55 protein-coding genes and 1 riboswitch (1 of these 56 cut by a window edge) are annotated in these 55,963 nt (G+C 67.3%); of the genes, 32 read left to right on the forward strand and 23 right to left on the reverse strand.

The features are described from left to right. The first annotated feature begins 91 nt into the window (after positions 1–91). The gene (aceE, locus tag ABD024_RS02565; RefSeq protein WP_343849298.1) at positions 92–2,785 is read left to right on the forward strand and encodes a pyruvate dehydrogenase (acetyl-transferring), homodimeric type; all 2,694 of its coding nucleotides are present in this window, start codon (positions 92–94) and stop codon (positions 2,783–2,785) included. Positions 2,786–2,818: 33 nt separating this feature from the next. Here aceE and ABD024_RS02570 read toward each other — a convergent pair whose 3' ends face one another. The 4 genes from ABD024_RS02570 to ABD024_RS02585 all read right to left on the reverse strand — a co-directional run bounded on the left by ABD024_RS02570 (position 2,819) and on the right by ABD024_RS02585 (position 4,882). Next, positions 2,819–3,079, reverse strand: coding sequence for a hypothetical protein (locus ABD024_RS02570; protein WP_343849300.1), 261 nt, complete (start codon positions 3,077–3,079; stop codon positions 2,819–2,821). A 58-nt stretch (positions 3,080–3,137) separates the two neighbouring features. Continuing rightward, positions 3,138–3,467, reverse strand: a complete 330-nt coding sequence (locus ABD024_RS02575) for a hypothetical protein (protein WP_343849302.1) — start codon at positions 3,465–3,467, stop codon at positions 3,138–3,140. 87 nt (positions 3,468–3,554) lie between these two features. Beyond that, positions 3,555–3,812 (reverse strand): glutathione S-transferase C-terminal domain-containing protein, encoded by a 258-nt coding sequence (locus ABD024_RS02580; RefSeq protein ID WP_425543114.1) that lies wholly within the window; start codon positions 3,810–3,812, stop codon positions 3,555–3,557. Between the two features lie 152 nt (positions 3,813–3,964). After that, positions 3,965–4,882, reverse strand: coding sequence for an arginine deiminase-related protein (locus ABD024_RS02585; RefSeq protein WP_343849304.1), 918 nt, complete (start codon positions 4,880–4,882; stop codon positions 3,965–3,967). Positions 4,883–5,084: 202 nt separating this feature from the next. Between ABD024_RS02585 and ABD024_RS02590 the strand changes: the two genes are divergently transcribed. From ABD024_RS02590 to ABD024_RS02605, 4 genes are all read left to right on the forward strand, one after another. Then, complete coding sequence (locus ABD024_RS02590) at positions 5,085–5,387, forward strand: DUF3247 family protein (protein ID WP_343849306.1); 303 nt, start codon at positions 5,085–5,087, stop codon at positions 5,385–5,387. Positions 5,388–5,525: 138 nt separating this feature from the next. Further along, positions 5,526–6,392, forward strand: a complete 867-nt coding sequence (locus tag ABD024_RS02595) for a LytR/AlgR family response regulator transcription factor (RefSeq protein ID WP_343849309.1) — start codon at positions 5,526–5,528, stop codon at positions 6,390–6,392. Between the two features lie 70 nt (positions 6,393–6,462). Further along, the gene (locus tag ABD024_RS02600; RefSeq protein ID WP_343849311.1) at positions 6,463–7,191 is read left to right on the forward strand and encodes a hypothetical protein; all 729 of its coding nucleotides are present in this window, start codon (positions 6,463–6,465) and stop codon (positions 7,189–7,191) included. 77 nt (positions 7,192–7,268) lie between these two features. Then, the gene (locus tag ABD024_RS02605; protein WP_343849313.1) at positions 7,269–7,727 is read left to right on the forward strand and encodes a DUF6491 family protein; all 459 of its coding nucleotides are present in this window, start codon (positions 7,269–7,271) and stop codon (positions 7,725–7,727) included. A gap of 6 nt (positions 7,728–7,733) precedes the next feature. On the opposite strand, the gene ABD024_RS02610 is transcribed toward ABD024_RS02605, so the two are convergent. Further along, on the reverse strand, positions 7,734–8,555 hold the full coding sequence (locus ABD024_RS02610; protein ID WP_343849315.1) for a ferritin-like domain-containing protein: 822 nt from the start codon (positions 8,553–8,555) through the stop codon (positions 7,734–7,736). 133 nt (positions 8,556–8,688) lie between these two features. After that, on the reverse strand, positions 8,689–9,105 hold the full coding sequence (locus ABD024_RS02615; RefSeq protein ID WP_056388004.1) for a universal stress protein: 417 nt from the start codon (positions 9,103–9,105) through the stop codon (positions 8,689–8,691). Positions 9,106–9,385: 280 nt separating this feature from the next. Between ABD024_RS02615 and ABD024_RS02620 the strand changes: the two genes are divergently transcribed. From ABD024_RS02620 to ABD024_RS02650, 7 genes are all read left to right on the forward strand, one after another. Beyond that, on the forward strand, positions 9,386–9,844 hold the full coding sequence (locus tag ABD024_RS02620) for a hypothetical protein (RefSeq protein ID WP_343849318.1): 459 nt from the start codon (positions 9,386–9,388) through the stop codon (positions 9,842–9,844). A 112-nt stretch (positions 9,845–9,956) separates the two neighbouring features. Continuing rightward, complete coding sequence (locus tag ABD024_RS02625) at positions 9,957–10,487, forward strand: peroxiredoxin (protein ID WP_343849320.1); 531 nt, start codon at positions 9,957–9,959, stop codon at positions 10,485–10,487. Continuing rightward, the gene (locus ABD024_RS02630; protein WP_343849322.1) at positions 10,487–10,960 is read left to right on the forward strand and encodes a hypothetical protein; all 474 of its coding nucleotides are present in this window, start codon (positions 10,487–10,489) and stop codon (positions 10,958–10,960) included. The genes ABD024_RS02625 and ABD024_RS02630 overlap by 1 nt, the downstream gene beginning before the upstream one ends. A 73-nt stretch (positions 10,961–11,033) precedes the next feature. Continuing rightward, positions 11,034–11,786 (forward strand): DUF2884 family protein, encoded by a 753-nt coding sequence (locus ABD024_RS02635; protein ID WP_343849324.1) that lies wholly within the window; start codon positions 11,034–11,036, stop codon positions 11,784–11,786. Between the two features lie 109 nt (positions 11,787–11,895). Further along, positions 11,896–12,336, forward strand: a complete 441-nt coding sequence (locus tag ABD024_RS02640) for a DUF2383 domain-containing protein (RefSeq protein ID WP_343849326.1) — start codon at positions 11,896–11,898, stop codon at positions 12,334–12,336. A 12-nt stretch (positions 12,337–12,348) separates the two neighbouring features. Further along, positions 12,349–12,936, forward strand: coding sequence for a DUF924 family protein (locus ABD024_RS02645; protein ID WP_343849328.1), 588 nt, complete (start codon positions 12,349–12,351; stop codon positions 12,934–12,936). Positions 12,937–13,019: 83 nt separating this feature from the next. Beyond that, complete coding sequence (locus tag ABD024_RS02650; RefSeq protein ID WP_343849330.1) at positions 13,020–13,328, forward strand: DUF2845 domain-containing protein; 309 nt, start codon at positions 13,020–13,022, stop codon at positions 13,326–13,328. 92 nt (positions 13,329–13,420) lie between these two features. On the opposite strand, the gene ABD024_RS02655 is transcribed toward ABD024_RS02650, so the two are convergent. After that, positions 13,421–17,023 (reverse strand): ABC transporter permease/M1 family aminopeptidase, encoded by a 3,603-nt coding sequence (locus tag ABD024_RS02655; RefSeq protein ID WP_343849332.1) that lies wholly within the window; start codon positions 17,021–17,023, stop codon positions 13,421–13,423. A 32-nt stretch (positions 17,024–17,055) separates the two neighbouring features. After that, a complete protein-coding gene (locus ABD024_RS02660) occupies positions 17,056–17,940 on the reverse strand; it encodes an ABC transporter ATP-binding protein (protein ID WP_343849334.1) in 885 nt (294 codons plus the stop codon). Positions 17,941–18,167: 227 nt separating this feature from the next. On the opposite strand from ABD024_RS02660, the gene aceF reads away from it, so the two are divergent. Genes aceF through dapB form a run of 3 tightly spaced genes read left to right on the forward strand, consistent with a single transcriptional unit; the run spans position 18,168 to position 22,174 of the window. After that, positions 18,168–19,538: a dihydrolipoyllysine-residue acetyltransferase gene (aceF, locus tag ABD024_RS02665; protein WP_425543115.1), complete on the forward strand. Its 1,371-nt coding sequence runs from the start codon at positions 18,168–18,170 to the stop codon at positions 19,536–19,538. A 14-nt stretch (positions 19,539–19,552) separates the two neighbouring features. Further along, positions 19,553–21,325 (forward strand): dihydrolipoyl dehydrogenase, encoded by a 1,773-nt coding sequence (lpdA, locus tag ABD024_RS02670; RefSeq protein WP_343849339.1) that lies wholly within the window; start codon positions 19,553–19,555, stop codon positions 21,323–21,325. 48 nt (positions 21,326–21,373) lie between these two features. Further along, the gene (gene dapB / locus ABD024_RS02675; protein ID WP_343849341.1) at positions 21,374–22,174 is read left to right on the forward strand and encodes a 4-hydroxy-tetrahydrodipicolinate reductase; all 801 of its coding nucleotides are present in this window, start codon (positions 21,374–21,376) and stop codon (positions 22,172–22,174) included. Positions 22,175–22,227: 53 nt separating this feature from the next. Here the strand turns inward: dapB and ABD024_RS02680 are convergent, their stop codons facing one another. Further along, positions 22,228–22,707, reverse strand: coding sequence for a hypothetical protein (locus ABD024_RS02680; protein WP_343849343.1), 480 nt, complete (start codon positions 22,705–22,707; stop codon positions 22,228–22,230). After that, positions 22,704–23,282: an RNA polymerase sigma factor gene (locus ABD024_RS02685; protein WP_343849346.1), complete on the reverse strand. Its 579-nt coding sequence runs from the start codon at positions 23,280–23,282 to the stop codon at positions 22,704–22,706. The genes ABD024_RS02680 and ABD024_RS02685 overlap by 4 nt, the downstream gene beginning before the upstream one ends. Before the next feature lie 123 nt (positions 23,283–23,405). On the opposite strand from ABD024_RS02685, the gene ABD024_RS02690 reads away from it, so the two are divergent. Together ABD024_RS02690 and ABD024_RS02695 are read left to right on the forward strand one after the other, a co-directional pair. Further along, entirely contained in the window at positions 23,406–23,732 is a 327-nt protein-coding gene (locus ABD024_RS02690; RefSeq protein WP_343849348.1) for a hypothetical protein, read from the forward strand. A 59-nt stretch (positions 23,733–23,791) separates the two neighbouring features. Further along, positions 23,792–24,418, forward strand: coding sequence for a trimeric intracellular cation channel family protein (locus ABD024_RS02695; RefSeq protein ID WP_343849350.1), 627 nt, complete (start codon positions 23,792–23,794; stop codon positions 24,416–24,418). A gap of 15 nt (positions 24,419–24,433) precedes the next feature. Here the strand turns inward: ABD024_RS02695 and dinB are convergent, their stop codons facing one another. From dinB to ABD024_RS02710, 3 genes are all read right to left on the reverse strand, one after another. Beyond that, positions 24,434–25,510: a DNA polymerase IV gene (gene dinB, locus ABD024_RS02700; protein WP_343849352.1), complete on the reverse strand. Its 1,077-nt coding sequence runs from the start codon at positions 25,508–25,510 to the stop codon at positions 24,434–24,436. 66 nt (positions 25,511–25,576) lie between these two features. Beyond that, positions 25,577–26,518 carry a putative bifunctional lysylphosphatidylglycerol flippase/synthetase gene (locus tag ABD024_RS02705; RefSeq protein WP_343849354.1) on the reverse strand — a complete coding sequence of 314 codons (942 nt, stop codon included), beginning with the start codon at positions 26,516–26,518 and terminating at the stop codon, positions 25,577–25,579. Beyond that, positions 26,515–27,420 carry an ATP-grasp domain-containing protein gene (locus ABD024_RS02710; RefSeq protein WP_343849356.1) on the reverse strand — a complete coding sequence of 302 codons (906 nt, stop codon included), beginning with the start codon at positions 27,418–27,420 and terminating at the stop codon, positions 26,515–26,517. The genes ABD024_RS02705 and ABD024_RS02710 overlap by 4 nt, the downstream gene beginning before the upstream one ends. 17 nt (positions 27,421–27,437) lie before the next feature. Continuing rightward, positions 27,438–27,514: riboswitch (S-adenosyl-L-homocysteine riboswitch) on the reverse strand. A gap of 175 nt (positions 27,515–27,689) precedes the next feature. Between ABD024_RS02710 and ABD024_RS02715 the strand changes: the two genes are divergently transcribed. From ABD024_RS02715 to ABD024_RS02730, 4 genes are all read left to right on the forward strand, one after another. After that, positions 27,690–29,024, forward strand: a complete 1,335-nt coding sequence (locus ABD024_RS02715; protein ID WP_343849358.1) for an APC family permease — start codon at positions 27,690–27,692, stop codon at positions 29,022–29,024. A gap of 339 nt (positions 29,025–29,363) precedes the next feature. Continuing rightward, on the forward strand, positions 29,364–30,569 hold the full coding sequence (gene gltS / locus ABD024_RS02720) for a sodium/glutamate symporter (protein WP_343849360.1): 1,206 nt from the start codon (positions 29,364–29,366) through the stop codon (positions 30,567–30,569). A gap of 242 nt (positions 30,570–30,811) precedes the next feature. After that, on the forward strand, positions 30,812–32,083 hold the full coding sequence (locus ABD024_RS02725) for an FAD-dependent oxidoreductase (RefSeq protein WP_343849362.1): 1,272 nt from the start codon (positions 30,812–30,814) through the stop codon (positions 32,081–32,083). Positions 32,084–32,208: 125 nt separating this feature from the next. Next, positions 32,209–34,356, forward strand: a complete 2,148-nt coding sequence (locus tag ABD024_RS02730) for a beta-agarase (RefSeq protein ID WP_343849364.1) — start codon at positions 32,209–32,211, stop codon at positions 34,354–34,356. A 69-nt stretch (positions 34,357–34,425) separates the two neighbouring features. On the opposite strand, the gene ABD024_RS02735 is transcribed toward ABD024_RS02730, so the two are convergent. From ABD024_RS02735 to ABD024_RS02745, 3 genes are all read right to left on the reverse strand, one after another. Continuing rightward, positions 34,426–34,929, reverse strand: a complete 504-nt coding sequence (locus ABD024_RS02735) for a hypothetical protein (protein ID WP_343849366.1) — start codon at positions 34,927–34,929, stop codon at positions 34,426–34,428. 56 nt (positions 34,930–34,985) lie between these two features. Continuing rightward, a complete protein-coding gene (locus tag ABD024_RS02740) occupies positions 34,986–35,498 on the reverse strand; it encodes a hypothetical protein (RefSeq protein ID WP_343849368.1) in 513 nt (170 codons plus the stop codon). A gap of 177 nt (positions 35,499–35,675) precedes the next feature. After that, entirely contained in the window at positions 35,676–37,154 is a 1,479-nt protein-coding gene (locus tag ABD024_RS02745) for a DNA polymerase Y family protein (RefSeq protein ID WP_343849370.1), read from the reverse strand. Positions 37,155–37,199: 45 nt separating this feature from the next. On the opposite strand from ABD024_RS02745, the gene ABD024_RS02750 reads away from it, so the two are divergent. Further along, positions 37,200–37,628: a hypothetical protein gene (locus ABD024_RS02750; RefSeq protein WP_343849372.1), complete on the forward strand. Its 429-nt coding sequence runs from the start codon at positions 37,200–37,202 to the stop codon at positions 37,626–37,628. Positions 37,629–37,677: 49 nt separating this feature from the next. Here the strand turns inward: ABD024_RS02750 and ABD024_RS02755 are convergent, their stop codons facing one another. From ABD024_RS02755 to ABD024_RS02765, 3 genes are read right to left on the reverse strand one after another with little or no spacing between them, the layout of a single operon-like run. After that, entirely contained in the window at positions 37,678–38,085 is a 408-nt protein-coding gene (locus ABD024_RS02755; RefSeq protein WP_343849374.1) for a hypothetical protein, read from the reverse strand. Beyond that, positions 38,082–38,552, reverse strand: coding sequence for an Mpo1 family 2-hydroxy fatty acid dioxygenase (locus ABD024_RS02760; RefSeq protein ID WP_343849376.1), 471 nt, complete (start codon positions 38,550–38,552; stop codon positions 38,082–38,084). Before ABD024_RS02760 ends, ABD024_RS02755 begins: the two co-directional genes overlap by 4 nt. A 20-nt stretch (positions 38,553–38,572) precedes the next feature. Next, a complete protein-coding gene (locus ABD024_RS02765) occupies positions 38,573–39,469 on the reverse strand; it encodes a phosphoribosylaminoimidazolesuccinocarboxamide synthase (RefSeq protein WP_343849379.1) in 897 nt (298 codons plus the stop codon). Positions 39,470–39,595: 126 nt separating this feature from the next. Here ABD024_RS02765 and ABD024_RS02770 point away from each other — a divergent pair, with 126 nt between their 5' ends. The 10 genes from ABD024_RS02770 to ABD024_RS02815 all read left to right on the forward strand — a co-directional run bounded on the left by ABD024_RS02770 (position 39,596) and on the right by ABD024_RS02815 (position 53,334). Continuing rightward, positions 39,596–39,910, forward strand: coding sequence for a c-type cytochrome (locus tag ABD024_RS02770; RefSeq protein WP_343849382.1), 315 nt, complete (start codon positions 39,596–39,598; stop codon positions 39,908–39,910). Then, complete coding sequence (gene djlA / locus ABD024_RS02775) at positions 39,907–40,719, forward strand: co-chaperone DjlA (protein ID WP_343849384.1); 813 nt, start codon at positions 39,907–39,909, stop codon at positions 40,717–40,719. The genes ABD024_RS02770 and djlA overlap by 4 nt, the downstream gene beginning before the upstream one ends. 144 nt (positions 40,720–40,863) lie before the next feature. Further along, positions 40,864–41,532 carry a ribulose-phosphate 3-epimerase gene (gene rpe, locus ABD024_RS02780; protein ID WP_343849386.1) on the forward strand — a complete coding sequence of 223 codons (669 nt, stop codon included), beginning with the start codon at positions 40,864–40,866 and terminating at the stop codon, positions 41,530–41,532. Positions 41,533–42,300: 768 nt separating this feature from the next. Further along, entirely contained in the window at positions 42,301–42,990 is a 690-nt protein-coding gene (gene pdsR, locus ABD024_RS02785; protein WP_007509678.1) for a proteobacterial dedicated sortase system response regulator, read from the forward strand. Continuing rightward, on the forward strand, positions 42,987–43,568 hold the full coding sequence (locus ABD024_RS02790) for a hypothetical protein (protein ID WP_343849389.1): 582 nt from the start codon (positions 42,987–42,989) through the stop codon (positions 43,566–43,568). The genes pdsR and ABD024_RS02790 overlap by 4 nt, the downstream gene beginning before the upstream one ends. Positions 43,569–43,580: 12 nt before the next feature. Then, positions 43,581–45,590, forward strand: coding sequence for an ATP-binding protein (locus ABD024_RS02795; protein ID WP_343849391.1), 2,010 nt, complete (start codon positions 43,581–43,583; stop codon positions 45,588–45,590). A gap of 133 nt (positions 45,591–45,723) precedes the next feature. Then, on the forward strand, positions 45,724–47,199 hold the full coding sequence (gene trpE, locus ABD024_RS02800; protein WP_343849394.1) for an anthranilate synthase component I: 1,476 nt from the start codon (positions 45,724–45,726) through the stop codon (positions 47,197–47,199). A gap of 234 nt (positions 47,200–47,433) precedes the next feature. Continuing rightward, positions 47,434–49,056, forward strand: a complete 1,623-nt coding sequence (locus ABD024_RS02805; RefSeq protein WP_425543117.1) for an efflux transporter outer membrane subunit — start codon at positions 47,434–47,436, stop codon at positions 49,054–49,056. 22 nt (positions 49,057–49,078) lie between these two features. After that, a complete protein-coding gene (locus tag ABD024_RS02810; protein ID WP_343849396.1) occupies positions 49,079–50,218 on the forward strand; it encodes an efflux RND transporter periplasmic adaptor subunit in 1,140 nt (379 codons plus the stop codon). Then, entirely contained in the window at positions 50,215–53,334 is a 3,120-nt protein-coding gene (locus ABD024_RS02815) for an efflux RND transporter permease subunit (RefSeq protein ID WP_343849398.1), read from the forward strand. Before ABD024_RS02810 ends, ABD024_RS02815 begins: the two co-directional genes overlap by 4 nt. Positions 53,335–53,365: 31 nt before the next feature. Here ABD024_RS02815 and ABD024_RS02820 read toward each other — a convergent pair whose 3' ends face one another. From ABD024_RS02820 to ABD024_RS02835, 4 genes are all read right to left on the reverse strand, one after another. Further along, positions 53,366–53,674, reverse strand: a complete 309-nt coding sequence (locus ABD024_RS02820; RefSeq protein ID WP_343849400.1) for a hypothetical protein — start codon at positions 53,672–53,674, stop codon at positions 53,366–53,368. Beyond that, positions 53,671–54,339 carry a hypothetical protein gene (locus ABD024_RS02825; RefSeq protein WP_343849402.1) on the reverse strand — a complete coding sequence of 223 codons (669 nt, stop codon included), beginning with the start codon at positions 54,337–54,339 and terminating at the stop codon, positions 53,671–53,673. The genes ABD024_RS02820 and ABD024_RS02825 overlap by 4 nt, the downstream gene beginning before the upstream one ends. 211 nt (positions 54,340–54,550) lie before the next feature. After that, positions 54,551–55,327, reverse strand: a complete 777-nt coding sequence (locus tag ABD024_RS02830) for an N-acetylmuramoyl-L-alanine amidase (protein WP_343849404.1) — start codon at positions 55,325–55,327, stop codon at positions 54,551–54,553. A 5-nt stretch (positions 55,328–55,332) separates the two neighbouring features. Continuing rightward, positions 55,333–55,963, reverse strand: the 3' portion of a protein-coding gene (locus ABD024_RS02835; protein WP_343849406.1) for a serine hydrolase domain-containing protein. The gene runs 419 nt beyond the window's last position; the window shows 631 of its 1,050 coding nt (coding positions 420–1,050); its start codon lies beyond the right edge, outside the window; its stop codon occupies positions 55,333–55,335.

Consider the following 55,963-nt stretch of genomic DNA (forward strand, 5'->3'; position numbering starts at 1 on the left):
CGGCTAGACTTGGGCGTTGATCCCGCTGCAATCCCCGGCGGCGGGTACCCCCTCAAGCATGAGCGCTGCAACGGCGCCGCGGAGAATCTTCATGGATCAGCTCGACGACATCCTCAACCAGGACATCGACCCCACCGAAACCCGCGAGTGGATCGACTCGCTCGACGCGGTGATCCATCACGACGGCACCGAACGCGCGCATTTCCTGCTGGAGAAGATGGTCGACACCACCCGCCGTTCGGGTGGCTACCTGCCGTTCAACCCGACCACCGAATACGTCAACACGATCCCGCCCAGCCAGGAGGCGAAGTGCCCCGGCGACGCGGCGATGGAATGGCGCATCCGCTCGCTGATCCGCTGGAACGCGATGGCGATGGTGGTGCGCGCGAACCGCAAACCGGGCGAACTGGGCGGGCACATCGCCAGCTTCGCCTCCAGCGCGACGCTGTATGACGTCGGCTTCAACCATTTCTGGCGCGCGCCGAGCGCCGATCACCCGGGCGACCTGATCCTGCATCAGGGCCATTCCAGCCCGGGCATCTACGCACGTTCGTTCCTCGAAGGCCGCCTGGCCGAGGACCAGCTCGACCTGTTCCGCACGGAAGTGGCCGGTCACGGCCGCGCGTTGTCGTCGTACCCGCATCCGTGGCTGATGCCGGACTACTGGCAGGTGCCGACGGTGTCGATGGGCCTGGGCCCGATCCAGGCGATCTACCAGGCGCAGTTCTTCAAGTACCTGGAGCACCGCGGGCTGGTGCCGAAGAGCGACCGCAAGGTCTGGTGCTTCATGGGCGACGGCGAGTGCGACGAACCGGAGTCGCTCGGCGCGATCTCGCTGGCCGGCCGCGAAGGCCTGGACAACCTGATCTTCGTGATCAACTGCAACCTGCAGCGCCTGGACGGTCCGGTGCGCGGCAACGGCAAGATCATCCAGGAACTGGAAGGTCAGTTCCGCGGCGCCGGCTGGAACGCGCTCAAGGTGGTCTGGGGCAGCTACTGGGATCCGCTCCTGGCGCGCGACAGCAAGGGCGTGCTGCACAAGCTGATGATGGAAACCGTCGACGGCGAGTACCAGGCGTGCAAGGCGTTCGGCGGCGCGTACACGCGCGAGCACTTCTTCGGCAAATACCCGGAGACGCGCGAGATGGTCGCCAACCTCAGCGACGACGACATCTGGCGGCTGAACCGCGGCGGCCATGATCCGCACAAGGTCTACGCGGCCTACCACACGGCGGTGAACACCAAGGGCATGCCCACGGTGATCCTGGCCAAGACGGTCAAGGGTTACGGCATGGGTGCGGCCGGCGAGTCGCAGAACCCGACCCACCAGCAGAAGAAGCTGGACGACGGGTCGGTGCGGCATTTCCGCGACCGCTTCCAGATCCCGATTGCCGACGACAAGCTGCATGACGTGCCGTACTACCACCCGGGCAAGGACTCGCCGGAAGTGCAGTACATGCTGGAGCGCCGCCGGGCGCTCGGCGGTGCGTTGCCGCAGCGCCGGCGCAAGGCCGAGGCCAAGCTGAAGGCACCGGAGCTGTCGGCGTTCGAGCAGATCACCAAGGGCACCGGCGAGCGCGAGATCTCCACCACGATGGCGCTGGTGCGCGGCATCAACCTGCTGTTGCGCGACAAGCAGCTGGGTGAACGCGTGGTGCCGATCGTCGCCGACGAGGCGCGCACGTTCGGCATGGAAGGCATGTTCCGCCAGATCGGCATCTATGCGCCGTTCGGCCAGAAGTACAAGCCGCAGGATTCCGACCAGCTGCTGTACTACCGCGAGGACCAGAAGGGCCAGGTGTTGCAGCAGGGCATCAGCGAGGCCGGCGGCATGGCCTCGTGGATGGCCGCGGCGACCAGCTACTCGGTCAGCAACCAGGCAATGCTGCCGTTCTTCATCTACTACTCGATGTTCGGCTTCCAGCGCGTCGGCGACCTGTGCTGGGCCGCCGGCGACATGCGCTCGCGCGGCTTCCTGGTCGGCGGCACCTCGGGTCGCACCACGCTCAACGGCGAGGGCCTGCAGCACGAGGACGGCCACTCGCACCTGATGGCCGGCGCGGTTCCGAACGTGAAGTCGTACGACCCGACCTTCTCCTACGAAGTGGCGGTGATCCTGCAGGACGGCGTGCGCAGCATGCTGCAGGAGCAGGAGGATCATTACTACTACGTCACCGTGATGAACGAGAACTACCCGCACCCGGACATGCCGAAGGGTTGCGAGGAAGGCGTCATCAAGGGCATGTACCTGTTCAAGGATGGCGGCAAGCCGAAGAAGGGCGAGCCGCGCGTGCAGCTGCTCGGTTCCGGCACGATCCTGCGCGAGGTGATCGCAGCGGCCGAATTGCTGGAGAAGGACTTCGGCGTGAAGGCCGACATCTGGTCCTGCCCCAGCTTCATCGAGCTGCGTCGCGACGGCTTCGATGCGGAGCGCTGGAACCGCCTGCATCCGGAAGCCGAGCAGCGCGTGCCGTACATCACCGGTTTGCTGGAGGGCCGCTCGGGTCCCGCGATCGCCGCCACCGACTACGTGCGCGAATACGCCGACCAGATCCGCGCGTTCCTGCCCGACGGCATGCGCTACACCGTGCTCGGCACCGACGGCTTCGGCCGTTCGGACACGCGCGCGCACCTGCGCGATTTCTTCGAGGTCGATCGTTACTGGATTGCGCATGCGGCGCTGGCCGCCTTGGCGAAGGACGGCAAGATGAACGCGAAGGACGTCAGTCGCGCGATCAAGGAATACAAGCTCGACCAGGACAAGCCGAATCCGCTGACGGTGTGACGCCGCCGATCCCGCCGCGTCGCCGCGGTGGGGTCACGACGGCCGGGACAGCGCGTCCTGGATCGCCTCCAGGCCATGGCCGCGCGTCTCGATGCCGCTGCGCGCGAGCATCCAGCCGGCCGCCGCCATCGGCAACGCGATCAACAGCGCCGCCATGCCGGCCGGCATCAGCTGGCCCATCGCCATGCCGACGAGGCGATAGTGCATCGGCGCGGCCATGGCCAGCATCGGCAGGTGCGCCGGCGGTGCGGCCGGGCCGCGGCCATGCTGCAGGCCGTTTGGACGGCCGAACAAAAACCCGCCAATGGCGGGTCTTGTTGGTGTGCCGGCGTCGCTTGTCGCGCGAACCAGGTCAGTCGTCGTCGCTGCGGAATGCGCGGCGCAGCAGCAGGAACGCACCGATCGTGCCGGCGACGATCGCCAGCGTGGCGGCCGGATGACGGTTCACCTGGCGGCGCAGCCGGCGGTAGTGGTAGTTCGCCTCGTCGGCAAGGTCCTCGGCGGCCCGGCTCAGCTGCTCGCCGTAGGCGGCACGCTTGCCGAAGCGCTCGCGGATGCGGCGGCGGCCGCGCTCAAGCAGATCCCTGGCGTTGCTGCTGACGCCGTCGGCGTAATAGCGTGCGCGTTCGCCGGCACGTTCGGCGGTGTCGTGGAGCTGGCTCTCGATATCGTTCTTGCGCATGGGGCTTCTCCTTTGCGGCTGGCCTTGCAGGCTGCCAGCCGCGTCGTGAGCGAGGCGTAAACAGGGGCCGCTCGCGCGCGGTTTCGTTCAGCCAAGCCGGTACTCGCCGCCCCGCTCCAGCGCACGCCGGTACGCCAGCCGGTCATGGATGCGCTGCAGGAACGCCGACAGGCGCGGGTAGCCCGCATCCAGCCCGCCGCGGGCGGCGAACGCTTCCAGCGGAAAGCTCAACTGGATGTCGGCGACGCTGAACGCCGCACCGGCGAACCATTCGCCGTCGCCCAGCTCGCTTTCCAGATAGTCCAGGTGCAGCTTCAGCTGTGGATCGACGAAGCCGCGCTGCACCTTGCGTGCGATGCTCTTCGCGATGGTCCTCGTGTGTAGGAGCCCGCTTGCAGGCGATGCTTCTCACGGGACGACCGGACATTCGTCTGTTGAGAGCCGAGATTCGAAGAGCATCGCCCGCAAGCGGGCTCCTGCACGGGAATGCTAATGACTCAGTAAATTTCGCCCACGCAGCAGCGCAGGCTGCCGCCGGCCTTCTCGATCTCGCCCAGCTCCACGGCGCCGATCGCAAAGCCGTAGCCGGCCAAGGCCTCGCGCTGGTCGTCGGTCAGGGTGGCAGCGGCGCGGGCGCTCATCCACACGCGGTCGTCGGACAAGGTGATCGCATTGCCGGCAAACGCCTGCTTCTGCGCCGGGGTCAGCCAGATCGCGCGGTCGCCGTAGGCGTGGGCGATCGCCTGCGCCGCCGCCACATCGCGAAAACCGTCGGCGGCGATGATCACGGCGCGGCTGGCCAGTAAGGTCAGCACCACGTTGGTGTGGTATTCGGTGTCGGCCAGTTCGAAGCAGTAGGTCAGGCGCAGGTCGAAGGCCTTGTGCATCGCCTGCGCACCGGCCATGTCGCAGCGTTCGCTGAGGCCGCAATAGCCGACGCCGCGGGCACGGTCGACGATCAGCGAACCGGTCAGCTCGGCGACCAGGTCGTCGCAGGCGGACAGGTCGATCTCGTCGTAGCCCAGCATCTCGCCGAAGAACGCGCGGATGTCGGTGCGCTCGGCCTCGCGCTGGCGCACCGCGTGGCGCATGCGGCCGACGATCAGGCGGCCCGGCGCCGTGGCGAACACGTTGTTCGGGAACACCGCGTCGGGCGTGGCCGGATCGCCGGGGAAGGTGATCACCGGCACGTCCGCGCGCAGTGCCTGCGCCAGCGCGCTGTGCTGGGCCAGCGCCCTGAGCGGGTCGACTGTGAGGCTCATGTCCATGTAGCGGTTGTCGAGCGCCGACTCCTCCGCCAGGGTGAACTCGGCGGGCGCGACCAGGAACGCCGCCCGCGCGGTCGCCGCGGCTTCCGGCAACGGGGCCAGGGCGGCGTAGGCTTCGAGGAAGTCGGTGGGCGAGGTGGTGATCATGTGACGGTTCCATGTGTCGGCCGACCCCAGAGGATACCGCTGCCGGCTCTTCGCGCGCTGCCTCCCCGGCGTGCAGCCGCCGGATCCGGCAAAGCATCGCGGCCCGACTCGTCGTTCAGCTGGCAGACCGGCAAATTGACAGGGTTTTACGCTTTGCCGATTAACGTGGGGACGTATTCATCTGCTGTTCGAGGCGAGTCCCATGGGCAGACAGGCACAACATGTCTACACCGATCCCGCCAGCATCCGGCAGCTGGAATCATTGATCGACGAATTGCCCGCCAACGGCCATGTCGTGCTGTTGCTGAAGGACGGCAGCAGCTGCGACGGCGTGGTCAGCATGCAACCGAGCGTGCAGATATTCCGCGATGTCGACGAACGCGTAGGCATCAACGCCCGGGTGCAACTGCAGCGTCCCGACGTGCCGGAGTGGAGCCGCCGCTTCTGGCTCGACCAGATCTTGCGGGTCGAACATCTGGACTCGTGCCTGGCCGGCGAAAGCTGAGGCGGTGCCTCCATCAGTCAGTCGTAGCGGCCGCGTATAGAATCGGTATCGCGATGCTGGTTCATGGCGCCACTCGCATGCGCGGGAGGATGGCTCCGATCCGGGACGGATGGTGGGGTGGCGGGTAGAATCCGCCGGATGACCACGACCCGCGGCTTCGATCTCTACCAGCGCTGGCGGCGGCCATTCGAGGTCGGCGCCTGGCTGCTGTTTTTTGCGCTGAATGCGATTTTCAACAGCGTCGTTTCGCGGATCGACCATGCCGGCCGGGTGGCGGCGTGGGAACCGTGGGTGTGGGAGTGGAGCAGCACGCTGCTGTTGCTGGCCCTGCTGCCGGCGGTGATCGCGCTGGAACGACGCTGGCCGCTCCGCCTCGACAGCTGGCGGCGCAACCTGCCGGTGCACGTGCTGGCCAGTCTGCCGTTCAGCCTGCTCCACGTCGGTGGCATGGTCGCGCTGCGCAAGCTGGTCTACGCCGCCAGCGGCGGGCACTACCGGTTTGGGCCGTGGTGGCCCAACTTCGGCTACGAGTACCTCAAGGACATCCGCGCCTACTTCGCGATCGTCGGCATCCTGGTGCTGTACCGGCTGTGGCTGCTGCGCCAGCAAGGCGAGGCGCGGCTACTAGCCGAAGCGGACGAACAGGGGTTGCCGGTGGAATCGGTGGAGCGGCCCGAACGTTTCCTGGTGCGCAAGCTGGGCCGGGAATTCCTGCTCAATGCCAGCGAGATCGAATGGCTGCAGGCGTCGGGCAATTACGTGAACCTGCACGTGCGCGGGCGCGACTATCCGCTGCGCGCCACCATGGCCGGCATCGAGGAACGGCTGGATCCGGCGCGTTTCGTGCGGGTGCACCGCAGCCATTTCGTCAACCTCGACTACCTGGCCGAGATCGTGCCACTGGAAAGCGGCGAGGCACGCCTGCAGATGCGCGACGGCGTAAAGATCCCCTGCAGCCGCCGTTACCGCGCCGCGCTGCGCGGGCGTTTCGGCCAGCCGGATTGAGCCCGTGCGGTTGCATGGCGACGGCGGATCGTTCCAAGCTAGCCGTCTGTTCCCGTCAGGTATGCCGCCGATGAATCCCGCTTTCTCCCGTTATGCCGTGATGGCTTTCTGCACCGCCTGGATGCTTGCCGGCTGTTCGCAACAGGGCAGCACGCCGACCGCCGAGCAGCAGCAGGCCCGGACGCAGGCGGCTGATGCGGCGCGCAACCTCGACACCTACCGGCAGTTGCTGCGCATCGGCAACGACGAGATGGCGGTGTCGATGGGCAAGGACATCGTCAAACGGTTTCCCGACAGCGACGCCGCGAAGGAAGTGCAGAAGACCTTGCCGGCGATCGAGAAGCGTTACACCGAGGTCAGCGAGAAGAGCCGGCTGGCCGGGCTGTGGCTGTACCAGGTGGCGCCGATGGCCGGCGGCACGCAGTCCACCGCCACCATCGAGAACAGCCAGCCGGCCGGCGGCGACCGCGTGCGGCTGGTGCTGCGTCGGCATACCAGCTGGGGCCAGAGCGTGTTCCTGTACGGCAGCAAGCCCGGCTTCGTCTGCCGCGGCAATTGCACCATCGCCACCACGGTCGACAGCAAGCCGGTGCGGATCAAGGCGTTCGCGCCGTCCACCGGCGAGCCGGCGCTGATGATCCGCGACGACCAGGCTTTCATCGGCATGCTGCGCAAGGCGAAGAAGCTCGGCATGGACGTCACCCTGGTCGACGGCGAGAAGAAGCAGGCGCTGGTTTACGAGGTGGGCGGTTTCGACCCGGCGAAGTGGGCCGTCGTGGGCAAGGGCGGCAAGAAGTAGCTTGTCCGCGCCGGGCGGCGTCAACCGAAACGGCGCCCATGCGTCTGGACAAAAGAGTCTCCATCGAGGACCGCCCCATGTCCAAGTCATTCCTGATCCCTGCCGGCGCATTGATGCTTGGCCTGTTGTGCGCCGGCTGCTCCAGCGTGCCCTACGCACAGCGCATGAGCGAGCGCCAGGCCGCCTATGCGGCGGCGGCCGGTGCGCCGGTGCGCAGCTTCCACTTCTTCAGCCTGTACTCGTGGGAGCCGCTGAGCGACACCGAACTGGCCGTCTACACGCAGCCGAACAAGGCGTGGCTGCTGGATCTCGGCGGCTGCCAGGAGCTGCTGTTCGTCAACAGCATCGGGCTCACCTCCAACATCAACCAGGTGATGGTGGGGTTTGACAAGGTGCTCACCGGACGGCACAACTTCCCCTGCACCATCACGCAGATTCGCCCGATCGACGTGAAAAGCCTGAAGCTCGCGCAGCAGAAGCAGCGGCAGATCGAGAGCGCGGCGCGCAGCGCGGACAAGCCGGCGGCATCGCAATGATGGGCGTCAGTGCAGGAACAGCTTCTCGGTGATCTTCGCCAGCGGCTTTTCCAGCACGGACTGCAGGCGCGGCGACAAGTCCAGTGGCTTGAGCAGCATCTTCACCGTCATCGCGGCCGGGATGTTCCGGCGCAACAGGCCCTGCGCGCGGTCGCTGATGCGGCGGAACTCGGCCTCGTTGCCCTGGTGCTGCGGGTAGCACTGGTTGAACACGTGGCGCAGCGCGATGTCGCTGTCCTCGCTCTTGATCTCGTTGACCCGGCGCAGGATCGCGCGGAACACCTTGTAGCGGCCGAAGCCCTCGCGCTCGCGGTACAGCCGGTAGTGCTGGTAGAAATGCTTGAAGTGGCGAACCTCGTCGCTCTTGATGTGGTTGGTCAGCTGCTTCAGCACCGGCTCGTCGGTGATCTGGTTGAGCGCGCGGTACAGGCTGGCGGTGCCGGTCTCCACCACGCAGCGCGCGGCCAGCTCCAGCCCGCGGCAGGGTTCCAGTTGCTCGGCCGTGCACACCGCGCCGTACTCGTGCCAGAACGCGGCGAAACCCTTGTCCCAGTCGAACTCCGGCCAGACCTTGCGCACGTAGGCGGCCAGCGCGCGGCCGTGCTGCAGTTCCTCGTGCTGCCAGTGCTGGCGGAGCCAGCCCTGCAAATCCTCATCATCGGCAAAATGGTCGATCAGGTTCTGCGTGTACAGGTCCGAGCCACTCTCGACGAACGACGAGCTGCACAGCAGGAAGAACAGATCCTCGTCGTGGCGCACGCGGGCAACCTCGATGCGGTCGAGGTCGATGCTTTCCAGGGTCCAGGGCAGGGCGGTGGAATAATTCAAGCGGATTTCCCGTGCGGCGATGGCCTCGTCGACTGACGGCCCGTCTTCAGGTGACAAGAAGATGACACAGGATACGGCCTGATCGCCGCAACGGATTAACGCCGGCCGACTTGCCGCCGTCCGGGGCCGCGCCTCAGCGCACCACCGTCACCGGCACATGTGCGCGCGCCAGCACGTTGCCGGACACCGAGCCGAGCAGCCAGCGGGCCAGCGCGCCGCGTTCGGTATGACCGATCACGATGTGGTCGACGCCGTGCTGCTCGATCTGGCTCAGCAGCACGTCGCCGGGGCTGCCGAGGGTCAGTTCGACGTCGATCAGGTCGGCCGCATCCGGCACGATCGCGGTCAGTTCCTGCAGCAACTCCTGCACACGCTCGGTGCCGGTATCGGCGATCATCAAGGCGCATGCGTCGGCGCCGCCCTCGGTGACCTGCAGCACCGACACCACGCGCACGCGGCCGTGGCTGCAGCGGGCCAACTCGACCGCGAACTGGAATGCACGACGGGAGGCGTCCGAGCCGTCATAACCCACCAGTGAATACTTGACCATGGTGCTCCTTCGCGTTGCCGGCATCGCAGCCACACCGAGTCTATGCAGGATGCGCGTCGCGCCACAACCTCCGGGCGACCCGCTGCGCGTCGATGGCAGTCTGCGCGGCGCTTCGTTATTGCGGCATCAAGGACGGGAACCTGAACGGCGATCACGCGCCTGCACGCGACTATCACGCTGCCCTGCACAACCTGCCGTCACCACGCCACGGATGCCGATGCTTGCGGTGCATCCGCGGCGGCGTGACGAATCCCATCCGCAGAGCTTTGAGGAGACGACGATGATCAAGCGTACTTTTGGAATAGCTGCTCTGGTATTGGCCTGCGCGGGTGCCATGACCGTGCTGCCGGCCAGCAATGCACAGGCCGCCGGAGCTTCGGTGAAATGCGATCTCGTATACAACCTGTCCGGTTGGTCGCTGATCTACAAGCATGCCGAAGGCAGCGGCACGATCACCTGTGACAACGGCCAACGCGCGAACGTGAAGATCAGCGTGGTCGGTGGCGGCCTCACCGCCGGCAAGTACCACATCGACAACGGCAAGGGCGAGATCAGCAAGGTGCACGACATCTCCGACGTGTACGGCGACTACGCGCAGGCCGGTGCCGAGGCCGGCGTGGTGAAGAGCGGCAGCGCGCAGGTGCTGACCAAGGGCACCACCTCGCTGGCGCTGTCCGGAACCGGCGAAGGCGTCAACCTGGGCGTCTCGGTGGGCAAGTTCACCATCAGCAAGCGTTGATGCCGCTGCAGGCATGACGAAGAAGGGCGCCCCGGCGCCCTTCTTCGTGGGTACGCGTAAACTGTGACGGTTGCTTCCAGGTTTTCCCCTTCCCCGAACCGGAGATCCCGTCATGCGCCGCCTTTCCTGTCTGCTCGTGTTGACCCTGCTGTGTGCGCTGGCCGCCCCGGCGTTTGCCGCCACCCCGCAGGTCGGCGAGACCGCCCCGAGCTTCCGCCTGCAGGACCAGAACGGTCACTGGCGCACGCCGGCCGATTTCCACGGCCACTGGCTGGTGATGTATTTCTACCCGAAGGATTTCACCCCCGGCTGCACTACCGAGGTCTGCACGTTCCGCGATGACATCGCGAAGCTGCGCAAGGCCGGCGCCGAGGTGGTCGGGGTGAGCCTGGACGACGTCAAGTCGCACGCCGAATTCGCCGAAAAATACCGCGTGCCGTTCCCGCTGCTGGCCGACTCGGAGCACAGCGCTGCCACCAGCTATGGCGTGCTGACCTCGCGCATGGGCATGCACTACGCCAAGCGCACCACCTTCCTGATCGACCCACAGGGCAAGATCGCAAAGGTCTACGTGGACGTCGATCCGGAAAAGAACTCAGCCCAGGTGCTGGGCGACCTCGCCACGTTGAAGGCGGCACCCTGATGCCGCTGGCGGCGCGCGTCGACCCCGCGTCGGCGCGGCGCTTCTCGGCGTGGGCGGTCGGCCCGTGGGTGCTGCTGCTGTTCGCCGCGCTGGGCTTCGTGCAGTACCTGCGGCATGCCGAATACATCTACCTGGCTGCCGCCTTGCTGGTCGTCGTGGTGTGTGCCGGCTGCATCCTGCGTCAGGCGTGGGCGCGGCCGGCGATGCAGGTGCTGGCCGTGCTGCTGGCGCTATGGGCGCTGGCCAGCGGCGTGCTGATGCTGCAGCAATGGGGCGATTTCGACACCGCCAGGCAGCATGCGCTGGCGCAGCCGCAGCTGGGCGAAGTCGCGCTGTGGATGATCGCGCGGGCCGAACGCACCTGGCAGGTCGGCCTGGCGCTCAAGGCCGCGGCGATTCCGCTGCTTCTGTGGCTGGCCTGGCAATTGGGTCGGCCGGCGGTGCGCGCGCAGTTCCGTCCGCGCCCACGCTGAGCGACCAGTTCAGCGGCGGTTGCGGCAGCGTCGGCTATCGCTGGGTGAATCCATCTTCCGGGAATGAATCTCCATGCGTCTGCCGCGATTGCTGCTCCTGTTCGTCCTGTCATTCCTCACGCCGTGGCTGCACGCGCAGGACCTGGCGACCACCTGCCATGCCAGCAGCAGCTATGACGTCACCCTGAAACCCGGCAGCCTGCTGTTCGACCGGCCGGCGCCGGCGCCGTTCCATGTCGAGCTGCAGCAGGGCGCGCTGCGTACCGATGGCGCCACCGTGAAGCTGAATGCGGAAAACCAGGATCGGCTGGCCCTGTTCGAGCGCGACCTGCGCGCGCTGGCGCCGCGGGTGCGCACGGTAGCGCGCAACGGCGTGGACATGGCGACGCAGGCGCTGCGCACGGAAGCCGACGGCATGGGCCTGGGCGCCGATACCCGTGCCGAATTCAACCGTCGGCTGGATGCGCATGCGACCGAGCTGAAGCGGCGCATCTCGGTCAGCCAGAGCACGCACGACTGGCAGGGCGCCGCCGCCGACCAGGCGATGAACCAGATCGCCGGCGACTTGTTGCCGCTGCTGGCGGCCGATCTCGGCCAGCAGGCGATCAATGCAGCGCTCGGCGGCGACCTGCAGGCCGCTGCCAGCCTGCGCGATCGCGCCGCCGACCTCGCCACCGAGCTGCAGCCGCGCCTGCAGTCGCGCATGCAGGCGTTGCGCCCGCAGATCGAGGCGTTGTGCCCGTCGATCCAGCAACTCGCGGCCTTGCAGCAGGGCGTGCGCGGCAGCACCGGACAGCCGCTGGACCTGCTGCAGGTCCAGCAGTGAGCGAGACTGGCCGCCAGCTGACTGGCGGACGGTCCGTCGCGTGGGGTTAATCTCCCGCTAAGTGGGCGGGGGCGACGATGGCCCACCTCCCGTCGACCACCGATCTTCCATGCCGCGGCACCTGCCAGCATCCACCTGCCATACCCTGATCCGGCGCAGCATCGACCTGCGCCAGCTGTATCGCCATGCCGCGACGGCATGCGAACCGGGCTTGCGCATGGTGCTGAACGACAACGTGCACACGCTGGACCTGCTGATCGCCGACCTGCAGGCGCAGCTGCACGTCAGTGGCGGCAGGCCGTGTGCGCGTGGCAGCTGGCGCGGCACAGTCCATCGGCATCTCGCCGGCTGGCTGATGCGCACCGCTGCGCGCCGCGACCATGCATGGATCCACGCACTGGCGCATGGCGAGCGCGCGTTGTTGCAGCGCTTCGAGCAGGCCATCGCCGCTGCCCCGGCCGAGTCGACGCTGGTACTGCGTCGGCAATTGCCGCGTTTGCACGGCATCCACCTGGACATGCATAGTCTGGCCGGTACCGCACGCTATTGACCGGGGGGGGTGATGCCCGCGACCGCACAGGACGTCCTCGATTTCTGGTTCGCCGAAGCAGGCACTGCCCACTGGTTTGCCGCCGATGTCGCGTTCGATGCGCAGATCCGCGCGCGCTTCGGCGAAGCTGTGGAGGCTGCCGCCAACGGCCGGCTGGACGATTGGATGGCCACCCCGCCGGGCTGGCTCGCCTTGTTGATCCTGCTCGACCAGTTCCCGCGCAACCTGTATCGCGACGATCCGCGCGCCTGGGCAGCGGACGCCAGTGCGCAGCGCGTGGCGTTGTCGGGTTTGGCTCGTGGTGATGACCGGCAACTGCCCGCCGTGCAGCGCGTGTTCGCCTACCTGCCGCTGGAACACGCCGAGGACAGCGCGCTGCAGCAGCGTTCGGTGGAATTGTTCGAGGCGCTGTGCGCGCAAGTGCCGACGGAACAGCGCAAGCAGTTCGAGGAATTTCTGGACTATGCTCGCCGCCACCGTGAGGTGATCGCGCGCTTCGGCCGCTTCCCTCATCGCAATGCCACGCTCGGTCGTCCCAGCACACCGCAAGAGACGCTTTACCTGGCTCAGCCGGGCGCCGGTTTCTCAAACGCGGGATGACCGGCGGGGCTTGGGGTTTCAACCAGGCCATTCCAACCAGGCCATTCCAACCAGGCTATTCCAACCGGACCAGGGAGCAGGTCATGCGTATTCGTTTCGTCGTTGCGTTGTTTGCGTTCAGTGCCGCCGTGCAGGCGTCCAGCACCTTGCGCGTGGGCAGCCAGGTACTCACCGCCGGCGACAGCCGCGAACGTGTCGTCGAGCTGCTGGGCAAGCCCACCTCGAAATCGCATGCGCACAAGTCGCGCAGTCACGGCAGTCGCCGCGGCGGCGTTCGCGTGGTGGACAACCAGCAGGGCGGCGAGCAATGGCGCTACCGCCGCGGCGATCACGTCACCGTGGTGACGATCGTCGACGGTCGGGTCAGCGAGATCGAAGATAACCGGCTCTGAGGCGTCCCGCGTGGGCAGCTGGCCTGCACGCTGAGCCGTGCGTCGCGCAGACCGGTATGGGGCGCATGCCCGCCGACCTGCACGGCCCCGGGTTACTGCACCGTCACCGTGCGGCGGTTGTCGCTGGAGACCTTGTCGATCAGCTCGTTGTACGGATCGACGCCGGCCAGTGCGGGCAGGCCGTCGACGATCACGGTGACCGTGCTGTCGCCGTCGGGCAGCAGGCGCTTTTCCAGGTACAGCGGCGTGCCGTCCCTGCCGTCGCCCTTTGATGCGGCAAACACGCCGACCTCGATCGGGATGTCCGGCTTCGCCGCGGTTTCCTTGCCGGTGCCGTCGACGTGGACCTTGCCGGCGTGCACCTGCAGGGTCACTTCGTACTTGCCGTTCGGCAGCTTCTTCGCGCTGGCGTCGGTGAGGCGGTTGTCGAACAGGGTGATCTTCCAGAAAAAATCATCCAGCAGCGGCTGCCACTTCGGGTCGAGCGCCTTGCCCAGCGCATCCACGAATTCCCGCGAGGTGGTGTACGGCGGCTGCTGGAAACCCTTGTCGAGCAGGAATTGCTTCAGCACCGCGTTGAGCGTGCCCTCGCCGATGTAGTCCTGCAGCGCGTAGAACACCAGCGAGCCTTTCTTGTAGTGGATGTATTGCTGGTTCTCCACCTTCGCCAGCGGTTCCTCGGCCAGCTTCTCGGTGGCGCGTCCCGCCAGATAGCCGTCCAGTTCGTACTTCAGGAACTTGCGCATCTGATCGGCGCCGTATTTCTGCTTCATCACCATCAGCGCGGAGTACTGCGCCAGCGACTCGCTGAGCATGGTCGAGCCCTGCATGTTCGCGCCGATCACCCGGTGCGCCCACCACTGGTGCGCCACTTCGTGCGCGGTGACGTAGTAGGGATAGTCGATCTTGGACGGATCGCGCAGATCGGCGATGAAGCCGATCGACTCGGAGTACGGGATGGTGTTGGCGAACGACTGCGCGAAGCTGGCGTAGTTCGGGAACTCCAGGATGCGCAGCTGCTTGAACTGGTAAGGCGTGAAGTTCGCGTCGTAGTAGTCCAGCGAATCCTTCGCACCCTGGATCATGCGGTCCACGTTCCACGCGTGCGCCGGGTTGTAGTACACCGCGATGTCCACACCCTTCCAGTTCTCGTGCTTCACCGCGTAGCGCGCCGACAGGTACGAAAAGAACGGCAGCATCGGCTGGTTCATCCCGCCTTGCGTCATCGTGTAATGGAAATAGCGCCGGCCGTTGGCGGTCCATTCCTTCTGCAGCGTGCCCGGCGCGATGGCGATCTGGTCGGGCGCGGTCGATACGGTGGTGTCGAAGCTGATCCAGTCCGCGTCGTTGCTGATGTAGGTGTTCGCGCGGGCCTTCTCGTCGCCCAGTTTCGGCATCCGCGGCACCTCGGCGGAAAGCCCGTACTTGCGCCGGTCGTTGCGGTCGGTGAGCTGTGCCTGCGTCTGGTAGCCGAACTGCGGCATTACGGTGTTGTTGAAGAACGTGCCGTTGTGCGCGAGGAACTGGCCTTCCGGGCTGTTGGTGAAACCCTTCGGCGCGTATTCCAGGTCGAAGTCGAAGCTCATCGACGCGCCCGGTGCCAGCGGCGTCTTCAGCCGGTAGATGGTGTAGCCGGGCTCCTTGTTCGCGCTGACCGTGTCGTGCGGCGCGAAGTCCAGCGACTTCACGGTGAACTCGTCGTCGAAGTTCACGTGCAACTCGCTGATCGGCGCCGTGTGCTTGTTCACCAGAGTGTAGTGGCCGTGGATCTCCAGCCGGCGCCGGTACGGGAAGATATCCACGTCGGCCTTCACCGCGGTGATGCGCGGCTGCGGCAGGTCCTTGTACTTCGCGTATTTCTTCTCGTAGTCGGCGCGCTGGATCGTCTTCGCGGTGCTGTTCCGGAAGTGGTTCAGCACGTTCGTGTTGTAGTAGATCCACGCGCCGCTGCCGACGAACGCGAGCAGCACCGCAGCCAGCACGATCCTCGCCGGCGCGTGCAGCCGCGTGCGCGCCTCGTGCAGGCGCCCCCGCCACGACGGCTCGGTGCCGCGCACCCAGAACAGCGCGGCCAGCACCAGCAGCGCCACGGCGCAGCAGGCCCAGTAGAAGTCGAACCACAACGCGCCCTGGAGGAAATGCCCGAAGCCGTTCATGTCCGAATACGGCACGCCCGGTGCGTTGCCGTAGTTGTACAGATTCTGTTCCCAATGCAGCAGGTCGAAGCCGATCGTGCTCAGCACCAGCCACACGATGGTCAGCAGGTAGCCGAGGAATTTGTTGTTCGACAGTACCTGCAGGAACAGCGCCAGCACCGCCAGCAGCGCGAACGGGATCGCGTTCAATGCCAGCGTGGCCAGGTACAACCCGGGTTCCACGTGCGTATAGCCGTGGCCCAGCTGCCAGCCGATGCCCACGACGGCGCCAATCAGCAGGAACGTGGCGATCACCGCCAGCAAGGCGCCCAGCTTGGCGATCAGCGGCACCCAGTCCGGTACCGGGAACGCGTCGCTGACCTCGGCCGAGCGCTGGCTGCGTTCGCGCCATACCAGCTCGCCGGCGTAGAACGTGATGATGATGTACAGCAGCCACTGGAAGCCGCCGCGCACGTTCTCCAGCACCTGGTGCGTCACCGGCCAGGTGGCGGTGCCGTAGATCTGGCTGGACAGCGCGAGCGCGAAGATCAGGTTGAACAGCCCGAGCGCCAGCATGATCAGGAACGGCACCCCGCGCAGCACCCCCAGGGTGTCGAACACGAACTGCGTGCGCAGTTGCAGCAGATGCGCGCGCAGGTCGTCGGCCAGGCGCACCTTCGGCAGGGTCAGCGTGGCGGCGCTGGCTTGCGGGCGCAGCAGTGGCGGCTCCGCCCGCGGCTTGCGTCGCGGCAGTTGCAGGCCTTCGCGATTCGGCCGGAACAGCGCCGCGGCGACGCCCAGCATGGCCACGCCGACCGCGCTCCACAGCACCCGGTTGAACAGCAGCACGCCCGTCAGTGCTGGCAGGTCGTGGTTGGCCTGGTCCGCCGACCAGTAGCGCGTGACCAGGGCCAGGGTGCGGCCGCCGAACGGATCGAGCATGGCGGCGATGAAATGATTGTTGACGTCGCGGGTCAGCAGGCCGACGACGGAGTTCAGCACGAAGTAGACGATCAGGCCGATGTAGGTGGCCAGCAGCGAACGCGTGGTGGTGGCGAGCAGGAACAGCAGCGCGGCAATGAACAGCATGTCCGGCACCACCATCACGCCGAACGCCCACGCGTAGCCATGCCAGCTGGCCGGGCCCAGCCGCGTCGCATCGATCCACGGCATCAGGCCGCCGACCGCCACGCCCAGCGCGCAGGCCAGCATGACTGCCAGCGCGGCGAGATAGCCGGCGGCGAAGCGGCCGCCGAGGTAGGCGCCGCGGCTCATCGGCGTGGTGAAGAACAGCTCCGCGGTGCGATGGTCGAAATCGCGCAGCGCCGCGCCGGCCACGAACACCGTCACCAGGAAGATGCTGAGCACGGTGAGCACGCCGAGCAGCCGCGCGATCACCAGCGGCGCGTTGCGCAGCACGTTGCCGCTGGCGCCGCCGACGGTCACCGCGTCGGTGCTGACCAGCGCGAACGCCAGCGCGCCGAACACCGCCGCGACGATCCAGAACAGCGGCGCCTTCAGTTGCTGGCGCAGTTCAAAGCGAAGGATTTCGAGGAACATCGGTATTCCCGTCCGTGTTTCGGCAGCTGGCGTCAGGCGGCGCGGGCGACGGCCTGCGCGCGCAGGCGGCCGAAGTAGACGTCTTCCAGGTCGGGTACCACGGGTTCGAAGCCTTCTTCCGGCGACGCGTCGGCCAGCACATGCAGCAGGGTGCGGCCGCCGGCGAGGCGGGTGGACAGGATGTTCATGCGGGCGCGATAGCCGTCCAGCTCGGCCTTGTCGATCGTGCGCCGCCAGACTCGGCCTTCCAGCGAGCGGATCGCCTCGACCGGCTCGCCGGTCAGCAGTACCTGGCCCTGGCCGATGATCGCCATGTGCGAGCACAGGTCGGTGACGTCCTCCACGATATGGGTGGACAGGATCACCACCACGCGCTCGCCGATCTCGGCCAGCAGGTTGAGGAAGCGGTTGCGCTCTTCCGGGTCGAGCCCCGCGGTGGGTTCATCGACGATCACCAGCCGCGGGTCGCCGATCAGCGCCTGCGCGATGCCGAAGCGCTGGCGCATGCCGCCGGAGTAGGTGCCGAGCTTGCGCTTGCGCACGTCCCACAGGTTCACCTGGCGCAGCAGCGACTCGACCAGCTCCTTGCGCTCGCCCTTCACGGTGACGCCCTTGAGCACGGCGAAGTGCTCCAGCATCGCTTCGGCCGAAACCTTCGGGTACACGCCGAACTCCTGCGGCAGATAGCCGAGCAGGCGGCGGGTGGCCTGCTTGTCGGCGAGCAGGTCCATCCCGTCGAGCCTGATCGTGCCTTCGTCCGGATCCTGCAGCGTGGCGATGGTGCGCATCAGCGACGACTTGCCCGCACCGTTCGGGCCGAGCAGGCCGAACATGCCGTTGGGAATGTCCAGCGATACGCCGCGCAGCGCCTTCACGCCGTTGGCATAGGTTTTCGACAGGTCGCGTATCGTCAGCATGGGTGTCTTCCGGCGCCGCCCGTGCGGCCTGAGCATGCGGATCAGCCTAAGGCATGGATCGGGGCTGCGCGTGCGCTCAAGGTCATGCATACGCACGCGCATGGTGGCCGGAAAATCGGCGGAATCACCCGATCCGGGCATACGGACCGGGCGTGCCTTCGTTATGATTGAGGTCTTGTACGCGGCCGCCATCCCCGAGCGGCACGCCATCGCCAGCAGGAGTCACCATGGCCGACCTCAAAGAAGCCCGCGTTCCCGATATCGGCCACGCAGACGTCCCCGTCATCGAAGTGCTGGTCAAGGTCGGCGACCGGGTGGAGAAGGAACAGAGCCTGATCACGCTGGAGTCGGACAAGGCGACCATGGAAGTGCCCGCGCCGTTCGCCGGCACGGTGAAGGAAGTGAAGCTGAAGGTGGGTGACGAGGTGTCCGAGGGCGCGGTGATCGCCATCATCGAAACCGATGGCGCCGCCGCCGAACCGGCCGCGGCCAAGCCCACCGCGGCGGCTCCTGCTCCTGCCCCCACTCCCGCTCCTGCTCCTGCTCCTGCTCCTGCTCCGACACCTGCCGAGCCGAAGCCTTCGCCGATCGCCGGCCAGGGCGTGCAGCCGGGCAACGTGCCCGAAGGCGACGTGCCGCCGCAGGTGCGTCCGCCGATGGATGCCCGCATCGTGATGCCGGGCGATGCGCCGTATGCCAGCCCGGCGATCCGCGCGTTCGCGCGCGAGCTGGGCGTGGACATCCAGCAGGTGAAAGGCAGCGGCCGCGGCGGCCGCATCCAGCGCGACGACGTCAGCGCTTACGTCAAGCACGCGCTCGCCTCCGGTGCGCGCCCGGTGGGCGGCGGCGCCGCCTCGGTGGGCGGGTTGAACCTGCTGCCGTGGCCGAAGGTCGACTTCGCCAAGTTCGGCGAGATCGAGGAGAAGCCGCTGTCGCGCATCCAGAAGATCTCCGGCGCGAACCTGGCGCGCAACTGGGCGATGATCCCGCACGTCACCCAGCACGAGGACGCCGACATCACCGAGATGGAGGCGTTCCGCAAGCAGCTCGGCGCCGAGAACAAGGACCTGAAGATCAGCCCGCTGGTATTCCAGATCAAGGCGGTGGTGGCGGCGCTGAAGGCGTTCCCGCAGTTCAACGCCTCGCTCGACGACTCGGGCGAGAAGCTGATCCTGAAGAAGTACTTCCACATCGGCATCGCGGTGGACACGCCCGACGGCCTGGTGGTGCCGGTGCTGCGCGACTGCGACAAGAAGGGCCTGCTCGACCTGGCGCGCGAGCTGGGCGAGATCTCTAAGAAGGCGCGCGACAAGAAGCTCGGCCCGGCCGAGATGTCCGGCGGCTGCTTCTCGATCAGCTCGCTCGGCGGCATCGGCGGCACCTACTTCACGCCGATCGTCAACGCGCCGGAAGTGGCCATCCTCGGTGTCTCCAAGTCGGTGACGAAGCCGCTGTGGAACGGCAAGGAATTCGTGCCGCGGCTGGTGCTTCCCCTATCGCTCAGCTACGACCATCGGGTGATCGACGGCGCGCTCGCCGCGCGCTTCGCCAGCTTCCTCGCCAACCAGCTCGGCGACATCCGCCGGCTGCTGCTCTGACGGAGGCGATGACGATGGCGAACACGATCGAGATCAAGGTTCCCGACATCGGCGGCCACGGCAACGTGCCGGTGATCGAAGTGCTGGTGAAAGCCGGCGACACGGTGGCGAAGGAACAGAGCCTGATCACGCTGGAGTCGGACAAGGCGACCATGGAGATTCCCTCCAGCGCCGCCGGCGTGATCAAGGAGTTGAAGCTCAAGGTGGGCGACGAGGTTTCCGAGGGTGCGGTGATCGCCGTGCTGGAAGTGGCCGGGGATGCCGCGGCGCCGGAAGCCGCGGTGCCCAGGCCGGCTGCACCGGCAGCGCCAGCACCTCCGGCCGCGGCCCCGGTTGCACCGGCGCCGCAGGCCGCAGGCGGCTCCGGCCGCAAGGCCGACATCGAATGCAAGCTGGTCGTGCTCGGTTCCGGCCCCGGCGGCTACACCGCCGCGTTCCGCGCCGCCGACCTCGGCGTCGACACCGTGCTGGTGGAACGCTACGCCAGCCTCGGCGGCGTTTGCCTCAACGTGGGCTGCATCCCGTCCAAGGCGCTGCTGCACGCCGCGGCGGTGATCGACGAGGCCGCGGCGATGGTCGCGCACGGCGTCAGCTTCGGTGCGCCGAAGATCGACATCGACAAGCTGCGCGGCTTCAAGGACAAGGTGGTCGGCCAGCTCACCGGCGGCCTCGTCTCGATGGCAAAGCAACGCAAGGTGCGCACGCTCGAGGGCGTCGGCACGTTCGTCTCGCCGAACGAGCTGGAAGTGCAGACGAAGGACGGCGCGAAGCTGATCCGCTTCGAGTACGCGATCATCGCAGCCGGCTCGCAGTCGGTGAAACTGCCCTCGTTCCCGTGGGACGACGAGCGCATCGTCGACTCCACCGGTGCGCTGGAGCTGCGCGACGTGCCGAAGCAACTGCTGGTGGTCGGCGGCGGCATCATCGGCTTGGAAATGGCCACCGTGTATGCCGCGCTGGGCAGCGAGGTGACCGTGGTCGAGTTCATGGACCAGCTCATTCCCGGCGCCGACGCCGACTTGATCCGGCCGCTGGCCAAGCGTCTGGGCAGCCGGCTCAAGGGCATTCATCTGAAGACCAAGGTGGTCTCCGCCAAGGCCACCAAGAAGGGTATCGAGGTCGGCTACGAAGGCGACAGCATCCCCGCGACCACGCTGTTCGACCGCGTGCTGGTGTCGGTGGGGCGTTCGCCGAACGGCGGCAAGGTCGGCGCGGACAAGGCCGGCGTGGCCGTCACCGAGCGCGGCTTCATCAACGTCGACTCGCAGATGCGCACCAACGTGCCGCACATCTTCGCGATCGGTGACCTGGTCGGCCAGCCGATGCTGGCGCACAAGGCCACGCACGAGGCGAAGGTCGCCGCGGAAGTGGTCGCCGGCATGAAGAGCCACTTCGACGCGCGGGTGATCCCGTCGGTCGCCTACACCGATCCGGAAATCGCCTGGGTCGGCGTGACCGAGCGCGAGGCGAAGGAGAAGGGCCTGAAGGTCGGCGTGGGCAAGTTCCCGTGGGCCGCCAGCGGCCGCGCGATCGGCATCGACCGCACCGAAGGCTTCACCAAGCTGCTGTTCGACGAAGAAACCCACCGCATCGTCGGCGCCGGTATCGTCGGCGTGCATGCGGGCGACCTGATCTCCGAACTCGCGCTGGCGATCGAGATGGGCAGCGAGGCCGCCGACATCGGCCTGACCATCCACCCGCATCCCACGCTCAGCGAATCGATCGGCATGGCCGCGGAAGTGTACGAAGGCACCATCACCGACCTGTACCTGCCGAAGAAGAAGTGAACGTTCTGCTGCGCTCCGTCGCGGCACACGCATGACGAGGAGGTGGCCATGTCGCTGAAGGTGTGTCTTGCCGGCGCCACCGGCTGGGCCGGCTCGGAGCTGGCCCGCGGCATCGCCGCCACCGACGACCTCAAGCTGGTCGGCGCGATGGCGCGGCGGCATGCCGGGCAGAAACTCGGCGACGTGCTGGGTGAGGGCGGGCTCGATGCAACGATCTTTGCCAGTGCAGCCGAGGCGCTGGCGCAGCGCTGCGATGTGTTCGTCGAGTACACCCATCCGGACAGCGCGAAGGCGAACATTCTCGCCGCGCTGGAACACGGCGCGCATGTGGTGGTGGGTACCTCGGGCCTCACCGACGAGGACTATGCGCAGATCGACGCGGTCGCCCGCGAACGCCAGCGCGGCGTACTGGCCTGCGGCAACTTCGCGTTGACCGCGGTGCTGCTGATCAAGTTCGCCGAGATGGCGGCGAAGTTCATCCCGCAATGGGAAATCATCGACTACGCCAGTGCGGGCAAGCCTGACGCGCCCAGCGGCACCGTGCGCGAGCTGGCCACGCGGCTGGGTCGGGTGCGCCAGCCGCGGCTGGAAGTGCCGCTGGAGCAGACCGTTGGCCTGCGCGAGACGCGCGGCGGCACGCTGGCTGGCAGCCAGGTGCATGCGGTGCGGCTGCCAGGCTTCGTGATCGGCGTCGAGGCGATCTTCGGCATGCCGGAGCAGACCCTGAGCCTGCGTCACCACGCGGGCAGCGGTGCGCAGCCTTACGTGGGTGGCGCGCTGCTGGCCATCCGCAAGGTGTCCGGCCTGGTCGGCCTGCATCGTGGGCTGGATACCGTGCTGGAGTTGTAGCGCGTTTGCCACGCGGCCGCAGGAGCGCACCCTGTGTACATGAGGCAGGCGACTCAGCCCGTCTTTTCCGGTGCGCGCCGTTGCCACTGCCCCAGCAGCCAGGACGCGCCGAGGCAGCCGGCCAGCGCCAGCAACCAGCGGGTGGCCGGTGCGTGCGGGGGAGGCAGGAGCGCGACAAAGGATGGCAGCCACGCGCCGCCGTAGATCGCCACCACCACGCCCGCGGCCACGGCCAGGACCGTTGCCAGCGCCAGCGTCAGCGTGGCTTCGAAACCCGTCCCCGACGTTGTCCGTCGAGCCGGCGCGGCGGCGACCCGCGCGACCAGCTGCTGCGCGAAGTCCGCCGGCAGCGCATCCGGCAACGGTTCGCGCAAGGCACGCGCGAGCAGACGGTAGCGCCGGCTGCGCGCATCGTCGCCGGCGGGGTCGAGTTGCAGTCGCTCGCGCTGCATCGCGCGTTCTTGCGCCAGCCATTCGCGCTCATGCGCCGCGTCGTCGAAGGGAGGGATGTGGTCGTCGATGTGCTTGATCATGCTGCAACTCCGGTCCGCGTTTCGAGCGCGCCGCGCAGGCGCAGGCGTGAGCGGAACAAGTGGCTCTTGATGGTGCCGCTGGCCAGTCCGGTGATCCGGGCGATTTCCGGAATGGACGTCTCTTCGAGGTAATACAGAGTCAGCAGCGTGCGTTGCAAGGGCGGCAGCTGCTCGATCGCGGCGTGCAGGTGCCGCGCCGTTTCCTCATCCGCACAGGCCGCTTCCAGGTCGAAGCCGTCGCCGATGTTTTCGATCAGGTCGAAGCTGTCGTCGCTGTCGCGATCGACCAGCGGGATGCGCTTGTGCTGCAGGTGGCGCAAGGCGATGGTGTACGCCACGCGGCCGATCCAGGATTTCAGCGCGCTCTCGTAGCGGTACTGGTGCAGGCACTGGTGCACGCGCAGGAAGGTGTCCTGGCACAGCTCGCGCGCGTCCTCCGGGTTGCGCACCATGCGCTGGATGATGTGCCAGCACAGCCCCTGGTGTTCGCGCACGAGGCGTTCGAACGCGCCCGGCCGGTTGGCCAGCACGGCGTCGACCAGCTCGCGGTCGGGGCTGCTGCGGGTGTCATCCATGGGGCAAGGGATACGCGCAGGCGGGAAACGGTTGCAAGCACTTTGTTGCAACCGTTCGTGGGCGGCCTGTATCCAAGGTCTCGAAGGTCATCCCATTCCATCCCGATTTGCCAGGAGAGTCCCATGGATTTCGCCGTCTTGATTCCGATTTCGCTGTTCGTTTGCATTGCCTACGCCATCAAGGTCTGTGTCGACGCGAGGGTGCGCCGCCAGATGGTCAACGCCGGCGGCTCGGAGGAACTGGTCAACTCCGTGCTGCGCGACGAGGAGCTGCGCCGGCGCCATTCCTCGCTGCGCTGGGGCATCGTACTGGTCGCGCTGGCGCTCGGCTTCGGCCTGATCCAGTGGTTCGGCTGGCAGGACGTCACGCCCGGCCTGGTTGCCGTGCTGGCCGGCGCTACCGGCCTGGGCAACCTGGCGTTCTTCGCGATCTCGCGCAAGCTCGGCTGAAGCTGGTTCAATAGCGGGCATCGCCGCGTCGTCGGCATGCCTGTGAGTGAGCCGGCCACATGAACGAGCAACTGCTGTTCAACCTGGTGGATCTGGCCGGCACGTTCGCGTTCGCAATCAGCGGCGCGACGGCCGCACGGCGCTGCAACCTCGACCTGTTCGGCATCCTGGCGGTCGCTTTCATCACCGCCTGCGGCGGCGGCATCGTGCGCGACCTGTGCATCGGCGCGGTTCCGCCGGCAGGCCTGTCCGACTGGCGTTACCTGCTCACCGCGATGGTCGCCGCCTTGCTCACGATCGTGGCGTACCGCTGGGTGGAGCGGCTGACCTACCCGGTGCGACTGTTCGACGCGATGGGGCTGGGCCTGTTCGCGGTGTATGGCGCGCACAAGGCATTGCTGTTCGGCCATAACGCCGAGGTGGCGATCCTGCTGGGCATGGTCACCGCGATCGGCGGCGGCATGGCGCGCGACGTGCTGCTGGCCCGCGTGTCGGTCGTGCTGCAGCAGGAGATCTACGCACTGGCCGCGTTCGCCGGTGCCGCACTGACGGTGATCGGCGAGCATTACCACTGGCCGGCGGTGTGGGCGACGTGGCTGCCGATCCTGTTCTGTTTCGGACTGCGCTTCGCGTCGCTGCATTATCACTGGAACCTGCCACGCTTCGGCCGCGACCGCGAGGCGTGACGCGCCACGCCGCGGTCAGTCGAACAGGTCCGTCTGCGCCTGGTAGCTGTCCTGGTCGACGAAGCCGGCCAGGCCCACGCCGACCAGGCGGTAGCGGCTGTCGGCTGGACGATCGACTCGCTCGCGCAGTGCACAGGCGATGATCGCCAGTTCGTTCGCCGACAGCGGCCGTTGTGCCGGGGTGAGGCTGCGCGTCAGCGTATGGAAGTCCGCGGTCTTCAGCTTCAGCACCACGGTGCGCGCCACGCGCCCGAGCTCGCGCTGGTGGCCGGCCCAGGCCTTTTCGGCAAGCCGTCGTATGTGCGGTTCGAGTTCGTCCAGCAGCAGGTCGTGCTCGAACGTGTCTTCGGCCGAGACCTGCAGGGTGGGGCGCTCCGGTTGCACCGGGTGCTCGTCGATGCCGTGCGCCAGTTCGTGCAGGCGCCGGCCCCAGCGACCGAAGCGCTGCTCCAGCTCCGCCTGCGCGAGCGCGCGCAGTTCGCCCACGGTGGCGATGCCGAGCACCGCCAGCTTCGCCTCCATCACCTTGCCCACGCCGGGCAGGCGGCCGACCGGCAGCGGGGTGAGGAACGCCTCGACCTGGTGCGGGCGCACCACGAACAGACCGTCGGGCTTGCGGAAATCCGAGGCGATCTTGGCCAGGAACTTGTTCGGCGCCACGCCGGCCGACGCGGTCAGCTGTGTTTCCTCGCGGATCGCCGCACGGATCGCCTCGGCGGTGGCGGTGGCCGAGGGCAGGCCGCTCAGCGTGCTGGTGACGTCGAGGTAGGCCTCGTCCAGCGACAGCGGCTCGATCAGCTCGGTGTGCCGCGCGAAGATTTCGCGCACCTGTCGCGACACCGCCTTGTAGCGCACGAAATCCGGCGGCACGAAGATCAGTTGCGGACACAGCCGCTCGGCGCGGATCGCCGGCATCGCCGAGCGCACGCCGAACACGCGCGCCTCGTAGCTGGCCGCGCACACCACCGAACGCGCGCCGCGCCAGGCCACCGCCACCGGCTTGCCGCGCAGCGAGGGGTCGTCGCGCTGCTCCACCGACGCGTAGAACGCGTCCATGTCGACGTGGAGAATCTTGCGTGGAGCGGAGGACAAGCGCGTGGCCAGGCCAGTGGGGATCGGGCCATTCTAGCGAGCGGGATGCGTCGCGCCGAACCGGGTTCAGCGACGGCGGCGCCCGCGCCACTCGAACACCGCCAGCGCGGCGCCGGCCAGCACGAACGGCAGCGCGGTGTAGGTCAGCCGGTAGCACAGGATCGCGGCGAGCAGATCGGCGCGCGCCTGCGGTGGAAACGACGCCAGCATGATCGTCTCGAACACGCCCAGCCCGCTCGGCGCATGGCTGACGATGCCGGCCAGCACGGCGCCCACGTAGATCGGCAGGAAGTCCACGAACGGCGGCGCGGATGCCGCCGGCAGCAGTACGTACAGCGCGCCGAGTGCGGCCAGCATCTCCACGCCGCCGACCAGCATCTGCGTGGCGGCGACGCGTGCGCTTGGCAACGCCAGCGTCAGGCGACCCAGCGCAAGCGTGCGCGGGCGGGCGAGCCAGACGACCAGGGCGACCAGCAACAGCAACAGCGCCGCGCCCGGCCAGCGGCCCCAGCCCTGGGTGATTGCCGGCTGCCAACACAGCGCGCCGGTGATCACCACCGTGAAACCCAGCCCCACGCCGAACCCGGCCAGCGCCACGATGCGTGCGATGTCGCTGGCACCGAGTCCGGCCGTGGCATAGATGCGGTAGCGCAACGCGGTGCCGGTGATCGCATGAAAGCCCAGCGTGTTCGAGATGCCCTGGGTGACCGCGCCGGCGAACGCGGCCAGCTTCGCCGGGATGCGCTCGCGCACCACCGTGCGTGCCGCCAGCACGTCGAACATCGCCAGCATCGTCAGGCTGAGCAGCGCCGCGCCGGCCGAACCCGCGATGCGCCAACCCGGCAACCGCGACCAGGCGGTGGCCACGTCGCGCCAGGCGAGGTGGGTGACGTAGCGATGCAGCAGCCACAACGCCAGTCCGAACGCCGCCAGCGAGCCGAGCCACGACAGCAGGCGCAGCCAGCGCACGGGCGACCCGGCGGGCGCGTGCGGGCTCGACGTGCTCAAGGAGTGTCCGTCAGTGCGGCCGGCGATAGTCGGGCGGCCACGTCCTGCGCCAGCCGCTCGGCCGCGGCCGGGTGTGCGGCCAGGTGCAGGAACGGCTCGATCAGCTCCAGCTCCATCACCAGGAAACGCCCGCCGCTGACCACGCCGTCCACGCGCATGTAGGCGTGGTTGCCATGGCCGAGTGCGGCCACCGCGGCCAGCGCACGGTCGGCCGCGGCCAAGGTGGCGGCGTCGGGTTGCGCCGGCTCGGCGCTGCCGCCGTGCTCGCCCTGCACGCGATAGTCGCCGGCGGCCGGGCGCTTGAGCACCGCATGGCTGAATTCGCCGGCGAAATACAGCAGCGACCATTCGCCGTCGCTGACGATCTCCGGCACGAACGGCTGCACCAGGTAGTCGCAGTCGCGCGGCAGTTGCGCCACCGCATCGGCGAATGCCGCGTCGCCGGCCGTGCCGCGCAGCGTGTGCCAGGCGCCGCCGCTGATGCTCGGCTTGATCACCACCGCTTGTCCCGGCATCGCCGCCAGCACATCGGGCAGCGCGGCTGCACTGGCCAGCCGGGTGGGGATGATCGCCACGCCATGTTGCGCGAGTTCGAGCAGGTAGCGCTTGTCGCTGTTCCAGCGCAGCAACGCGCTGTCGTTGATGGTGGGGATGCCCAGTGCATCGAGCCGGTCCAGCCAGTCGAGGAACGCCGCGTGGTGCTTGAAGTAGTCCCAGATGGTGCGGATCAGCACCGCATCGAACGCCGCCCAGTCCACCGCCGGATCGTTCCACACGCAGACCACCGGCGGCAGGCCGAGGCGTTCCAGCGAGGCCGCCAGATGCGCGTCGTCCGGCTGGATCGACGGATGGTCGGCAGACGTGGCGAGGGCGAGCCGGCGGACGGCAACGGGATGGGGCATGGCGACACCTCCAATGAGTGGAAAGGGCGCCCTTGCGATGCAATCGCCAGCCGAGCGTGGCGGATCGTGATCCGCTGCAGCACCCCTCGGCAGCGATGACGCCGCGCCATCGTCGCGGCGTCACGAACCGGCAGCGCATGTCGCGCCGCCGCCGATAGTCTTCCGGCGCGGCGGCGGCTTGTCAATTTGCCGGGTGGCATGTCGCCGGGCATGTGCCCATGCCACGCGGGACTGGTAGAAACCGCATCGACAATGGCAAGGTAGCCGGCATGCTGACCGAACCCGCCAATGCCTATGCCCGTCGCCTGAACACCTGGGACGCCGCGATGATCGTCATCGGCGGCGTGATCGGGGCAGGCATCTTCCTCACCCCGGCCACGGTCGCGCGCAACACGTCGTCGGGTGCGGAGGTGCTGATCCTGTGGGCGATCGGCGGCCTGCTGACCCTGGCCGGCGTGTTGTGCTACGCCGAGCTGGGCGCGCGGCGGCCGCAGGCGGGCGGCATCTACGTCTACCTGCGTGAGGCGTTCGGCCTGCTGCCGGCGTTCCTGTTCGGCTGGACCATGGCGCTGATCAACTACCCCGGCAGCGTGGCGGCGGTGGCGACGATGTTCGCCGAGTACCTGTGCGCCGCGCTCGGGCTGCCGCCGCTGCTGTACGTGAAGCCGGTGGCGGTGGGCGCGATCGTGTTCATCGTGGGCGTGAACCTGTTCGGCATTCGTGCCGGCGCGTGGATGCAGAACGTGTTCACCGTGCTGAAGCTGGCCGCGATCGCGCTGCTGGTGGTCGCCGGGCTGGTGCTGGCGCGCGGCCAGCTGGGAACGGTGCTGGTGGTGGACGCGGCGCCACCCGTGTCGCCATGGTCGTTCGTCGGCGCGCTGCTGCCGGTGCTGTTCACCTACGGCGGCTTCCACTACCTCAACGACCTCGCCGGCGAAGTGCGCAACCCGCAACGCACGCTGCCGCGCGCGCTGGGCATGGGCATGGCCGGCGTGGTGATCTGCTACCTGCTGGCCAATTTCGCCTACCTGGCCGGGCTGGGCCACGCCGGCCTCGCCGCCAGCCAGGCGCCAGCGGCGGACCTGATGCGCCGGCTGTTCGGTGAGCACGGCGCCACGGTGATCGCGGTGGGCATCGCCTGTTCCACCTTCGGCTACTGCAGCATCGCGATCGCCGGCGGCGCGCGCGTGCTGCAGACGATGGGCGCGGACGGCGTGTTCTTCCGCGCCGCGGGCCGCGTCGACCTGCGCACGCGCGCGCCGCAGATCGCGCTGGCCCTGCTCGGTGCCTGGGCGGTGGTGCTGACCTTGTCCGGCAGCTTCAACCAGCTGCTCAACTACACCACGGTGGGCGAGTGGCTGGGTCATGTGTTCGGCATCGGCACGCTGTTCTGGTACCGCAGGCATTTCATCGACCAGCCGGCGCCGTACCAGGTGCCGTTCTACCCGCTGCTGCCACTGATCTTCGTGATCACCGTGTTCGGCGTGATCGTGGCCAGCGCGATCCACGCGCCGGGCGACGCCGGCATGAGCCTGCTGATCATCGCGCTCGGCGTGCCGGTGTATTACGGCTGGCGCTGGCTGGAAGGCCGCAGGACGGTTTGAACGGCTTCATCTGAAGGCGGCGGGTCGCTTGTTGCCTGCCGCCGCACATAGCCTGCGGTTGTGGAACCTGCATCTATTGGCAATGGCGTGTCACCGAGGCAACCGATACGGTGGATGCGCGCGCTTCCTGTTTTTTCATCCATGCACTGTTGCTACATGCCTTGCCGCGGCACGCGGAATCACGACAGCCGGGGGACACACCATGCCCACCATGACTGCCTATCGATGGCAACTCTCGATCCATCCGGTGCCGGATGATGATCGTCTGGCGATGGCCGGTGATCAGCGTCGGCGCCCGCGGTCGCATCGGGGCAATCACGCGCTGAAGGAAATCGTTACATGATCCAACTGGATGCCGTGCAGACCCTGGCCTTCGGCGGCGTGGTGCTGTTCGCTGGTTACGCTCTGTGCCGGCTGATCCCCGTGCTGGGCCGCTACAACATTCCCGAGCCGGTGGTCGGTGGCCTGGTGATGGCGTTGATCGCGCTGGTGGCGTATCACTTCGATACCACCCTGGTCGCGTTCGACACCAGTTTGCAGCAACCGCTGATGGTGGCGTTCTTCACCACCGTGGGCGTCAATGCCAGCCTGGCGCTGTTGCGCGTCAGCGGTCGTCAGGTGATGGTGTTTCTGGCGCTGGCCAGCGTATTCGCGGTGCTGCAGAACCTGCTGGGCATCAGCGTCGCGACCGCGTTCGGCCTGCATCCGCTGTTCGGCGTGCTGGCTGGCTCCACCACGCTGACCGGCGGCCCGGCGACCGGGCTGGCGTTTGCGCCGCTGTTCGAGCAGGCCGGCGTGGTGGGCGCCGAGTCGATCGCGATCAGTTCGGCGATGGCCGGCATCATCTGCGGTGGCGTGATCGGCGGCCCGGTGATCACCCTGCTGATCCGGCGCTTCAAACTTCGCCCCGAAAGCGGTGTTGCGGGCGTGCCCGGTGGTGGCGGGGCGGCCACGTTGCAGAGCGATGAACCGCAAGACGATGCCGGGCGTGAATTCGCCGCGCTCAAGAGCATCGTGATCATCCTGATCGCGATGTGGGCAGGCTCCTGGGTCGGGCAGGGTTTCGCGGCGCTGGGACTGACCCTGCCGGCGTACATCGGCGCGATGCTGGTGGGCGCGCTGATCCGCAATATCGACGACTACACCGGCTGGATCGGTTTGTCCGTGCGCAGCACCGACGTGATCGGCAACGTCGCCCTGGCGATGTTCCTCGCGGTGGCGTTGATGAACCTGCGCCTGTGGGAACTCTCGGGGCTGGCGCTTCCGCTGATGGTCAATCTCGCGCTGCAGGTCGTGCTGGTGGTGCTGTTCTGCATACCGGTGTTTCGCCTGATGGGCCGTGACTACGATGCGGCGGTGATGGGCGGCGGCTTCATCGGCTTCATGCTCGGCACCACCGCCAACGCGATGGCGGTGATGCGCACGCTGGTGGAACGCTACGGCGTGGCGCCGCGGGCGTTCCTGGTGGCGCCGCTGGTCGGCGCGTTCTTCATCGACTTCACCAATGCGCTGATCATCACCGGGTTCCTGAATTTCTGGCGCTGAGCGGTCGGCCATAACCGCAGGTTAGTCCATGCCGACATAAAGCGATGAGGCAACGGATGGCTTGCCCGCTAGGCTAGGTGCATGTCTGACAACGCTCACCTTCGCTGTCCGCGCCGTGCGTTTTGCCGGCCGGCGCCGATGCCGAAGCAAGCCCGGATGACCGCCGATTCGAGACGCGAAAACGACGGGCGTCTGCCGGACCGATGACCGTGCAAACGCCACTCGAACCTGCGGGGCCTTCCATGACGACGATCGATCCAGAGTCAGCGGCGTCCCTGCCCGGTGCGCATGCGCCGGCCGACGAGGGCACGGTGGATGTCACCGTGCTGGGCGCGGGCGTGGTCGGCATGGCCACCGCCTATGCGGCGGCGCGCCGTGGCCTCTCGGTACGCCTGGTCGATCGTGCGGCCGGCCCTGCGCTGGGCACCTCGTTCGCCAACGGCGCCCAGCTGAGCTACATCTATACCGACGCGCTGGGCAGTCCGGCGCTGTGGAAACATCTGCCGCAGCTTCTGCTGGGTCTCGATCCGGTGTTCCGCATGCACTGGCTGTTCGATCCGGATTCGCTGAAGTGGGGCCTGACGTTTCTGCGTAACACGACGGCATCGCGGTTTCGCGAGAACACCCTGGCCGTGCTCGAGCTGGCGATGGAATCGAAGTCGGCGATGGATGCACTGCTGCAGCGGCATCGGATCGAATTCAGTCACTCGGCGCCCGGCAAGATGCACCTGTACCACGACGCCGGCGCGCTGCGCCGGGCGGAGGCGATCGCCGCCATCAAGCAGCGGCACGGCGTGACGCAGCAGGTGCTGTCGCCGCGCGAGGCAGTGGCGGTCGAGCCGGCACTGGAAGGCGTCGCGGGTCTGGTCGGCGTGCTGCATTCGCCGCAGGAGGAAGTGGGTGATCCGCATCGCTTCTGCGTCGAGCTGCTGCAGGTGCTGCGCGAGCAATACGGCGTGCAGGCGTGCTTCGAAACCGATGTCGATGATCTGGTGCGCGAGTCGGGTGCGATCACGCTGACGACCCGCGACGGCCGCCGCTTGCACTCGCGGCAGCTGGTGGTGTGTGCGGGGGTGGAGTCGACGCAGCTGGCGCACAAGCTCGGCATCCGCATGCCGCTGATGCCGATGAAGGGGTATTCCTTCACCACCCGCTGCGGTCCGCACACGCCGGTCACCAGCATCACCGACACCACGCGCAAGCTGGTGTTCTGCCGCCTCGGCGATCACCTGCGCGTGGCTGGCCTGGCCGAACTGGGCGTGCGCGATGTCGCGGTGGACCCCGAGCGCAGCGATCTGCTGGTGGCCCTAGCGCGCGCATCGCTGCCCGCCGCCGCGGACTATGACGCCATCGAAAGCCGCTGGGCCGGCCTGCGCCCGATGACGCCGTCGTCGATGCCGATCATGTGCCGGGTGCAGGACGGCATCGTGTTCAACGTCGGTCACGGCATGCTGGGCTGGACGCTCGCCATGGGCGCGGGCGAACGGGCGGCCGCGTTGCTGGCGCAGCGGTAATCGCGCGGCGCCCCTCGACGGAAGCGGCGCGCGCTGCACAGCATCCGTGGACGCTCGCACGCATCGCGATAGCTGCGCTTCACCTTCGCGCGCCATACTCGGCCTTTCAACGCAGGTCGCGGATCATGAAACGGATCGTCTTCGCCGGTTGCCTGAGCCTGCTGGTGCTGGGCGGCGGCCACGCGGATACGTCGGTGGCGTCGATCGACCTGGCCGCACCGGCATCGACGACGCCAGTCACGCTGGATCACGTGCGCCGCGATGGCGCGCCGCAGGCGGTCGCCGGCTTCATCTTGCAGCGCTACACCTTCGAAGCGGTCGCCGCGCCGACGCTGATCGTGACACCGGCGCACACCTGGTCCGCTGGCGACGAGCTGCACGTGCAGGTGCAGAACGCGATGCCGTGGGCGGTCACGTTGACCGTCGACATCGATGGCGCGCGCCCGGACCAGCACCTGCACGCGCAGGTCGGCCTGCCGGCCGGACCGGCGCAGACGCTGGTGATCCCCTTGCACGCAGCGAGCCCGCGCGCCATGGGCATGCAGGCCGCGCCGCCGATGCCGTTCGACGACCACGGCCGGGCCATCCTGCTCGCCACCACGGTGCAAGGCACGCTCGATCCGCGTGCAGTGCGCGCGCTGCGGTTCGGCGTGCCGGGGCCGCAGGTTGCGCAGACCTTGCTGCTGGGGCGCGTCGAGGCAGTATCGGGCCAGGACCTGCAGCGGGTTGCCTACAGCGGCATCGTCGACCGTTACGGCCAGGCCAGTCGCGCCCGCTGGCCGGAGAAAATCGATTCCGATGCGGCCTTGCGCGCTGCGCACGCGCACGAACAAGCCGCGCTCAAGCAGGCGAAGGCAGCATCGGTGGGACAGGACGCATACGGCGGACGTCTGGACGTCCCAAGTCTTGCCAGGACCGGCTGGTTCCACACGCAGAAGCAGGGTGGCCGCTGGCATCTGGTGACGCCCGACGGCCATGCGTTCTTCTCGCTCGGCGTCAATGCGGTGATCACCGACGGCGGGCGCAGCTACGTCGAGGGCCGCGAGTTCATGTTCCGGGACCTGCCGCCGGACAGCGGCGAATGGGCGGCGTTCTACGGCCAGGGCGACGACCGCCGCAAGGACCAGGGCGCCAGCCAGGGCATCGGCTACAACCACGGCCGCTGGTTCGATTTCTACGCGGCGAACCTGTATCGCGTCGATGGCCAGGGCTGGCTGGACGCGTGGCGCATGCGCACGCTGGATCGCCTGCAGGCGTGGGGCTTCAACACCATCGGCAACTGGAGTGACGACGCACTGGGTCACGCGCATCGGTTGCCATATACGCGCTCGATCAATATCGCCGGCGACTACGCCAACGTCGCCAGCGGCTACGACTACTGGGGCCGCATGCCCGATCCGTTCGATCCGCGCTTCGTGCAGGCCGCCGAAGCGGCGGTGGCGAAAGCGAGCGCCGGTGTGCGCGACGATCCCTGGCTGCTCGGCTACTTCGCCGACAACGAGCTGGCCTGGGCCGGCACCGGCCCGCAAGGCCGCTGGGGCCTGGCGCTCGGCACGCTGGCCGGCGATGCGCAGAGCCCGGCCAAGCAGGCCTTCATCGCGATGCTGCGTCAGCAGTACGTGGCGCCGGAGACGCTGGCCGCGGCATGGGGCATCGCACTCGGCTCATGGGATGCGTTGAACGTCGCCGGCTTCGCCGCGCCCGCGCCGAACGAGGCGCATCCGGCGATAGCCGCCGACTACAGCGCGTGGTTGCGACATTACGCCGACACCTATTTCCGCACCGTGGCGGAAGCCATCCGCCGCCACGACCCGCACCACCTTTTCCTCGGCGGCCGCTTCGCCGTGAACACGCCCGAAGCCGTCGCCGCCTGCGCGCAGTACTGCGACGTAGTCAGCTTCAACGTCTACGCCGACCTGCCGCAACACGGCTTCGATGCCGCCGCGATGCATGCGCTGGACAAGCCGGTGCTGATCGGCGAATTCGCGTTCGGTTCGACCGACGGCGGCCCGTTCGGAGCGGGGCCGATGCCGGTGTGGAACGAGCGGCAGCGCGGCGAGGCCTATGCGAAGTTCATCGCCGCCGCCTCAAGCGATCCGAACATCGTCGGCGCGCACTGGTTCGACTACGCCGACCAGCCGGTGACCGGCCGCCTGCTCGATGGCGAGAACAGCCACATCGGACTGGTTGGGATTACCGATATTCCGTTCGGCGGGTTTATTGAAGCGGTGCGCACGGCGAATCAGCGCGTGGACAGTGTTGGGACACATTGAATGTGACGTTTGGCCTGCAAGCCGACCGTGTGCCCGCGGGCATGTTGTTCCACTGAAATTGTTAGAGCACTACAAGGGATGTTCTTCACGCAACTTGTTTAGCTCAACGCTCAATTTTTCACACGTTTGGCATAGCTGTCGTAGTTGATCAGCTGTAAAGATGATTTCCTTGGCTGGCTCAACGAACACTGGGGTCGAGATTGCGATGGCGTGACGGCCGTAAGGCTCAATTCCCCAACGAGAGTGCATGACTATGTTCCGAGTTTCGCGTACTTGATGTGCGCGATGAAGCCAGCTCTTGTATTTTTTGAAGCCGGTCGACGTGTCTCGAAGCTTGGCAAGCGCTTGCTTCTCAATTCTTTTTAGAAGATCGGCTGCGGCGAGATCTTCAGCAATAGAGGGATAGCTGTCCAGGTCTTTCCCCTCGTTGTGCCAAGCAACACATAATTGAAGCCCTGTGACGAATCGAGAGTAGTTGAAAACAAGTTGCCCGATGAGGTCGGAGATTTCATTTTCAGTAGCATCGCGTCTAGCGAACATTTCGCTGGCCGTCATTGAGTCGAAATCTTCCATATGTTCTCTAACGCCTGAGTTAAGCGGCGGCGAAGCCGTCCGCCTTGAACGAGATGTTAGGCGCGCACGAGAGTGAGTGAGAAGTACTCATACATCGCCTGAATAGCAAGGGCGGCATCGCTCTCTATGACTGTCTGAGGATGAACGTGTAGGCTGAGAAAGCGATTGCCAAGACTGTGCTCATGATTGTCGGGCTTTCGGTGAGCGAAAGGGTTTCGGATCTGGCGGATAAGGTCAGTTCTGTGCAAAAGATCTGGGGGGAATACTTGATTTGTCTGAGCCAGCTCTATGGCACAAGCAAAGCTAGGACTATCGTTGATGAGTTCTTTGAGTCGTAGAGCGTCACTTAGTTTGTGCTCAATGAACGACGCGGCCAACATGAGCGCTGCAACGAATTGACCGTTAACAAAGCACTGCCGAGCCTCATCCATGAGCACAGTTGCTTCAATTGGTGCGATGAATCCGCTGACGCTTGGTATGTGCTGTGAAAGCCAACGGATTCTTGTGGCTCGCTCTCCTCGAGATAGCTCATCTGAGCTGGAAAGAGCTTCAATCAACTGGTCAGTCACGATGATCGCCTAACGCTTATTAGACCCCACATCGAGGTATGTGCGTCGATGGTCGATGCTTCACTCAGTTGGCGTCAAGCGGAATTTGCCTGAGGTGCGGCGACGATTTCGCGGTTGGTGTCGAGAGCGCAGACAGTCACGCAGATGGACCTGCGCAGTACCGGCCCATCGCCCAACTCACACCTTCCTGTCCTTCCCTTCCCGCCGCCGATGCTCACCCTCGGCGATCGCCTTGAAGCGGTTCATCGTCTGCAGCCACAAAGGATCGTGGCTGGCTTCGCTCTCGTGCGTGGCCTCGTTCTCGCTCTTCGCATCGGGAATGCGGTTGAACGGGATGCGCATCGGGGCGGCGTCGTGTTCGAGCGCCAGCTGCATGCTGCCGAAGTAGAGTTTGTTGTAGCCGAACTTCGCGTTGATGCGGTCGACCAGGGCGTCGACGCGGCCGGTGTCTTCGGTTGCTGCGAACAGCGAGCCGCTGCTTTGCGTGCGCGGCACCAGCCGCATCAGGGTCACGCTGACCGACAGTGGTGTGGCGTTGACGGGGCCGGGTAGTGGGCTGCGGCGGTTGCCGCTGTCGAGCACTCCGTTCAGCAGGCGCAGCAGTTCGCGGCTGTCGTCGGTGGGGTCGAAGGCGAGGTCGCGTTCCCAGCGCTGGTCGTGACCGATGAAGCGGATGCGCACGGCCATGGCGCCGCTGAGCATTTCTTCGCGGCGCATGCGCATGGCGGCCTTCACCAGCAGCTTCTTCAGCACCGCGCAGGCACCGGTGGGCGTGCGCAGTTCCGGGCCCAGCACGTGCGAGTGGCCGATCGAGCCGCGCTCGGTGGGTGCGGTCGGCAGCCATGCGCCACGCAGCAGGCCCCACATGCGCTCGCCTTCGATGCCGCCCCAGACGCGACGCAGCACCAGCTTCGAGGCGGCGGTGAGCTCGGCGACGGTGGTGATGCCGGCCTCGTGCAGGCGCGCTTCCATCGACGGACCGATGCCGCACAGGTCGCGCAAGGCCAACCCGTGCAAGGCGTGCGGCAGGTCGGTCAGCTCGATCACGGTGAGGCCGTCGGGCTTCATCATGTCCGAGGCGGTCTTGGCCAGGAAATCGTTCGGGGCGATGCCGATCGAGCAGCGGATCGCGCCGCCGGGCGCGGCCAGCGCGATCTCGTCTTTCACCTGTTGCGCAATCTGCTCGGCGATCTCGCGCCGGCGCTGGCGGCCGACCAGTTCGCAGGCCACCTCGTCGATCGAGCCGACGCGGCCTACCGGAATCGCGTGGTCGATTGCTTCCATCAGCCGGTGGTGCCAGACCACGTAGCGTTCCGGTCTTGCCACGCGGATCTGGATGCCGGGGCAGCGCCGCCGCGCCTCGCGCACCATGGTGCCGGTGCCCACGCCGCACGCCTTGGCCTCGTAGCTGGCGGCGATCAGGCTGGTGGTTTCGGCGGCCACCGGCGCCACGCCGACCGGGCAGCCGCGCAGGCTCGGGTCCTCGTGCTGCTCGACCGAGGCGAAGTAACTGTTGAAGTCGACGAACAGGCTGCGCAGAGTCATGGCACATCTCTCAAGCGGGTCGATGATATTGCGCGGCTGGATCTCGCCACCGGAGACGCCGGCGCGGCCATCGGCTAGGCTGGCACCACCGCCGGGGAGAGCGGAGGGCATGGGGATGCCGCCGGGCGGTTTTCCTTCCACTGACTAGGGGGTTGTATGGGTACTTCGACGTTGGCCGCGCTGGCCGGCATGGGGCTGTTCGCGATACTGATGATGATCGTTGTGGGCGTCCTGCTTGCGGCGCTGGTGCTGAGCGTGGCGTTCCGGCTGGTGGTCGGCTACATGCCGTCCTACCTGCGCGCGTTGGGTGCGGTGGTGCTGACCTGGATCGCGGCGGCCGTGGCGATGGTGGTCGTGGGCATGGTCTCGCACGGCAGCGCGGGCGGCCTGCTGTCGCTAGTCGTGCAGTTCCTGGTGGGTGCCGCGGTGGTGAATTACCTGCTGCTGTCGCAGAACGGCAGCCAGATCGGCTACGGCAAGGCGTGTGTGGTGCAGTTGGTCTGCAGCGTGATCGGTATCGTGCTGGGGCTGATCGTCTTCGCCATCATGGTCGTGTTCTTCGGCGGCATGCTGGCGCACATGTGAGCCATTCGGAGGGGCGGAATGATCCGCCCCTCCACGTGTGTGGTGTTGTTCACGCCAGGCTGGTGGCGACACCGAAGCTGATCGCCATGATCACCGCCACCGCCATGCAGGCGCTGCCGGGGCGGATGCGGCGGGCGTCGATGCGCGGCACCAGCCGCCACAGCAGGACGCTGCCGATCAGCATGTCCAGCACCAGCGTCCAGCGCAGCAAGCCGGAGCTCAGCAGTGCGCCGTAGGGCGGGTGCAGGTGGCCTTCGTAGGCGGCCACGCCGACCACCAGCAGCAGGCCGAGCATGGTCCACAGCAGGCAGGCCAGATAGATGCGGTTGAACACTACCGCGCAGCGCTCGGCCCAGCGCAAGACGGACCAGCCGATCAGGGCGAATACCAGCGCGGCCATGCTGCTGTACAGCACCCACCAGAGCAGGCTGCTGATCACGGTAAGCAGGGTGGTCATGTGACTTGCTTGAATCCCAGTTTGCGCAGCAGCTTGGCCATCAGCCAGGCCGGGCCGATCAGCAGATAGGAAAGATCGGTGAGGAAGCTCGGCTTGCGCCCTTCGAACTTGTGCCCGATGAACTGGCCGATCCAGGCGACCACGAACACGCCGATCGCCAGATAGCACAGTTGCGCGGCGCCGAGCTGCCCGTACAGGAAATTCGTGAGCAGGCCGAGCAGGCAGAACGCGATCAGCAGCGCGACCGCCAGCCGGTGCGAGCGCTTCCAGTACCAGTAGAACGCCAGCACCATCACCAGCACCGCCCACGCGCCGGGGCGGGCGAACGTGGCCGGCACCGGGATCGCCCACAGCAGCGCGATCACCGACCACACGATCGGCGGCACGCAGAACCAGTGGAACACCTGATTGGTCGGGTTCTGATGGTCGCCGCTGTAGCTGTCGAGCCAGTCCTGCATGGTGCGCATGGCATTCCCCCGTGGAAGCTTCAGTCGAGCCGGATGCCGGCCAGCCGCTGCAGGGCCTCGGCGTATTTGGCGGCGGTGCGGGCGATCACCTCGTCCGGAATCACCGGGCCGGGTGCGGTCTTGTTCCAGTCCTGCGTCTCCAGCCAGTCGCGCACGAACTGCTTGTCGTAGCTGGGCGGGCTGATCCCGACGCGGTATTCGTCGGCCGGCCAGAAGCGCGAGGAATCCGGCGTCAGCATCTCGTCCATCACGTACAGCTTGCCGTTCGCGTCGGTGCCGAACTCGAACTTGGTATCGGCGATGATGATGCCGCGTTCGGCCGCATAGGCGGCTGCCCACTGGTAGATCGCCAGCGTGGCGTCGCGCACCTGGTTGGCCAGGTCGGCGCCGACCGCCTCGACCATCGTGTCGAAGCTGACGTTCTGGTCGTGATCGCCCACCGTGGCCTTGGTCGACGGGGTGAAGATCGGCGCGGGCAGTTGCTGCGCCTGCTTGAGCCCGGCGGGCAGCGCGATGCCGCACAGCGAGCCGGTCGCCTGGTAATCCTTCCAGCCGGAACCGATCAGGTAGCCGCGGGCGATCGCCTCCACCGGCACCGGCTTCAACCGCCGCGTCACCACCGCGCGCTTCTCGTACAGCTTGAGGTCGGTGCCGGGCGGCAGCACCTCGGCCAGCGGCACGTCGAGCAGGTGGTTCGGCAGCAGGTGCGCGGTCTTGCCGAACCAGAAATTGGAGATCTGGGTGAGCATCTCGCCCTTGCCTGGGATCGGGTTCGGCATCACCACGTCGAACGCCGACAGCCGGTCGGTGGCGACCATCAGCAGCCGATCGTCGGACAACGCGTAGACATCGCGCACCTTGCCGCGATGGATCAGCTCAAGGCCGGGCAGGTTCGATTGCGGCAGGGTGGTGGGCACGGCGGCGGGTTCCACGTGGCGGGGAAGCGCCCATTCTAGCCGCTGCGGCCGGGGTGTCGGAAACGCGGTCTCGGGGAATCCGGGCGCGCTGCTAGAATTGGCGATCCTTGGCCCCATGTGTTGCCGATGCGAATTTCATTGATCGCGGCGCTCTGCCTGCTCGCCGCCCTCCCCATCTGCGCGCAGACGCCGGCGCCGCCCACGCGGTTGGGTCTGTGCGCGGCCTGCCACGGCGCCAGCGGCCATGCCGACATGCCGGGCGTGCCGCACCTGGCCGGGCAGCGGCTGGATTACCTGCGCGACGTGCTGAAGCAGTACCGCGACGGCCGCCGCAACGTGCCGGTGATGCGCGCCGCGATCGGCCCGGTCAGCGATGCCGAACTCGACGCGCTGGCGCGCTGGTACAGCGCGCAGCCGCCGCAATCGCAAGGGCAGCCATGAGTTACACCTACACGCTGTGGTTCGCGTTCTTCGGTCTGCTCATCGGCCACTTGCCCGGGGCGATCACCGGCGCGGTGATCGGTTTCATCTTCGACAACCTGCGCTACGGCCAGCGCAAGCGCGCCACGCCGGAAGCCGGCGGCTTCGTCGGCCCGCTGTTCACCCTGCTCGGCGCGGTGTCGAAGTCCGACGGCCGCGTGTCAGAACAGGAGATCGCGGTTGCCGAACGCCTGATGACCCGGATGAACCTGGACGCCGAGCTGCGCAAGCAGGCGGTAGTCAGCTTCAACGTCGGCAAACAGCCGGAGTTCGACGTCAGCCAGACCATCATCGCGCTGCGCAACTGGGTCGGCCTGCGCCGCGACCATGCGTTTCCGGTGCTCGACGTGGTGATCGAGACCGTGCTGGCCGAGGGCAACCCGCCGCCGGAGAAGATGGCGATCCTGCACCAGCTGGCGTTCGCGCTGCGGGTCAGCGAGATGGAGCTGATGGCGCTGATGGCGATGAAGGGCTACGCGTGGAACGCCGGTGCCGGCGGGTCGCGCAGTCGCGGGCAGGCTTACGGCACCGGCGGTGGCTACGCGCCGCCGCAGCGCACGGCGCAGGGACCGGACCCGTACGCGGTGCTCGGCATCGACCGCAACACGGACGACCGTGCGGTCAAGCGCGCCTATCGCAAGCTGATCTCCGAACACCACCCCGACCGCCTCGGCGACCTGCCCGAAGACATGCGCAAGCGCGCCGAGTCGCGCGCCAGCGAAATCAATGCCGCGTACGACCGGATCAAGGAAATGCGCGGCTTCAAATGAGCGGGGAACAGGAAACGGGGAACAGGGAACGTGCAGGCTGTTGTAACGTGTGTTCCGAGTCAGATTGAAAGCTGCGGAAGAGACTCTTTAAGCTCTCCCCGTTCCCCGTTCCCCGTTCCCCGTTCCCCGATTCCCGGTACTCCCATGCCCAAGCAAGCCCCTGTCATTGCCCCATCCATCCTCGCCGCCGATTTCGCGCGGCTCGGCGAAGACACCGCCGCCGCGCTCGCCGCCGGTGCCGACTGGGTGCACTTCGACGTGATGGACAACCATTACGTGCCGAACCTCACGATCGGACCGATGGTGCTGCAGTCGCTGCGCAAGTACGGCATCACCGCGCCGATCGACGTGCACCTGATGGTCAAGCCGGTCGACCGCATCGTGCCGGACTTCGCCAAGGCCGGCGCCAGCCTGATCAGCTTCCATCCGGAAGCGAGCGAGCACATCGACCGCACGCTGGGCCTGATCAAGGAATCGGGCTGCCAGGCCGGGCTGGTGTTCAACCCGGCCACGCCGCTGGACTACCTCGACTACGTGATGGACAAGCTCGACCTGATCCTGATCATGTCGGTGAACCCGGGCTTCGGTGGACAGAAGTTCATCGCCGGTGCGCTGGAGAAGTTGCGTCAGGCACGTGCGCGCATCGACGCGAGCGGTCGCGCGATCCGCCTGGAAATCGACGGCGGCGTCACCGCGCAGAACATCGGCGCGATCGCCGCGGCCGGTGCCGACACCTTCGTGGCCGGCTCGGCAATCTTCCACGCGGCGGATTACCGCGCCGAAATCGCCGCCATGCGCAAGGCGATCGGCTGAGCACCAGCCATCGGCGACGTTCGCCACAAAACATCCGCGCATAAAAATCCCGACGCAGTGAACGGCTGCGTCGGGATAAACGTCGTCGGAGACGTGAGAGGAAACACCATTGATTGGTGTGCCGGCACGGCCGTTTCACAGGGGAGATCGGCTGCCGTGCCGGCACGTTCCACGGCAAGAGGAACGGTACCAATCACTAATACTGACCGGGGTGATCCGGTTTGGTTCCCGGCAGAATTATGAACGGGCGGAGTCGCTGTCCTGGCCGGTTCGTGGTCGAAAAAATCCCCTCGTGAAGAGGGGAAAGCAACCACCATGCGGGACGGGATGCGGGTCGCGGAACGGCTACACGGGTTGCCAGTCGGGATCGGTCTCCTCCTGCCCCGCGCCCGGCACGATTCCTTTCGTGCCGGGCGCACCGGTGCCTTCCACGGCGAATGGGTCGATGAAACTGGATTTACACATGGCGTTCACCTCAAAGGCCGAGCAGCAGGCCGAGCAGCAGGGCGCCCAGTGCCAGCGTCACGCGCAGCGGCTCGAAGCCATGCAGTTCGGCATTGGGATCGCGCTCGGTGGGTTCGGTTCGGGACATCGTTCATCTCCATGCAAGGTGCATGGCTACATCAAACCGCCGCCGCGGGCGCTGGCGCCGGCGGAATCGGGCCGAGCAGCTGCCGGCATGTGGCGAAACGCGGGCAGGCGCACCGCATGGCTTGCGTACGCGCGGCCCGCATAGCACGCTGCGCGCACCACTACAGGGAGTGCGCCATGGGCCGCAGCATTGCCATCGTCGAAGACGAACCGTTGATCCGTGCCAACTACGTCGAGGCGCTGAACCGCTTCGGCTATGACGCACGCGGTTACGGTTCGCGCCGGGAAGCGTCCAGCGCGTTCGCGATGCGCCTGCCCGAGCTGGTGATCATCGACATCGGCCTGGGCGACGAGCCGGAGGGCGGCTTCGACCTGTGCCGCGAACTGCGCGCGAAGTCGGCCACGCTGCCGATCATCTTCCTCACCGCGCGCGATTCGGATTTCGACGTGATCTCCGGCCTGCGCCTGGGTGCCGACGACTACCTCAGCAAGGACACCAGCCTGCACCAGCTGGCCGCGCGCATCGCCGCGCTGTTCCGCCGGATCGAGTCGCTGAAGGTGCCGGCGTCCAGCGAGACGGTGATCGAGCACGGGCCGCTGAAGCTGGAGTCCGAGCGCATGCGGATCAGCTGGAACGGCGAGGAAGTGCCGCTCACCGTCACCGAGTTCTGGATGGTGCACACGCTGATCCGCTTCCCCGGCCACGTGAAGAACCGCGACCAGCTGATGCGTGAGGCCGAGCTGGTGGTGGACGACGCCACCATCACCTCGCACATCAAGCGCATCCGCAAGAAGTTCATCGCGGTGGCGCCGGAGTTCGACGCGATCGAGACCGTGCACGGCGTCGGCTACCGGTGGAAGCCGTGAGCCGGCACATCGGGCTGGCCTTGCTGCTGTGTGCGTTCGCGACGCTGGCGCAGGCGGCCGGCAAGGACGACGACGTGCTGGCGCGTGGCGCCCGCGACGGCAACGCACCGGCCTGGGCGATCAGCGTCGCCACGCCGGCCGGCTGGACGCGCGACTGCTGCACCTATGCGCGCGCGATCGGCGTCAACGCCGTGCTGTACCAGGGCGAGTGGAGCGGCAAGCCGCAGCGGGTGATGGTGCTCAACGTGTGGCCGCGCCAGCTGTCCGCCCTGGCCGACGAGGTGCAGGCCGACCGCAAGCGTTACCTGCAGCACGACCCGGCCGGCAAGGTGTCCGGCTTCGCCGTGCGGCATCCGGCCATGCCGTGCGAGGCCTCGGTCTACCAGGGCAGCGACCGCATCGACGACGTGCTGGTGTTCTGCGATCCGGGCGCGGCCAGCGGCGTGCGGCTGAGCTGGTCAATGGCATTCGACGACGCCGACCCGTCACGCCGCGCGCTGCTCGACGACTTCATGCGCGTGGTGGTGGCCTCGCGCTGGACGAAGGACGCCGTGACGCCGCCCGCGCATGGCCACTGATCGCCGGTTCCGATGACCCTGCGCCGCAAACTGCTGCTGGTCGCGCTGTGCACGCTGGCGCTGCCGATCGCCGGCTGGCTGTATGTGCGGCAGATGGAAACCCTGCTGCGCGAAGGCCAGGCGCAGGCGCTGCTGGCGTCGGCGAATGCGGTGGCGCGCAGCCTGGTGGTGACCGGCGCGGTGGCGCCGACGTCGGGCCGGGGCTGGTACGTGCAGCAGGCGCCCTCACCGATCACCGTCGACGGTTACGGTGACGACTGGGCGCCGCTGACGCCGTGGAGCCAGTCGCTGGGTGCGCGCGGCAAACTGCTGCTGGCCGCGGACGACGACGGGCTGTACCTGTACGCCGACGTGCGCGCCACCCGGCGCACGCGCGCCGATGCCGACGACGCGAACGCGCTGGCCGCCGATCATCTGATCCTCGCGCTGGGCAACGCGGACGGCCGGCGCCGCTACCTGCTGGCCAGCGCGGCACCGGGGCCGCTCACCGCGCGGCCGCTGGATCCGCCGGTCGATGGCCTGCCCGAACTGATCACCGCGCAATGGCAGGAGGACGGCAGCGGCTACCGCGTCGAGCTGCGCCTGCCGCGTGGTCTGCAGCTGCGCACGCTCGGCGTCGGCGTGTACGACGCGGCGGATGGCGGCGACCGGCTGGCCGCCGATGCGCGGCCGCTGCTCAGCTACTCGGACAAGCTTTCCGGCGAGCTGGCGCAGCTGGTGCCCGACCGCGTGCAGGCGCGCGTGCTGGCGCCGCAGGGCTGGCTGCTGGCGCGCAGCGGCCGCCTGAACACGATGCCCGGCAGCGATGGCCAGCCCGGCTGGTTCGCCGCGCTGGTCTACCGTTCGCTGCTGGCGACCCGGCTGGAGGATGCGAACCTGTGGGCGCAGGACGTGCCGCGGCTGGATACCCGCGAGGTCGCCGCGGCCGGCATCGGCAAACCGGTGTCGGTCTGGCGCAGCGGCGAGGAGCGCGGCAGCGTGGTGCTGGCCGCCGCGGTGCCGATCGAACGTGCCGGCCAGATCGACGGCGTGCTGCTGCTGGAGCAGGCCAGCCGCACCGTGCCGTTGCTGGCCAACCGCGCGCTGTTCGGCCTGCTATTGACCAGCTTCGGCGTGCTGCTGGTGGCCGGCGGCATCCTGCTGCTGTTCGCCACCCGACTCAGCCTGCGGCTGGGCCGCCTGCGCAACGCGGCCGAGCGCGCGCAGCTCAACGATGGACGTCTGGACGGCTTGTTCGAGCAGGGGAAATTCCCGATGACCGACGCGCCGGACGAGATCGGCGACCTGGCGCGCAGCTTCGAGCGGTTGTTCGAGGTGGTCGGCAGCTACACTGACTACCTGCGCACGCTGGCCTCGAAACTGTCGCACGAACTGAACACGCCGCTGGCGATCGTGAAGTCGTCGCTGGACAACCTCGAACATGCCACGCTGCCGGCCGAGGCGCAGCCGTACCTGGCCCGCGCCCGCGACGGTGTCGCGCGGCTCGGCGCGCTGGTGCGCGCGATGAGCGAGTCGAGCCGGATGGAGCGCGCGATCGCCGCGGCCGAACCCGAGGACGTCGACCTGCGCGAAGTGGTGCGCGGCTGCGCCGATGCCTATCGTCCGCTGATCGGCGCGCGCCGGCTCGACTGCATGCTGCCCGACGCGCCACTGCACCTGCACTGCGCGCCCGAGCTGGTCGCGCAGGCGCTGGACAAGCTGCTCGACAACGCGCTGTCATTCACGCCACCCGATGGCTGGCTGCGGCTCACCTTGCGCAGCACGCCGGACGGTGCCGAGATCGAGTTGGCCAACCAGGGCCCGCTGCTGCCCGCGGCGATGCAGGGCCGCTTGTTCGATTCGCTGGTCAGCCTGCGCGACAAGGCCACCCCCGGCGATGCCCCGCACCTGGGCCTGGGTCTCTACGTGGTGCGTCTGGTCGCCGAACGCCACGGCGGCGTCGCCGCTGCGCGCAACCTCGACGACGGCAGCGGCGCGGCGTTCTCGCTGCGCCTGCACGGCATGCCGCGACAGCGGCTGTAGCTTCTGGTCCCCTCTCCCCGGCAAAGCCCGGGGAGCAGGTCAGGGTGAGGGGTGCTCTTGCCCTGGACGTCCATACCCGTACCGCTCCAGCCTGCTATCTTGAGCAGCCCGTTCCCGTGCAAATGGCTTATCCGTGATCTCCCGAGACGAATTCGACGCGCTGGTTGCCCAGGGGCATACGCGTATTCCGCTGGTGCGCGAGGTGTTTTCCGACCTCGACACGCCGCTGTCGGTGTACCTGAAACTGGCCGACGGCCCGTACACCTTCCTGTTTGAATCGGTCGATGGCGGCGCCACCTGGGGACGCTATTCGATCATCGGCCTGCCGGCGAAGCGGGTGTTCCGTCTGCGCGGGCATGAACTGGAGGTGGAGGATTCGGGCGAGGTGACCGAGCGTCGCCACCTCGACGACCCGCTCGCGGAAATCGAAAAGCTGCGCGCGCAGTACGACGTGCCGCGGCTGCCGCAGCTGCCCGCGTTCAGCGGTGGGCTGGTCGGCTACTTCGGTTTCGAGACGATCGGCTACATCGAGCCGCGCCTGGCGCAGTGGGATCGCGCCGACGAGCTGGGCACGCCCGACGTGCTGCTGATGCTGGCCGAGGAAGTGGCGGTGTTCGACAACCTCAAGGGCCGGCTGTACCTGATCGTGCACGCCGACCCGGCGCAGCCGCAGGCTTACGCCGAGGCGCAGCGCCGGCTCGATGCGCTGGTCTACCGGCTGCGCCAGGGCGGCGCGTCGTATCCGCAGCTGACCCAGTCGATCGCGCTGGACGAGGGCGACTTCAAGTCCTCGTTCACCAGGGACGAGTTCGAGGCGATGGTCGAGCGCGCGAAGGAATACATCCGCGCCGGCGACATCTTCCAGGTGGTGCCGTCGCAGCGCTTGAGCGTCGGCTTCAACGCGCGGCCGGTCGACGTGTACCGCGCGTTGCGCGCGCTGAATCCCTCGCCGTACATGTACTTCGTCGACCTCGGCGAAACGCAGATCGTCGGCTCCTCGCCGGAAATCCTGGCGCGACTGAAGGACGGCAAGGTGGTGGTGCGCCCGCTCGCCGGCACGCGCAAGCGCGGTGCCACGGAAGAAGAAGACCGGGCGCTGCAGGCGGAGCTGCTGGCCGATCCGAAGGAGCGTGCCGAGCACGTGATGCTGATCGACCTGGGCCGCAACGACCTGGGCCGGATCAGCGAGACCGGCAGCGTGGAAGTGAGCGACTCGTTCGCGATCGAACGCTATTCGCACGTGATGCACATCGTGTCGCAGGTGCAGGGCACCGTGCGTGCCGGCTTGTCCTACATGGACGTGCTGAAGGCCACCTTCCCGGCCGGCACGCTGTCGGGCGCGCCGAAGGTACGCGCGCTGGAGATCATCCAGGAACTGGAGCCGTACAAGCGCAACATCTACGGCGGCGCGATCGGCTGGATCGGCTGGTGGGGCGACGCCGACACTGCGATCGCGATCCGCACCGCGGTGATCCACGGCGGCCGCCTGCATGTGCAGGCCGGCGCCGGCATCGTCTACGACTCCGACCCCGCCGCCGAGTGGGAGGAGACGATGAACAAGGGCCGCGCGCTGTTCCGCGCGGTGGCGCAGGCGGCGAAGGGACTGTAAGCGCGCGGCCATCATGGGCTGGTTCGCTCAGCCCGCCTACCTGTCCGATGGGCGTGCCGATACGTGGCAGTTCGGATGTTCGGGCTGAGGCTCGATGAGCGTGCCTGACCGTCGGATTTCGTGGTTGCCCGCACGCCGCTGAGCGCAAATTCTTGCAGGGTTTCGCGGCGGGTTGGTACGTTATATCGTTGCGTCTCTGTTCTTCCCGCCCAGACGCGTTCGCATGAATAACCCGTGGTTCGAGTGCTTGCCGGCATCGTCGAAATGACGGCTGCGATGATCGGGCGGATGCGCTCGTTGCCGTCCGCGACGCGGATGCCGCTGCGGTATCTGCTTGCCGCTGTCGCGGTGCTGGCCATCGCCGGTTGCGCGATGGGTCCGGACTTTCACCGGCCTGCGGCGCCGGACGTCGGCCGCCTCACCGCTGCTCCGCTGCCCGCCACCACCGCCAGTGCGGCTGTCGCGGGCGGACGGCCCCAGCACTTTGTCCCTGGCGCGGACATTCCCGCGCAGTGGTGGACGCTGTTTCATTCGCCGGCGCTGAATGCGCTGATCGAACAGGCGCTGGCGCACAACCCGGACCTCCAGGCCGCGCAGGCGGCGCTGGCGGTGGCCCGGGAAAACACGCGGGCCGGACGCGGTGCCTATTACCCGGCAGTCAGCGCCGGCCTGTCGGCCAGCCGCCAGCAGGATCCGCCCGGCGCGCTGGCGCCGGTGCCCAGCAACAACGCCTTCTTGTACAACCTGTTCACGCCGCAGGTCAGCGTGTCGTACGTGCCCGATGTGTTCGGGTTGAACCGGCGCACGGTGGAATCACTGAAGGCGCAGGAGCAGTCGGCGCGATTCCAGGCGATCGCTGCCCGCATCACGCTGAGCTCCAACGTCGTGGCCGCAGCCGTGCAGCAGGCTTCGTTGCGGGCGCAGATCGCGGCGACCCGCGAACTGGTCGGGATCAACAGCCACATGGTGGAGATCCTCAAGTACCAGCACGGCAAGGGCTATGCCGGCGGGCTCGACCTGGCGGCACAGCAAGCGCAGCTGGCCCAGGTCAAGGCCAGCTTGCCGCCGTTGCTGACCCAGCTGGATCAGCAGAACGATCTGCTGGCGGTGCTGGCCGGACGCTTCCCGGGCGAGGCCGGCGCGTCGTCGTTCGACCTCGCCGATCTGCAATTGCCGCAGCAATTGCCGCTGAGCCTGCCGTCCGCGCTGGTGGCGCAGCGTCCCGACGTGCGCCAGGCCGAGGCGAACATGCATGCGGCCAGCGCGCAGGTCGGGGTGGCGATCGCCAACCGGTTGCCGAACATTTCATTGACCGCGAACGCGGGCAGCACCGCGCTGGCGATCCATCAGCTGTTCAAATCCGGCACGGGTTTCTGGAGCCTGGGCGCGGATCTGGCCGCGCCGATCTTCCAGGGCGGCAGCCTGCGGCATCAGGAGCGCGCCGCCAGGGCAGCCTATGTCGAGGCAAGCGAGCAATATCGCAGCACGGTGCTGACCGCGTTCCAGAACGTGGCCGACACCCTGGCCGCGCTGCAGCACGATGCCGAGGGCTTGCAGGCTGCTGCCACCGCCGCGGATGCGGCGAAGCTCACCCTGGATCTGTCGCAGCGTCGGTACAAGGACGGCTATGCCGGTTACCTGTCGCTGCTCGGCGCGGAGCAGGGCTATCAGCAGGCGCGCATCGCCCTGGTGCAGGCGCAGGCCAGTCGTTACGCCGACACCGCGGCGCTGTTCCAGGCGCTGGGTGGCGGCTGGTGGCACGACGCGAACGATGGGCCGGCCGATGCCGCGCCGGCGCCGCCGCGGCTCTCCGATTCGGATCACGCCAGGACAAACCGGGACAGCGATGAAAAGTAGATCATCTTCGGCAACGCGCCTTGTGCCGCGACGCCATGCGGCGTTCGTGCTGGCATTGAGCGCGCTGCTTGGCGTGGCCGGCTGTTCCTCGAAAGCGCAGCCACAGCCAGCGGCTGCCGACACGCCGCAGGACGTGACGATGACCCCGGCCCAGCGCCAGCACATCCGTCTGCTCACGCTTGCGCCGGCCAGCTTTCATCGCGCGATCGAAACCACCGGCGTGGTGGATTTCGACAACGACCAGGCGACCAGCGTGCTGGCGCCGTTCTCCGGGCCGGTGGCGCGATTGCTGGTGGCGCCGGGCGACAAGGTGCATCAGGGGCAGCCGCTGGCGCTGGTCGATTCGGCGGATTTCTCCACTGCGATCGGCGCGTACCGCAAGGCCTTGATCAGCGCGCAGAACGCACGCCGGCTGGCTGATGCGGACAAGGATCTGGTACAGCACGAAGGCGTGTCGCGGCGCGAGGCCGAGCAGGCGCAGACCGATGCCGCCAGCGCCGAGGCCGATCGGGATGCCGCGCTGCAGGCGCTGGTGGCGCTGGATGTCGATGCCGGCACGCTCAAGGCGATCCGGGCGGGCCGCACGGTGGCGCGTGCGCAGGGCATCATTCGCGCGCCGATCGCCGGCACCGTGGTGGAAAAGCTGATCACGCCGGGGCAGCTGCTGCAGGCGGGCACCACGCCATGTTTCACCGTGGCGGATCTGTCGAAAGTGTGGGTGATGGCGCAGGTGTCGACCGCCGAGCTGGCGACGATTCGCGTGGGTGATCCGGCGCAGGTCGACAGCGGCATGCCGGGCGTCGAGCTGCCGGGGGCGGTGGACCATATCGCCGCGGTGGTGAACCCGGATACCCGCGCGGTCGCCGCGCGCATCGTGGTGGCGAATCCCGGTGGCGTGCTGCGCAAGCAGATGTACGTGCGCGTGAGGATCCAGTCGCGCCAGGCCGGGCAGGGTCTGCTGATGCCGGTGTCGGCGCTGCTGCGTGACGACGAGAACCTGCCGTTCGCGTATGTCGTCCAGCACGATGGCAGCTTCGCGCGGCGGCACGTGACGCTGGGTCCTCGCATCGGCGATCAGTACGAAGTCAGCGACGGGCTCAAGCCCGGCGACCGGATCGTGGTCGATGGCGGCCTCTTCGTGCAGTTCATGCAGAACCAATGAGCGACCATCTGCCGCCCATGCCGCCGCGCGCGGCGTCGCTGATGAACCGGCTCGTCGGTGCCTCGCTGGCGCAGCGCTTTCTGGTCGCGTTGCTGGTGCTGGTGCTGGTCGGCGCCGGCGTGCATGCGTTGCACCGCCTGCCGGTGGACGCCTATCCGGACCTGTCGCCGCCCAGCGTCGAGATCGTCACCCAGTGGCCCGGGCACACCGCCGAGGAAGTGGAGCGGCTGATCACGGTGCCGGCCGAGCGGGGCCTGACCGGCATTCCGAAAACCGACAACACCCGTTCGATCTCGTTGTACGGGCTGTCGGTGGTGACCCTCACCTTCGACAACGGCACCGACAACTATTTCGCACGCCAGCAGGTGTTCAACCGGCTCGGCGATCTCGATCTTCCCGATGGGGTGAAACCGTCGGTGTCGCCGCTGTCGTCGCCGTCTGGGCTGATCTATCGCTACGTGCTGCAAAGCTCCGATCGTTCGCCGATGGAGCTGAAGACGTTCGAGGACTGGGTGGTCGAGCCGCAGTACCGCACCGTGGCCGGCGTGGCCGACGACTCCGGTTTCGGTGGCGGCAGCATGCAGTACCAGGTGCTGCTCGATCCGGCGAAGATCGCCGGGGTCGGGCTCACCGCGCAGCAGGTGCAGGCCGCGCTGGCCGCCAACAACGGCAACGCCGGCGGCGGCTTCTACTCGCAGGGCGGGCAGTTCTATTACGTGCGCGGCGTCGGCCGCCTGCAGACGCTGGAGGACATCGGCAACGTGGTGCTGGCGGTGCACGACGGCAACCCGGTGCTGGTCAAGGACGTGGGTCGCGTGGTGATCGGCATCGCGCCGCGGCTGGGCGAGTTCGGCTACGAGAAGCAGGACGACGCGGTGGAGGGCGTGATCTCGCTGCGCACCGGCGAGAAGACCCAGGACGTGCTGCAGCGGGTCGAGGCGAAGACGAAGGAGCTCAACGAGCAGGTCCTGCCGAAGGACATCAAGGTCCACCCGTTCTACGACCGCAGCGACCTGGTCGCGGCCACCACCCAAGTGGTCAGGGACAACCTGCTGCGCGGCATGTTGCTGGTCGTGGTGGTGCTGATCTTCTTCCTGTACGACGTGCGCGCCGGGCTGATCGTCGCGGTCACCATTCCGCTGTCGCTGCTGGTCGCCTTCATAGGCCTGGATCTGCAGGGCGCGTCGGCCAATCTGCTGTCGATCGGCGCGATCGACTTCGGCATCCTGGTCGATGCGGCGGTGGTGATGGTGGAGAACATTTACCGCCAGCTCGCCGATCGCGAGGGCACGAAGTTCAACCTCATCGAGGTGATCCGCGACGCCGCCGCCGAGGTCGACCGTCCGCTGTTCTATGCGGTGGCGGTGATCGTGGTCAGCTTCCTGCCGATCTATGTGCTGTCCGGCCCGTCCGGCGCGCTGTTCAAGCCGATGGCGGACACCATGGTGTTCGCGCTGGTCGGCTCGCTGGTGATCACCCTGACCCTGTTGCCGGTGCTGTGTTCGTGGTTCATGCGCAAGGGCGTGCGCGAGCGGCGCAACCGCGCGTTCGAGGCGATCAAGTCGGTCTACATCAAGGGGCTGGATTTCTGCCTGGCTCGTGTGTGGGCGACCACGCTCGCCTCCGCGCTGCTGCTGGGCCTGTCGCTGCTGCTGATTCCGCGCATCGGTGCGGAGTTCATGCCGCACCTGGACGAAGGCGCGCTGTGGGTGCGCGCGACCATGCCGTACACCATCTCGTTCGACGAATCGGCGAAGATCACGCCGCAGATCCGCGACATCCTGCGCGCGTTCCCCGAGGTCACCACGGTGGCCTCGGAACTGGGCCGGCCGGACGACGGCACCGACTCGACCGGCTTCTTCAATGTCGAGTTCTATGTCGGCCTCAAGCCGTATGCGCAGTGGACGGGCGCGTACCGCAGCAAGGCCGAATTGACCGCGGCGATCAACCGAAAGCTGCAGACGTTTCCCGGCATCACCTTCAACTACACCCAGCCGGCCGAGGACGCAGTGGACGAGGCGGAGACCGGCCTGAAGAGCGCGCTGGCAGTGAAGGTGTTCGGTGCAGACCTGAACACGCTGCAGCAGAAGGGCAAGGCGATCAAGCATGTGCTGGAACAGGTGCGCGGCATCCGTGACGTGACCCTGGTACAGGAGCTCGGCCAGCCCAGCCTCAGCATCACGATCAATCGCGCGGCGATCGCGCGCTACGGCTTGAACGTGGACGACATCAACGGCCTGATCCAGACTGCGGTCGGCGGCGATGTGGCGACCCAGGTGATCCAGGGCGAAAAGCAGTTCGATCTGGTCGTGCGGCTGGATCATCAGTACCGCGACAACCCCCAGGAAATCGGCGACATCCTGGTGGCCACGCCGGGCGGCCAGCAATTGCCACTGAAGGAATTCGCCGATATCCGGGTGACCAACGGCGCCTCCTTCATCTACCGGCAGGACAACTCGCGCTACATCGGCGTGCAGTTCTCGGTGGAAGGGCGCGACCTGGCCGGCGCGGTGGAGGATGCGATTGGGCAGGTCAACGCAAAGGTGAAGCTGGCGCAGGGCTACCGGCTGGACTGGGGCGGCGAGTACAAGGAATACACCGCCTCGCGTGCGCAACTGAATCTGATCGTGCCGTTGACGGTGGGGCTGATCTTCCTGCTGCTGTTCACCCTGTACAGCAACTTCAAGTTTCCCTTCATCACCGTGCTCGGCGTGGTGCTGTCGGCGCCGGCCGGCGGCATCATCGCGCTGTGGCTGACCGGCACGCCGTTCTCGGTGTCGTCCGGGATCGGCTTCCTGGCGCTGTTCGGCGTCTCGGTGCAGACCGCGGTGGTGTACATCTCCTACGTCAACGAACTGCGCCGCAACGGCGTCGGCGTGGCCGAGGCGATCCGCGAAGGCGCGATCCTGCGCCTGCGCCCGATCATGATGACCGCGCTGGTGGCGGCGCTGGGCCTGCTGCCGGCCGCATTGGCCACCGGCGTGGGCACGGATACCCAGCGCCCGTTCGCGCTGGTCATCGTCAGCGGCCTGTTCACCCGCCTGCTGATCAGCATCTTCCTGATGCCGGCGCTATACGCGATCGTGGCGCGGCCGGACGACCGGCTGGAAGTGTGACCCTGATGAAGCTGTGCCAGGGCACGCCGCGCTAACGCCAGAATCGCGAGGACCACAGCACGATGGCGGTCAGTGCCAGCACGGCCGTCCATGCCTTCTCGCGGCGATGGGCGGCTGTCACCAACAGCGCCAGCTGGCTGGCGACGATGGCAGCCAGCAACAACAGCGCAAAGATCGCGCGGTCGCCGGAAGCGTCGTCGGGCGGCAGCGCCATCGACGGGTCCATCTGCTGCATCCATGCGTACTTGTTGTCCGGCAGCGCGATGAAGACGAATACGCCCGAGCCAAACAGCGCCCAGGCGGCCAGCTTCGCGACGAAGCGGAACTTGCCCGCCTTCATCGCAGCAACGCGCTGAAACGGGGCCAGAACTTCACGATGAAGTTGCCGTAGCTCATGTTCTTCCTGATCTGCTCCAGCGAAAGCCCAATGCCGCGGTTGTACCTCGCGCCTGCGATGCGGACCTGATCCATGCCCAGGGCGGGCGGGTTCGTCTGCAGGCCGTCGTGATCGATCAGCATGCGCAGGTGGCGGGCGACGATCGCGATGTTGAAGACATCCTTTTGCAGGCAGTCAGCCAGGCTGCGCAAGTGGGCTGTCGACATGCCCGCCGGGTTCATGCCGATGGTCTGCGCGGCGGTGCGCAGCTGCATGCTGACCGCTCCGAACGATGTCCTGGCTGGATGATGGGTGACGGTCAGGTGCTGATCGACCCAGTGGGGTCCGCTCCAGTCGAATGAGCGGACATCGAAAGCGATGCCGTCGATCGAGCTGGGGTCGCCGCCGACTTCGATCCAGCAAACCCCGGCAAGCAGTTCCGCCGGCATCGCGTACTTCGCCGCATTCGACTTGATCAGGATCTTGTTGTGCCGAACCCATGCATCCTTGAATCGCTGTATGTAGGGGATGCCCCCACCGGCACGTTCCGGCAGGAGCTTCCAGACGAACAGGTCCACCCATCCCCAGGCGGGTGAGTCATTCGATGCGGGGCACGAAAGATCCGTCATCTCGTGGTGCGTCCATCATGGCGTCATGCGCGGGAGCTGCACCGAGGGGTGGCAGCGATCACAGCAGAATAGGCAGGTTGATCCGGCCTGACAACCGTGCCGGCGATTGCCTGCTCCGGTCGCACCGGCGATCCATGCATGGGTCACCCCGCGATGCCGACGGAAAGGGGTGATGGAGCGTCGATTCCCGTTGGCGATCCGGTGACCGCTTTCAGTCCACGGGCGCCTGGCCGCGTTCGATCGCCTGCGCCAGGTTGTAGAGGATGCGCAGGTCCTCGGCATCGAGCGTTTCGCCCTGCATGCCGCGGAAGTGGTGGTGGAACGCGCGCACGGTGGCGGCACGATCGTCCAGCGGATAACCGACCAAGCCCAGCGCCATCCACGGGTCGAAGCCGGCGGGCGGATCGGCCAGCGGCGCCTGCGGCCACAGGCCGAAGCCGGCAGCGGCCAGTTGCTGCCATGGGAACAGCGGGCCGGGATCGTCCTTGCGGGTGGGTGCGAAATCCTCATGGCCGATGATCTGCGTGCGCGGGATGCGCAGGCGTTCGGTGAGGTCGCCGAGCAGGTGCAACAGGCTGTCGATCTGCGGCTGGGCGAACGGGGTGGCGCCGTCGTTGTCCAGCTCGATGCCGATCGAGGCGGAATTGATGTCGGTGATCGTGCCCCAGCGGCCGGGGCCGGCGTGCCACGCGCGCAACTGATCGGACACCAGCTGGTAGATGTCGCCGTCGGCGCCGACCAGGTAATGCGAGCTGACCGGACCGCCGCTGTTCTTCGTGCGCAGGGTGTCCAGGCTTTCCTGCACCGAGTGCTGGTTGGTGAAGTGCAGCACGATCAGTACCGGGCGGCGGACGTCGTGGTTCGGCGAGGCCACCCAGGTCGCCAGCGGGTTGCGTGGTGGCAGCGGCGCGCAGGCGGTGAGCAATGCGAGCAGCAGTAACGGGATCGCGCTGCGCAGCAGCCGGGGAAGGGAATACGGATGATCCATCACGCTCACTGCAGGTAAGGTTGCGCGATCGCCAGCGCGGTGTGGTACGGCTCCGGATCGTTGCGGTTGCTGAGCAGGATCACGGTGAGGTGCTGCTTCGGCCAGCGCACGACCACGTTGCGAAAGCCGATGCTCTCGCCGGAATGCCACAGCGTGTCGCCGGTGATGCGGTAGCCGTACCCGTAACTCGCTTCGTACGGCTCGCCGGTGACTTTCACGTGTGCGCCGAAGGCGAGCTGGCGCGAGGCGGCGCTGAGCAGGCGGTTGTCGTACAGCGCGGCGTCCCACTTCGCCAGGTCCTCGACCGAGGAGTAGATGCCGCCATCGCCAAGGGTGGCGCTGGTGACGCTCTGGTCGGTACGCGTCCAGCTGCCGTCCTGTTCGCTGTAGCCATAGGCACGGTGTTCCACGTCCGGGCCGCCGCGCACGTACATCAGGGTGTGATCCATGTGTAGCGGACTGAAAATGCGCTGCTGCAGGTACAGCGGCAGGCTGATGCCCGAGGCCCGCTCCACCACCAGGCCCAGCAGCACGTAGCCGGTATTGCTGTAGCGATAGGCGCTGCCCGGCGCGAAGTAGGTTTGCGACGTGGCGGACAGCATGCGCAGCACGTCGTTGTCGTTGAGCTGTTCGGTC

Origin of the sequence: Rhodanobacter soli (genome assembly GCF_039523495.1) — a bacterium.
GTDB lineage: Bacteria > Pseudomonadota > Gammaproteobacteria > Xanthomonadales > Rhodanobacteraceae > Rhodanobacter > Rhodanobacter soli.

Coding starts and splice junctions, on each gene's coding strand:
- lpdA (WP_343849339.1), top strand. CDS start 19,553: ATGGCGAACACGATCGAGATCAAGGTTCCCGACATCGGCGGCCACGGC.
- ABD024_RS02815 (WP_343849398.1), top strand. CDS start 50,215: ATGAGCGACCATCTGCCGCCCATGCCGCCGCGCGCGGCGTCGCTGATG.
- ABD024_RS02600 (WP_343849311.1), top strand. CDS start 6,463: ATGAATCCCGCTTTCTCCCGTTATGCCGTGATGGCTTTCTGCACCGCC.
- ABD024_RS02735 (WP_343849366.1), bottom strand. CDS start 34,929: ATGGAAGATTTCGACTCAATGACGGCCAGCGAAATGTTCGCTAGACGC.
- ABD024_RS02595 (WP_343849309.1), top strand. CDS start 5,526: ATGACCACGACCCGCGGCTTCGATCTCTACCAGCGCTGGCGGCGGCCA.
- ABD024_RS02715 (WP_343849358.1), top strand. CDS start 27,690: ATGCTGACCGAACCCGCCAATGCCTATGCCCGTCGCCTGAACACCTGG.
- pdsR (WP_007509678.1), top strand. CDS start 42,301: ATGGGCCGCAGCATTGCCATCGTCGAAGACGAACCGTTGATCCGTGCC.
- ABD024_RS02745 (WP_343849370.1), bottom strand. CDS start 37,154: ATGCCCTCCGCTCTCCCCGGCGGTGGTGCCAGCCTAGCCGATGGCCGC.
- ABD024_RS02770 (WP_343849382.1), top strand. CDS start 39,596: ATGCGAATTTCATTGATCGCGGCGCTCTGCCTGCTCGCCGCCCTCCCC.
- ABD024_RS02760 (WP_343849376.1), bottom strand. CDS start 38,552: ATGCGCACCATGCAGGACTGGCTCGACAGCTACAGCGGCGACCATCAG.
- ABD024_RS02695 (WP_343849350.1), top strand. CDS start 23,792: ATGAACGAGCAACTGCTGTTCAACCTGGTGGATCTGGCCGGCACGTTC.
- ABD024_RS02690 (WP_343849348.1), top strand. CDS start 23,406: ATGGATTTCGCCGTCTTGATTCCGATTTCGCTGTTCGTTTGCATTGCC.
- ABD024_RS02830 (WP_343849404.1), bottom strand. CDS start 55,327: ATGGATCATCCGTATTCCCTTCCCCGGCTGCTGCGCAGCGCGATCCCG.
- ABD024_RS02615 (WP_056388004.1), bottom strand. CDS start 9,105: ATGGTCAAGTATTCACTGGTGGGTTATGACGGCTCGGACGCCTCCCGT.
- aceE (WP_343849298.1), top strand. CDS start 92: ATGGATCAGCTCGACGACATCCTCAACCAGGACATCGACCCCACCGAA.
- dapB (WP_343849341.1), top strand. CDS start 21,374: ATGTCGCTGAAGGTGTGTCTTGCCGGCGCCACCGGCTGGGCCGGCTCG.
- ABD024_RS02795 (WP_343849391.1), top strand. CDS start 43,581: ATGACCCTGCGCCGCAAACTGCTGCTGGTCGCGCTGTGCACGCTGGCG.
- ABD024_RS02635 (WP_343849324.1), top strand. CDS start 11,034: ATGCGTCTGCCGCGATTGCTGCTCCTGTTCGTCCTGTCATTCCTCACG.
- ABD024_RS02645 (WP_343849328.1), top strand. CDS start 12,349: ATGCCCGCGACCGCACAGGACGTCCTCGATTTCTGGTTCGCCGAAGCA.
- ABD024_RS02685 (WP_343849346.1), bottom strand. CDS start 23,282: ATGGATGACACCCGCAGCAGCCCCGACCGCGAGCTGGTCGACGCCGTG.
- ABD024_RS02730 (WP_343849364.1), top strand. CDS start 32,209: ATGAAACGGATCGTCTTCGCCGGTTGCCTGAGCCTGCTGGTGCTGGGC.
- aceF (WP_425543115.1), top strand. CDS start 18,168: ATGGCCGACCTCAAAGAAGCCCGCGTTCCCGATATCGGCCACGCAGAC.
- rpe (WP_343849386.1), top strand. CDS start 40,864: ATGCCCAAGCAAGCCCCTGTCATTGCCCCATCCATCCTCGCCGCCGAT.
- ABD024_RS02710 (WP_343849356.1), bottom strand. CDS start 27,420: ATGCCCCATCCCGTTGCCGTCCGCCGGCTCGCCCTCGCCACGTCTGCC.
- ABD024_RS02590 (WP_343849306.1), top strand. CDS start 5,085: ATGGGCAGACAGGCACAACATGTCTACACCGATCCCGCCAGCATCCGG.
- ABD024_RS02625 (WP_343849320.1), top strand. CDS start 9,957: ATGCGCCGCCTTTCCTGTCTGCTCGTGTTGACCCTGCTGTGTGCGCTG.
- ABD024_RS02755 (WP_343849374.1), bottom strand. CDS start 38,085: ATGACCACCCTGCTTACCGTGATCAGCAGCCTGCTCTGGTGGGTGCTG.
- ABD024_RS02605 (WP_343849313.1), top strand. CDS start 7,269: ATGTCCAAGTCATTCCTGATCCCTGCCGGCGCATTGATGCTTGGCCTG.
- ABD024_RS02725 (WP_343849362.1), top strand. CDS start 30,812: ATGACGACGATCGATCCAGAGTCAGCGGCGTCCCTGCCCGGTGCGCAT.
- ABD024_RS02750 (WP_343849372.1), top strand. CDS start 37,200: ATGGGTACTTCGACGTTGGCCGCGCTGGCCGGCATGGGGCTGTTCGCG.
- ABD024_RS02585 (WP_343849304.1), bottom strand. CDS start 4,882: ATGATCACCACCTCGCCCACCGACTTCCTCGAAGCCTACGCCGCCCTG.
- ABD024_RS02650 (WP_343849330.1), top strand. CDS start 13,020: ATGCGTATTCGTTTCGTCGTTGCGTTGTTTGCGTTCAGTGCCGCCGTG.
- djlA (WP_343849384.1), top strand. CDS start 39,907: ATGAGTTACACCTACACGCTGTGGTTCGCGTTCTTCGGTCTGCTCATC.
- ABD024_RS02575 (WP_343849302.1), bottom strand. CDS start 3,467: ATGCGCAAGAACGATATCGAGAGCCAGCTCCACGACACCGCCGAACGT.
- ABD024_RS02680 (WP_343849343.1), bottom strand. CDS start 22,707: ATGATCAAGCACATCGACGACCACATCCCTCCCTTCGACGACGCGGCG.
- ABD024_RS02620 (WP_343849318.1), top strand. CDS start 9,386: ATGATCAAGCGTACTTTTGGAATAGCTGCTCTGGTATTGGCCTGCGCG.
- ABD024_RS02660 (WP_343849334.1), bottom strand. CDS start 17,940: ATGCTGACGATACGCGACCTGTCGAAAACCTATGCCAACGGCGTGAAG.
- ABD024_RS02820 (WP_343849400.1), bottom strand. CDS start 53,674: ATGAAGGCGGGCAAGTTCCGCTTCGTCGCGAAGCTGGCCGCCTGGGCG.
- ABD024_RS02825 (WP_343849402.1), bottom strand. CDS start 54,339: ATGACGGATCTTTCGTGCCCCGCATCGAATGACTCACCCGCCTGGGGA.
- ABD024_RS02630 (WP_343849322.1), top strand. CDS start 10,487: ATGCCGCTGGCGGCGCGCGTCGACCCCGCGTCGGCGCGGCGCTTCTCG.
- ABD024_RS02640 (WP_343849326.1), top strand. CDS start 11,896: ATGCCGCGGCACCTGCCAGCATCCACCTGCCATACCCTGATCCGGCGC.
- gltS (WP_343849360.1), top strand. CDS start 29,364: ATGATCCAACTGGATGCCGTGCAGACCCTGGCCTTCGGCGGCGTGGTG.
- ABD024_RS02655 (WP_343849332.1), bottom strand. CDS start 17,023: ATGTTCCTCGAAATCCTTCGCTTTGAACTGCGCCAGCAACTGAAGGCG.